40 protein-coding genes and 1 pseudogene are annotated in these 49,641 nt (G+C 60.0%); 22 read left to right on the top strand and 19 right to left on the bottom strand.

Annotated features, from left to right (window positions below; genetic code table 11):
• Positions 1-165: 165 nt before the first annotated feature.
• The 4 genes from GWQ22_RS11365 to map all read right to left on the bottom strand — a co-directional run bounded on the left by GWQ22_RS11365 (position 166) and on the right by map (position 5,180).
• Positions 166-549 carry a DUF3461 family protein gene (locus tag GWQ22_RS11365; protein WP_042038140.1) on the bottom strand — a complete coding sequence of 128 codons (384 nt, stop codon included), beginning with the start codon at positions 547-549 and terminating at the stop codon, positions 166-168.
• 127 nt (positions 550-676) lie between these two features.
• Complete coding sequence (dapD, locus tag GWQ22_RS11360; RefSeq protein WP_042038143.1) at positions 677-1,504, bottom strand: 2,3,4,5-tetrahydropyridine-2,6-dicarboxylate N-succinyltransferase; 828 nt, start codon at positions 1,502-1,504, stop codon at positions 677-679.
• A gap of 135 nt (positions 1,505-1,639) precedes the next feature.
• The gene (gene glnD, locus GWQ22_RS11355; protein WP_275930371.1) at positions 1,640-4,327 is read right to left on the bottom strand and encodes a bifunctional uridylyltransferase/uridylyl-removing protein GlnD; all 2,688 of its coding nucleotides are present in this window, start codon (positions 4,325-4,327) and stop codon (positions 1,640-1,642) included.
• Between the two features lie 64 nt (positions 4,328-4,391).
• Complete coding sequence (gene map, locus GWQ22_RS11350; RefSeq protein ID WP_108537428.1) at positions 4,392-5,180, bottom strand: type I methionyl aminopeptidase; 789 nt, start codon at positions 5,178-5,180, stop codon at positions 4,392-4,394.
• 362 nt (positions 5,181-5,542) lie between these two features.
• Between map and rpsB the strand changes: the two genes are divergently transcribed.
• From rpsB to accA, 17 genes are all read left to right on the top strand, one after another.
• Positions 5,543-6,271, top strand: a complete 729-nt coding sequence (rpsB, locus tag GWQ22_RS11345; protein ID WP_005312073.1) for a 30S ribosomal protein S2 — start codon at positions 5,543-5,545, stop codon at positions 6,269-6,271.
• 104 nt (positions 6,272-6,375) lie between these two features.
• Positions 6,376-7,257 carry a translation elongation factor Ts gene (gene tsf, locus GWQ22_RS11340; RefSeq protein WP_042038148.1) on the top strand — a complete coding sequence of 294 codons (882 nt, stop codon included), beginning with the start codon at positions 6,376-6,378 and terminating at the stop codon, positions 7,255-7,257.
• Positions 7,258-7,328: 71 nt separating this feature from the next.
• Entirely contained in the window at positions 7,329-8,063 is a 735-nt protein-coding gene (pyrH, locus tag GWQ22_RS11335; protein WP_042038153.1) for a UMP kinase, read from the top strand.
• 102 nt (positions 8,064-8,165) lie between these two features.
• Positions 8,166-8,723 (top strand): ribosome recycling factor, encoded by a 558-nt coding sequence (frr, locus tag GWQ22_RS11330; protein ID WP_042038155.1) that lies wholly within the window; start codon positions 8,166-8,168, stop codon positions 8,721-8,723.
• 72 nt (positions 8,724-8,795) lie between these two features.
• Complete coding sequence (gene uppS, locus GWQ22_RS11325) at positions 8,796-9,572, top strand: polyprenyl diphosphate synthase (protein WP_042038156.1); 777 nt, start codon at positions 8,796-8,798, stop codon at positions 9,570-9,572.
• Positions 9,573-9,598: 26 nt separating this feature from the next.
• Positions 9,599-10,456 (top strand): phosphatidate cytidylyltransferase, encoded by an 858-nt coding sequence (locus tag GWQ22_RS11320; RefSeq protein ID WP_042038158.1) that lies wholly within the window; start codon positions 9,599-9,601, stop codon positions 10,454-10,456.
• 132 nt (positions 10,457-10,588) lie between these two features.
• Positions 10,589-11,782: a 1-deoxy-D-xylulose-5-phosphate reductoisomerase gene (gene ispC, locus GWQ22_RS11315; protein WP_275930370.1), complete on the top strand. Its 1,194-nt coding sequence runs from the start codon at positions 10,589-10,591 to the stop codon at positions 11,780-11,782.
• An 82-nt stretch (positions 11,783-11,864) separates the two neighbouring features.
• Positions 11,865-13,217: a sigma E protease regulator RseP gene (gene rseP, locus GWQ22_RS11310; RefSeq protein ID WP_275930369.1), complete on the top strand. Its 1,353-nt coding sequence runs from the start codon at positions 11,865-11,867 to the stop codon at positions 13,215-13,217.
• Positions 13,218-13,251: 34 nt separating this feature from the next.
• Positions 13,252-15,675: an outer membrane protein assembly factor BamA gene (bamA, locus tag GWQ22_RS11305; RefSeq protein ID WP_275930368.1), complete on the top strand. Its 2,424-nt coding sequence runs from the start codon at positions 13,252-13,254 to the stop codon at positions 15,673-15,675.
• A gap of 148 nt (positions 15,676-15,823) precedes the next feature.
• Entirely contained in the window at positions 15,824-16,336 is a 513-nt protein-coding gene (locus GWQ22_RS11300; protein ID WP_042038165.1) for an OmpH family outer membrane protein, read from the top strand.
• A gap of 3 nt (positions 16,337-16,339) precedes the next feature.
• Positions 16,340-17,359 (top strand): UDP-3-O-(3-hydroxymyristoyl)glucosamine N-acyltransferase, encoded by a 1,020-nt coding sequence (gene lpxD, locus GWQ22_RS11295; RefSeq protein WP_042038365.1) that lies wholly within the window; start codon positions 16,340-16,342, stop codon positions 17,357-17,359.
• 24 nt (positions 17,360-17,383) lie between these two features.
• Positions 17,384-17,845 (top strand): 3-hydroxyacyl-ACP dehydratase FabZ, encoded by a 462-nt coding sequence (gene fabZ, locus GWQ22_RS11290; RefSeq protein ID WP_042038166.1) that lies wholly within the window; start codon positions 17,384-17,386, stop codon positions 17,843-17,845.
• Between the two features lie 5 nt (positions 17,846-17,850).
• Complete coding sequence (gene lpxA, locus GWQ22_RS11285) at positions 17,851-18,642, top strand: acyl-ACP--UDP-N-acetylglucosamine O-acyltransferase (RefSeq protein ID WP_275930367.1); 792 nt, start codon at positions 17,851-17,853, stop codon at positions 18,640-18,642.
• A complete protein-coding gene (gene lpxB, locus GWQ22_RS11280; protein ID WP_275930366.1) occupies positions 18,635-19,774 on the top strand; it encodes a lipid-A-disaccharide synthase in 1,140 nt (379 codons plus the stop codon). Before lpxA ends, lpxB begins: the two co-directional genes overlap by 8 nt.
• 81 nt (positions 19,775-19,855) lie before the next feature.
• Complete coding sequence (gene rnhB / locus GWQ22_RS11275; protein ID WP_108536080.1) at positions 19,856-20,446, top strand: ribonuclease HII; 591 nt, start codon at positions 19,856-19,858, stop codon at positions 20,444-20,446.
• A gap of 62 nt (positions 20,447-20,508) precedes the next feature.
• Complete coding sequence (gene dnaE / locus GWQ22_RS11270; RefSeq protein WP_275930365.1) at positions 20,509-23,988, top strand: DNA polymerase III subunit alpha; 3,480 nt, start codon at positions 20,509-20,511, stop codon at positions 23,986-23,988.
• A 16-nt stretch (positions 23,989-24,004) separates the two neighbouring features.
• Positions 24,005-24,955 carry an acetyl-CoA carboxylase carboxyl transferase subunit alpha gene (accA, locus tag GWQ22_RS11265; protein ID WP_042038168.1) on the top strand — a complete coding sequence of 317 codons (951 nt, stop codon included), beginning with the start codon at positions 24,005-24,007 and terminating at the stop codon, positions 24,953-24,955.
• Positions 24,956-25,139: 184 nt separating this feature from the next.
• Here accA and GWQ22_RS11260 read toward each other — a convergent pair.
• The 3 genes and pseudogenes from GWQ22_RS11260 to GWQ22_RS11250 form a co-directional block, all read right to left on the bottom strand.
• Positions 25,140-25,432: pseudogene (locus GWQ22_RS11260) on the bottom strand (hypothetical protein); the annotation flags it as partial.
• Positions 25,433-25,439: 7 nt separating this feature from the next.
• Positions 25,440-26,861, bottom strand: coding sequence for an MATE family efflux transporter (locus GWQ22_RS11255; RefSeq protein ID WP_275930364.1), 1,422 nt, complete (start codon positions 26,859-26,861; stop codon positions 25,440-25,442).
• A gap of 107 nt (positions 26,862-26,968) precedes the next feature.
• The gene (locus GWQ22_RS11250) at positions 26,969-27,877 is read right to left on the bottom strand and encodes a LysR substrate-binding domain-containing protein (RefSeq protein WP_275930363.1); all 909 of its coding nucleotides are present in this window, start codon (positions 27,875-27,877) and stop codon (positions 26,969-26,971) included.
• A gap of 504 nt (positions 27,878-28,381) precedes the next feature.
• On the opposite strand from GWQ22_RS11250, the gene GWQ22_RS11245 reads away from it, so the two are divergent.
• Together GWQ22_RS11245 and yjeH are read left to right on the top strand one after the other, a co-directional pair.
• The gene (locus GWQ22_RS11245; protein ID WP_042038172.1) at positions 28,382-29,677 is read left to right on the top strand and encodes an HAAAP family serine/threonine permease; all 1,296 of its coding nucleotides are present in this window, start codon (positions 28,382-28,384) and stop codon (positions 29,675-29,677) included.
• Between the two features lie 138 nt (positions 29,678-29,815).
• Positions 29,816-31,096 carry an L-methionine/branched-chain amino acid transporter gene (yjeH, locus tag GWQ22_RS11240; protein WP_275930362.1) on the top strand — a complete coding sequence of 427 codons (1,281 nt, stop codon included), beginning with the start codon at positions 29,816-29,818 and terminating at the stop codon, positions 31,094-31,096.
• Between the two features lie 59 nt (positions 31,097-31,155).
• Here yjeH and GWQ22_RS11235 read toward each other — a convergent pair whose 3' ends face one another.
• The 4 genes from GWQ22_RS11235 to GWQ22_RS11220 all read right to left on the bottom strand — a co-directional run bounded on the left by GWQ22_RS11235 (position 31,156) and on the right by GWQ22_RS11220 (position 36,482).
• Positions 31,156-31,692 carry a GNAT family N-acetyltransferase gene (locus GWQ22_RS11235; RefSeq protein ID WP_275930361.1) on the bottom strand — a complete coding sequence of 179 codons (537 nt, stop codon included), beginning with the start codon at positions 31,690-31,692 and terminating at the stop codon, positions 31,156-31,158.
• Between the two features lie 81 nt (positions 31,693-31,773).
• Positions 31,774-33,507: an ABC-F family ATP-binding cassette domain-containing protein gene (locus tag GWQ22_RS11230; protein WP_275930360.1), complete on the bottom strand. Its 1,734-nt coding sequence runs from the start codon at positions 33,505-33,507 to the stop codon at positions 31,774-31,776.
• A 382-nt stretch (positions 33,508-33,889) separates the two neighbouring features.
• Positions 33,890-34,327 carry a PliI family lysozyme inhibitor of I-type lysozyme gene (locus GWQ22_RS11225; protein ID WP_275930359.1) on the bottom strand — a complete coding sequence of 146 codons (438 nt, stop codon included), beginning with the start codon at positions 34,325-34,327 and terminating at the stop codon, positions 33,890-33,892.
• 124 nt (positions 34,328-34,451) lie between these two features.
• Positions 34,452-36,482, bottom strand: a complete 2,031-nt coding sequence (locus GWQ22_RS11220) for a M13 family metallopeptidase (RefSeq protein ID WP_275930358.1) — start codon at positions 36,480-36,482, stop codon at positions 34,452-34,454.
• 129 nt (positions 36,483-36,611) lie between these two features.
• Between GWQ22_RS11220 and tilS the strand changes: the two genes are divergently transcribed.
• Positions 36,612-37,952 (top strand): tRNA lysidine(34) synthetase TilS, encoded by a 1,341-nt coding sequence (tilS, locus tag GWQ22_RS11215; protein WP_275930357.1) that lies wholly within the window; start codon positions 36,612-36,614, stop codon positions 37,950-37,952.
• Positions 37,953-38,019: 67 nt separating this feature from the next.
• Here tilS and GWQ22_RS11210 read toward each other — a convergent pair whose 3' ends face one another.
• The gene (locus tag GWQ22_RS11210) at positions 38,020-38,940 is read right to left on the bottom strand and encodes a GGDEF domain-containing protein (RefSeq protein WP_275930356.1); all 921 of its coding nucleotides are present in this window, start codon (positions 38,938-38,940) and stop codon (positions 38,020-38,022) included.
• Positions 38,941-39,040: 100 nt separating this feature from the next.
• On the opposite strand from GWQ22_RS11210, the gene GWQ22_RS11205 reads away from it, so the two are divergent.
• Positions 39,041-40,993, top strand: coding sequence for a cation:proton antiporter (locus tag GWQ22_RS11205; protein ID WP_275930355.1), 1,953 nt, complete (start codon positions 39,041-39,043; stop codon positions 40,991-40,993).
• A 36-nt stretch (positions 40,994-41,029) separates the two neighbouring features.
• On the opposite strand, the gene GWQ22_RS11200 is transcribed toward GWQ22_RS11205, so the two are convergent.
• Positions 41,030-42,166 carry a patatin-like phospholipase family protein gene (locus GWQ22_RS11200; RefSeq protein ID WP_275930354.1) on the bottom strand — a complete coding sequence of 379 codons (1,137 nt, stop codon included), beginning with the start codon at positions 42,164-42,166 and terminating at the stop codon, positions 41,030-41,032.
• Positions 42,167-42,375: 209 nt separating this feature from the next.
• Complete coding sequence (locus GWQ22_RS11195; RefSeq protein ID WP_108535952.1) at positions 42,376-43,020, bottom strand: response regulator transcription factor; 645 nt, start codon at positions 43,018-43,020, stop codon at positions 42,376-42,378.
• 158 nt (positions 43,021-43,178) lie between these two features.
• On the opposite strand from GWQ22_RS11195, the gene GWQ22_RS11190 reads away from it, so the two are divergent.
• Positions 43,179-43,805 carry a glutathione S-transferase gene (locus tag GWQ22_RS11190; protein ID WP_275930353.1) on the top strand — a complete coding sequence of 209 codons (627 nt, stop codon included), beginning with the start codon at positions 43,179-43,181 and terminating at the stop codon, positions 43,803-43,805.
• A gap of 75 nt (positions 43,806-43,880) precedes the next feature.
• Here GWQ22_RS11190 and GWQ22_RS11185 read toward each other — a convergent pair whose 3' ends face one another.
• The 5 genes from GWQ22_RS11185 to GWQ22_RS11165 all read right to left on the bottom strand — a co-directional run bounded on the left by GWQ22_RS11185 (position 43,881) and on the right by GWQ22_RS11165 (position 49,411).
• The gene (locus tag GWQ22_RS11185) at positions 43,881-46,007 is read right to left on the bottom strand and encodes an alpha-amylase (RefSeq protein WP_275930352.1); all 2,127 of its coding nucleotides are present in this window, start codon (positions 46,005-46,007) and stop codon (positions 43,881-43,883) included.
• Between the two features lie 209 nt (positions 46,008-46,216).
• Positions 46,217-47,377, bottom strand: coding sequence for a hypothetical protein (locus tag GWQ22_RS11180; RefSeq protein WP_275930351.1), 1,161 nt, complete (start codon positions 47,375-47,377; stop codon positions 46,217-46,219).
• On the bottom strand, positions 47,377-47,748 hold the full coding sequence (locus GWQ22_RS11175) for a GtrA family protein (RefSeq protein WP_042038192.1): 372 nt from the start codon (positions 47,746-47,748) through the stop codon (positions 47,377-47,379). Before GWQ22_RS11175 ends, GWQ22_RS11180 begins: the two co-directional genes overlap by 1 nt.
• Positions 47,745-48,809: a glycosyltransferase family 2 protein gene (locus GWQ22_RS11170; protein WP_275930350.1), complete on the bottom strand. Its 1,065-nt coding sequence runs from the start codon at positions 48,807-48,809 to the stop codon at positions 47,745-47,747. The genes GWQ22_RS11175 and GWQ22_RS11170 overlap by 4 nt, the downstream gene beginning before the upstream one ends.
• Positions 48,810-48,865: 56 nt before the next feature.
• Positions 48,866-49,411: a hypothetical protein gene (locus GWQ22_RS11165; protein WP_042038194.1), complete on the bottom strand. Its 546-nt coding sequence runs from the start codon at positions 49,409-49,411 to the stop codon at positions 48,866-48,868.
• Between the last annotated feature and the right edge of the window lie 230 nt (positions 49,412-49,641).

Genomic DNA, 49,641 nt, shown 5'->3' with positions numbered 1-49,641 from the left:
GCCTTGCTGGCGTGGAGGAAGTCGAGAGCTTGAGCGATACGCATAAAAAATCCGAAACCAATCAACAGGTTTCGGATTTTCACACATCAGAAGGATCGGTCAATGGATCCTTAACTGATCGGCATTAGCCACTTTGGCGCTCTTTTGGCAAGTTGGGGGGGGGGGCTAGAGTTTCTCCAGATCCCGCTCTATATCGCGGATCTTGTTCTGCACCACTTTTTCAAGATGACGCAGGTCACGCAGTATCTTCTGCTTGATATCCGGGTCAGCCTGGGTGTGCACGCCCTGAGTCAGGTTATCCAGCTCATCCACCACATACTTGAGATTGGCGTTGATTTCGGTGACATCCTTGTACTCATGGGTACCCGAGTCGACCAGCATGGTCTTGCGCTGGCGGGGATATTTGAATTTGACACTTTTGGCGAAGAACTCGCCCTTCTGCTTCTTGAAGTAGATCTTGAGGATATCGTGATTGGCTTCCTGGCGCAGGGTATAGCTGTCCACTGAGGTGGGTTCCTGGATCCCCAGGCTCTTCAGATTCTCGTACATCGGGCTTCCTCGGTTTGAAACGATCCTGACCGGTCTATCTTAACCGAAGCCTGATGGCTTGCCTGTGACAGGGGCGCCAAAATCAAAAGGGCGCCATAAGGCGCCCTTTTGCTCACGGCAATGCTGATTACTCGTCGATGGAGCGCAGCAAGGCGTTGATACCGACTTTGGCGCGGGTCTTGGCATCCACCTTCTTGACGATCACGGCGGCGTACAGGCTGTACTTGCCACACTTGGAGGGCAGGGAGCCAGAGACAACCACGGAACCCGCCGGTACGCGACCATAGTGGATTTCACCGGTTTCGCGATCATAGATGCGAGTGGACTGGCCGATGAAGACGCCCATGGAGATGACGGAGCCTTCCTCGACGATAACCCCTTCAACCACTTCGGAGCGGGCACCGATAAAGCAGTTGTCTTCGATGATGGTCGGGTTGGCCTGCAGCGGCTCCAGTACGCCACCGATGCCGACGCCGCCGGAGAGGTGCACGTTCTTGCCGATCTGGGCGCAGGAGCCCACGGTAGCCCAGGTGTCGACCATGGTGCCTTCGTCAACGAAGGCACCGATGTTGACATAGGAGGGCATCAGCACGGTATTGGGGGCGATGAAGGCGCCTTTGCGTGCAGTCGCCGGTGGCACCACGCGCACACCCGCTTCCTTGAACTGCTCGGCGGTATAGTCGGAGAACTTGAGGGGAACCTTGTCGTAGTACTGGGCATCGTCGCCCTTGATGATGCCGTTGTCATTGATGCGGAAGTAGAGCAGTACCGCTTTCTTCAACCACTGGTGTACCACCCACTCGCCAGCAATTTTCTCGGCGACACGGGCCTTGCCGGTATCCAGCAGGTCGATGGCTTGCAGGATGGCGGCTTTGGTGGCGGCATCGACTGAGCCTGGCGTGATGGAATCACGGCGCTCGAAGGCCGCTTCGATGATCTGTTGCAACTCGGTCATGACAGGTTTCCTTTAAAAAATTCGGTTTGTTGTATCACACTTTTCCAATTGTTTTTAAGGGCTCAAGCCGATTTCTTCGGGAGAACGGTGATTTATTGTGCTTAAGTGGTCCAACCATTTGTTCTGCTTGATAAATCAGGATGAAGAAAGGCGTCTTGTGAGGCCTTTCTCCGGTCTGTCGCTGCTCTCCTCATCGGCCGACGCTTGGGGGTTGAGCTGATTCACCAGCCGCTCTTCCAGCGCCTGCTGCTCATTCTGGGTCAAGGGGTCGCCCGTGAGGGTGGTGAGGCTGAAGAAATCCTCCACCCGCTCGCCAATGGTGGTGATCTTGGCCGCATGCAGGGAGAGGCCGCACTGCTGGAACACGGCACCGATCCGGGCCAGCAGGCCAGGCGTATCCAGCGCCGTCAGCTCCAGTAGCGTGTGGCGGTTTTCGCCCTTGTGGGGCAGGAAGACGGCGCGGGTCGGTACGCTGAACTGGCGGTGGCGCCGCGACAGCGGCTTGTTGCGCAGCACCAGCTTGCCCGGCTCCTGCAAGGATTTCTCTAGCGCCTTCTTGATGGTGGCGGTGCGGTTGGGGCTGATGGGCTCGCCACTCGGCTCCAGCACCACGAAGGTATCCAGCACATAGTCGCTGCGCGAATTCATGATCTGGGCATCGTGGATATTGAGGTTCTTCTGATCCAGCGCCGAGGCCACGGTGGCAAACAGGTTCGGGGTATCGCGACAGTAGATGAACACCTCGCTGCCCCCCCGGGTCGGATGCTTGCCGATGATCACCAGCGGGGCCGGGTTGTCGCCATGCGCAATGATCTTGCGACAGTGCCAGGCGATCTGCTCCGGGCTGTGGCGCAGGAAGTAGTCAGCCTTGAAGTCGCTCCACAGCTGGTTGATGGCCGCTTCCGGCACGTCACGCTGGGCCAGGATCTGCTTCGCCTGACGCTGGTTCTCGCGAATGCGCAGCCGCATGTCGGGTGGATTTTCCAGCCCCTGGCGCAGCGCCTTTTGGGTGGCGAAGTAGAGTTCGCGCAGCAGGGTGCCTTTCCAGTCGTTCCAGAGGCTGTCGTTGGTAGCACAGATGTCGGCCACAGTGAGGCAGTAGAGCAGGTCGAGATGTTGTTCGTCGCGTACTTTCTGGGCAAAGTCGGTGACCACCTCGGGATCATAGATGTCGCGGCGCTGGGCGGTGACTGACATCAGCAGGTGGTGGCGCACCAGCCAGGCGACCAGCCTGCTCTCGTAGCGATCCAGGCCGTGCAGCTGGCAAAACTCCAGTGCATCCACGGCGCCGAGCTCGGAGTGATCCCCGCGCCGGCCCTTGGCGATGTCGTGAAACAGGGCGGCGATACTGAGCAGCTCCGGCTTGCGCAGCCGGGTGAACACCTCATGGCAGAGCGGGTGGCTCTGGCGACTGGCCGGATTGGGGAACTGGTGAATGTTCTTGAGCAGCCGGTGAGTGTGCTCATCGACCGTGTAGGCGTGGAACATGTCGAACTGCATCTGGCCCACGATGAGATTCCACTGGGGCAAATAGGCCGCCAGGATCCCGTATTTGTGCATCAGGGTGAGCGGCTGGCCTATGCCGTTGGGGTGGCGCAGCAGCGCCATGAACAGGCGACGGCACTCGGGCAAATCCTGCAGCCAGCAGTTGAGCTTGCGGCGCGCTTCGCGCAGCTGGCGCAGGGTGGCGGAGTGGATGCCGGCCATCTCGGGATGTTGGGCTATCTGGTAGAAGAGCCGCAGTATGGCGGCGGGCTCGCGGCCAAACAGCTCGGCATCCACCGCGTCGATGAGGCGACCACGGAGCTGGAATTCGTCAGATAGGCGGCGCACGTCCATGGCGGTGTTGCCGAGGATAGCTTCGTCAAACAGTTGCAGCAGCATCTCGTTGAGCTCCGAGACCCGCCGCACCGTCTGATAGAAGCGTTTCATCATCTGCTCGACCGGGCTGTTGCCGTCCCCCTCGAACCCCAGCATCTGGGCTACGGTGCGCTGGCGGTCGAACAGCAGGCGGTTGTCGCCCTTGTTGATGGCCATGTGCAGGGCGAAACGCACCTTCCACAGGAAATTCTGGCAGTCGAGCAGCTCACGATACTCGGCCCGGTTGAGAAAGCCGTGGCTGGTCATCTCGAACAAGGTGGTGGCGCCGAAATGGCGGCGGGCGACCCAGGCCAGGGTCTGGATGTCCCGCAGTCCGCCCGGATTGCTCTTGAGATCCGGCTCCAGCTTGTAGGCTGTGCCCTGAAATTGCTGGTGGCGCAGCGCTTGCTCTTCGCGCTTGGCCTGGAAGAACTGCTCGCTCGGCCAGAAGTGCTGGGGGCCGGTCGCCTCCTTGAGTTGCTGGAAGCCTTCCTGGTTGCCGGTGATGTAGCGTGCTTCGATCAGGTTGGTGGCGACCGTGATGTCGGCGCGGCCCTGCTCTATGCATTCGGCCACGTTGCGTACCGCCTGACCCACCTCCAGCTTGAGATCCCACAGCAAGGTGATGAATTCGCCGATGCGCAGCCCCAGCACCTCGTCCAGCTCATCGCCTTCATAGAGGATCAGCAGGTCTATGTCGGAGTGGGGGTGCAACTCGCCACGGCCATAGCCGCCCACTGCGATCAGGGTGAGCGCCGTCTTGTCGAAGCCGAACTTCTGCCACAGCCGGGTCAGCAGATCATCCATGTATTCGGAGCGGGTGGCCACCAGTTCAATGATGTTGTCACCGGCATCGAAACGGGCGTGCAGCCAGCCGAGAAAACGGCTCAGATACTCTTTGCAGTTGTCGCGGGTGAGCTGATCGTCGGGTAACAGATGGGGGGAAAGCAGGCTGGCATCCATGGCATCTCACACTCTCGGTCTGGCCGGATAAAGATCAACCCCGGCGTGTGGCCGGGGTTGAATATCAAACGTGGCGGATAACACGCTCGATGGTATCATCGGGGCGCAGGGTGAGCACCTCGCAGCCATCCTCGGTTACCAGCAGGGTATGCTCCCACTGGGCGGAGTCGCCGCCATCCTTGGTGGTCACGGTCCAGCCATCTTTCGGGTTGATGCGGCAGTGATACTTCTTGCTGTTGACCATGGGCTCGATGGTGAAGCACATGCCCGGCTTGAGCTCCAGCTTGCCGCCATTGCGGTAGTGCAGGATCTGCGGCTCCTCGTGGAATTCGCTGCCGATGCCGTGGCCACAGTAGTCGCGCACCACGGAGAAGCCAGCCTTCTCGACGATGGGCTGGATCAGGGCGCCTATTTCGGTGATGCACATGCCGGGCCGCACCTGCTTGATGGCGGCGTACAGGCTCTCCTGTGCAACCTTGCACAGCTGGCGACGCAGCGGTGTGGTCTCACCCACGATGAACATGGCGGAGGTGTCGCCGTGGAAGCCATCCTTGATGACCGTGATGTCCAGGTTGATGATGTCCCCTTCCCGCAATTTCTTGTGATTGGGGATGCCGTGACAGATGACGTCGTTCACCGAGGTGCAGATGGACTTGGGGAAGCCGTGGTAGTTGAGCGGGGCCGGGATTGCCTGCTGCACGTCGACAATATAGTCGTGGCACAGGGTGTTCAGCTCGTCGGTGGTGACGCCAGCCTTGACGTGGGGGGCTATCATGATTAGCACATCGGCGGCCAGCTGGCCGGCAACGCGCATCTTTTCAATCTCTTCCGGTGTCTTGATTTTAATGGACATGGGATCTCTCTTGGGGCCTGACTGCGCATACGGTCGATGCCCAACAATCAGGTAATGAAAAATAGATGCGTTTGCAATCAGGCCAAAATTTTATCCCCAACCCCCGTTTACTTCCAGTGTGATTGTCATCACAACGTCAAATCCTCTGTCTGGCATCCAGCAGAGGGATCCATTTTTAGCACTCCGGCCGGTGGTGTCCTGGCCAAAGTTATGGTATAAAGCGCGCCGGAATGGGGAACTTGCGTCCGCATTTCATCACCCTTACTCAATAACACACACACATCGACACCTGTACCGGGGTGCCCCTTTGGGGTCGGTTACATGGGATGTGTGGAGGCCTAACCCCAATACAGAGGTATAAAATGGCTAAAGTTTCTATGCGCGACATGCTGCAAGCCGGCGTTCACTTCGGTCACCAGACTCGTTACTGGAACCCGAAAATGAAGTCCTACATCTTCGGTGCCCGCAGCAAGGTTCACATCATCAACTTGGAAAAAACCGTTCCGATGTTTGACGATGCCATGAACTTCATCAGCTCCGTAGCTGCCAAGAAGGGCAAGGTACTGTTTGTAGGTACCAAGCGTGCCGCGTCTGAAGCCGTAAAAGATGCCGCCGGTCGTTGCGACCAGTTCTATGTCAACCACCGCTGGTTGGGTGGCATGCTGACCAACTGGAAAACCGTTCGTCAGTCCATCAAGCGCCTGAAAGATCTGGAAACCCAGAGCCAAGACGGTACCTTCGAAAAGCTGACCAAGAAAGAGGCGCTGATGCGTACTCGCGAAATGGACAAGCTGGAGAAGAGCCTGGGTGGTATCAAGAACATGGGCGGCCTGCCTGACGTGCTGTTCGTTGTCGATGCCGACCACGAGCACATCGCTATCAAAGAAGCCAACAACCTGGGTATCCCGGTAGTTTCCATCGTTGATACCAACTCCAACCCGGACGGCGTTGATTACGTCATCCCGGGTAACGACGATGCTATCCGTGCCGTACAGCTGTATCTGAATGCTGCTGCTGACACCGTACTGGAAGCTCGCGCTCAGGACATCGTTGTTCAAGCCGAACAAGATGGCTTCGTTGAAGCTGAGTAATTGATAAGGACTGAAAAGCCCTTATTAACCAAGCTGATGTAATTGGTTAGCAGGGGCCCTTGTGGCCCCTGTTTCTTGTCAATTCAAGACCGAGGATACTGGACATGGCTAACGTTACTGCCGCCCTGGTAAAAGAACTGCGCGAGCGCACTGCTGCTGGCATGATGGATTGCAAAAAAGCACTGGAAGAAGCTGCTGGTGATATCGAGCTGGCAATCGAGAACATGCGCAAATCCGGTCAGGCCAAAGCCGCCAAAAAAGCAGGCCGTATCGCTGCTGAAGGCGTGATTTTCGCCCGTACCGAAGGCAACATTGCTGCCATGATCGAGCTGAACAGCGAAACCGACTTCGTCGCCAAAGATGCCAGCTTCATGGCAATGGGCCAGAAGATCGCCGATATCGCTGCGACCCAGAAAATTGCTGACGTCGACGCCCTGAAAGCGACCGATTTCGGCAACGGTGAGTCCATCGAGCTGACCATCACCAACCTGATCGCCAAGATCGGTGAGAACATGAACCTGCGTCGCGTGATGCTGGTTGAAGGTGACAACCTGGGCACTTACGTTCACGGTTCCCGCATTGGTGTTATCACCAAGCTGACCGGTGGTTCCGCCGAGCTGGCCAAAGATCTGGCCATGCACGTTGCAGCCAACAGCCCGCAATTCGTCAAGCCTGAAGACGTGTCTGCTGAAGTCGTTGCCAAAGAGCGCGAAATCCAGATCGACATCGCCATCAACTCCGGCAAGCCGAAAGAGATCGCCGAGAAGATGGTTGAAGGCCGCATGAAGAAGTTCACCGGTGAGGTTTCCCTGACTGGTCAGCCGTTCGTGAAGGATCCTTCCATGACCGTTGCCGAGCTGCTGAAGAAAGAAGGCGCTGACGTTGTCTCCTTCACCCGTTTCGAAGTGGGCGAAGGCATCGAGAAGCAAGAGACCGATTTCGCTGCTGAAGTTGCAGCCCAAATCGCGGCCGCTCAGAAGGCCTAACCGAACCGGTTTTTCCGTTTCCCCAGACCGCGACTTATGTCGCGGTCTTTATATGACCAGGAATCAGTGACATGAGTACCAATCCCAAGCCTGCATACAGACGTGTTCTTCTGAAGTTGAGTGGTGAAGCCCTGCAAGGATCCGAGGGTTTTGGCATTGATCCGGCGGTGCTGGAGCGGATGGCCCAAGAGATCAAAGAACTGGTTGAGCTGGGTGTTCAGGTCGGTCTGGTCATCGGTGGCGGCAACCTGTTCCGTGGTGCTGGTCTTGCCAAAGCGGGCATGAACCGCGTGGTGGGCGACCACATGGGTATGCTGGCCACCGTCATGAACGGTCTGGCCATGCGTGATGCCCTGCATCGTGCTTATGTGAATGCCCGTCTGATGTCTGCCATCTCTCTGCAGGGCGTTTGTGATTCCTATAGCTGGGCCGAGGCCATCAGCCAGCTGCGCGCCGGCAAGGTAGTGATCTTCTCTGCCGGTACTGGCAACCCCTTCTTTACCACCGACTCCGCGGCCTGCCTGCGCGGGATCGAGATCGAAGCGGACGTGGTGCTCAAAGCCACCAAGGTCGATGGCGTATTCACGGATGATCCGGTCAAGAACCCGGATGCCGTGCTGTACCATGAATTGAGTTATGATGAAGTTCTTGAAAAAGAACTCAAAGTGATGGATCTTGCTGCTTTTACTCTGGCCCGTGACCATGATCTGCCGATCCGCGTGTTCAACATGAACAAACCGGGTGCGCTGCGTCGGGTTATCATGGGTGAGCCGGAAGGCACCCTGATCCACCACATCGGCAAGTAAGACAAGAGATCAGGCTGGAAGGCGCTCTTATTCATTACGCCAGCAAATAAATATGATAGACACGAGCCGCGTGGCGGCTCGTTCGCCAAAAGGAAAACCACTGTGATCAACGAGATTAAAAACGACGCCAAGGACCGTATGGCCAAGAGCGTAGAGTCGCTCAAGACCCAGATGTCCAAGATCCGTACCGGCCGTGCTCACCCGAGCCTGCTCGACGGTATCCAGGTTGAGTATTACGGTGCTGCCACTCCTCTGAAACAGTTGGCCAACGTGGTGGCAGAAGATGCTCGTACCCTGTCCATCTCCATTTTTGACCGCTCCATGATCCAGGCGGTAGAAAAGGCAATCCTGACCTCTGATCTGGGCCTGAACCCGTCCAGCAATGGCCAGACCTTGCGCGTGCCCTTGCCGCCGCTGACCGAAGAGCGTCGCCGCGATCTGACCAAGATCGTCCGTGCCGAAGCCGAAGGTGCCCGTGTGGCCGTGCGCAACATCCGTCGCGATGCCAACGCCGACCTGAAAGCGCTGCTCAAGGACAAAGAGATCTCCGAAGACGACGACCGTCGTGCCCAGGAAGAGATCCAGAAACTCACCGATGCCTTCATCAAGCTGGCGGATGACGCCCTGGCCGTGAAGGAAAAGGAGCTAATGGAAATCTAAGTCTCTGACAGGTATATTACGAGCGCCGTGTAGTGCCCCTGCACGGCGCTTTTGTCTTTGTGGGAGAAATGAATGTCGCTTTTGGCAGCGTTAGGTAATTGTGCCAACTCGTCCTTGCCTCGTCATGTGGCCATCATCATGGATGGCAACGGGCGCTGGGCTCAGAACCGTGGCAAGATGCGGGTCTATGGTCACAAGGCGGGCGTGAAGTCTGTTCGTGAGGCGGTGACCTTTGCCGCGCGCGCCAAGATAGAGGCGTTGACCCTGTTTGCCTTCTCCAGTGAGAACTGGCGGCGGCCGGAAGGGGAGGTCAGTGCCCTGATGGAGCTGTTCCTGACCGTGCTGGGCCGTGAGGTCAGTAAACTGCACAGCAACGGGATCCGGCTCAAGGTGATCGGTGATACCGCCCGCTTCAGCGACCGCTTGCAAGCCAAGATCGCCAAGGCAGAGGCCCTGACCGCCGACAACCAGGGGCTGACCCTCAATATTGCCGCCAATTACGGTGGTCAGTGGGATATAGCCCTGGCGGCCCGTAAACTGGCCCGTGCCGTGGCGGCAGGCGAGCTGGACGCCGATGCCATTGATGAGTCCCTGCTGGCCGGACAGGTCTGCATGGCCGACCTGCCCCCTGTGGATCTGCTGATCCGGACCGGCGGCGATCATCGCATCAGCAATTTTGTGTTATGGCAGCTCGCCTATGCAGAGCTCTATTTTACCCCGGTATTGTGGCCCGATTTCAACGAGGCCGAGTTCAGTGAGGCGGTCGCCTCTTTCGTTGCCCGCGAGCGTCGCTTCGGGTGTACGGGTGAACAGATACGGGAATTGATCGCCGAGCATCAGACCGGCTAAATCCCCTCCCAAGAGAGAGGTTTCTTTTGCTAAAACAACGAATTATTACCGCATTGCTACTGGTTCCCCTGGTGTTGGGGGCGCTATTTTTTCTGCCGTTGAAATTCTTTGCCCTGTTGGCAGCCTTGGTGTTTCTGTTGGCCAGCCGCGAGTGGAGCGGCTTCGTCTCTGCCCAGCCGCAGCAATGGTTGCCGCTGGTGTTCTGTCTGCTGCTCGGTGCCAGCCTGTTCTTGCTGCCGGTCGAGCAGCTGTGGACTCCCCATCTGAACCCGCTGGTGATGGGTGTGCTCTGGACCGCGTGCAGCTGGTGGCTGCTGGGGCTATTGCTGGTATTGCGTTATCCCCAGAGCGCCAAGCTGTGGAAAGAGTCCATCTGGCTCAAGTCCCTGTTCGGTCTGGTGACCCTGGTGCCCTTCTTCTGGTCCCTGGTGGCTATCCGTGGTTACAACTTCTATCACGACCCCATGATGGGGTCCTGGATCCTGCTGTTCGTCATGGGGTTGGTCTGGGCGGCAGATTCTGGCGCGTACTTTTTCGGTAAGGCCTTTGGCAAACACAAGCTGGCACCGGCCGTCAGCCCGGGTAAAACCATCGAAGGCATGTTTGGCGGCCTGTTTACCGCCAGCCTGCTGGCCGTTGCTGTGACCTGGTTCATGGATTTCGTGCCCGCCAAGATGGCCATTGTGCTGTTTTGCTCCCTGCTGGCGGTGCTGGCATCCGTACTCGGCGATCTGACCGAGAGCATGTTCAAGCGGGAGGCGGGCATCAAGGATTCTGGTACCCTGCTGCCTGGTCATGGCGGCATTCTCGACCGGATCGACAGCCTGACGGCCGCCCTGCCGGTGTTTCTGCTCAGCTATCTGTTGCTCAGCCAGGAATTCTGATGCCTCACTCGCTGATGATCCCGGGAGCGTCCGGCTCCGTCAGTCTGTTACTCGTTCAGGAGTGTTAATGAATAGTCTGATGATCTTGAAGGCTTTCAGCTCCATCCATCCGTTAGCAAGTCGGGAGTGTTGATGCATAATCTGGTGATTCTGGGCTCGTCTGGCTCTATCGGTCAGAGCACCCTCAAGGTACTGCGGCAGAATCCGGGCCGTTGGCAGGTATTGGCACTGACGGCGGTCCGCAGCGTGGATGCCATGTTGCGCGACTGTCTCGAATTTTCCCCCCGTTTCGCCGTCATGGTGGATGAAGACGCGGCTGCCACACTGGCAGGCCGGCTCAAGGCCCATGGCAGTGTCACCTGCGTACTATCCGGTCAGGCAGCCTTGTGCGAGGTGGCTGCCCATCCCGATGCTCACAGCGTGATGGCGGCCATCGTCGGTGCTGCGGGTTTGGCACCCACCATGGCCGCCGTGCGCGCTGGCAAGCGTATCCTGCTGGCCAACAAGGAGGCACTGGTGATGTCCGGTGCTTTCTTCATGGAGGCGGTGCGCGACTACGGTGCCGAACTGCTGCCCATCGATAGCGAGCACAATGCAATTTTCCAGTGCCTGCCTGAAGCCATTCAGCGTCAGCCCGGCTTCTGCGATCTGGCGGAAGCGGGCATCAGCAAGATACTGCTGACCGGCTCCGGCGGCCCGTTCCGCTACACCAGCATTCAGGAGCTGGCGCATGTCACGCCAGCCCTGGCCATTGCCCACCCGAACTGGTCAATGGGGGCCAAGCTCTCGGTGGACTCCGCCACCATGATGAACAAGGGACTGGAGTACATAGAGGCGCGCTGGCTGTTCAATGTGGCGCCCGAGCAGATCCAGGTGGTGATCCATCCCCAGTCCGTCATCCACTCCATGGTGCAGTACAAGGATGGCTCCGTGTTGGCCCAGCTTGGCAACCCGGACATGTGTACACCCATCGCCCATGCCCTGGCCTATCCACGTCGTGTTGAGTCTGGGGTGGAACCTTTGGATTTCTTCAGTGTCGGAGAATTCAGCTTTCTCCGGCCCGATTACGATCGCTACCCCTGCCTGGCGCTGGCCATGAGTGCCTGCCAGCAAGGACAGGCGGCGACCACGGCGCTCAATGCTGCCAATGAAGAGGCCGTTGCAGCTTTCCTTGCAGAGCGGATCGGTTTTATGGATATTGCCAGAGTCAATGAGGCCATCATGGCGGCACTGGGCAGTTCTGCCGTGGGGTCACTGGATGATTTGATTGCGCTGGATAGTGCGGCCCGTACCCGTGCTCACAATTTGATTGAGGAGCTTAGCTGATGAGTGGTATTTCGTGGCATTGTGCTGCCTTTATCCTTGCCTTCGGGTATCGGACCCTGCATGAAATCGAGGTGGCTGACTGATGGGCGGCGTGTTGTGGAACATCGGTGCCTTTATCGTTGCCCTCGGGTTGCTGGTTGCGGTTCATGAATTCGGCCACTTCTGGGTGGCTCGTCGCTGTGGCGTCAAGGTCGAACGCTTCTCCATCGGTTTTGGCAAGGCGATCTGGCGTCGGGTTGGCAAGGATGGCACCGAGTATGTGCTGGCGCTGATCCCGCTCGGCGGCTACGTCAAAATGCTGGATGGCCGGGTCGATGAGCTCCAACCCGGTGATGAGCAATATGCTTTCAATCACAAGAGTGTCTGGGCACGCATGGCCATCGTCGCGGCGGGCCCGATGGCGAACTTCGTGTTTGCCCTGTTTGCCCTCTGGCTGATGTTCATGATCGGCGTCCCTGCCGTCAAACCCGTGGTGGGGGAGGTGCGTCCCGCCTCCATCGTCGCGGCGGCCGGGATCGAACCCGGCATGGAGATCGTCGGTGTCGGCGACAAGGCGACCGGTGACTGGGAGAGCGTGACCTATGCCCTCATCAGCCACTTGGGCGATGATTCCATGAAGCTCAAGCTGAAAGCGGCCAACACCAGCTATGTGGTTGACAAGACCCTCCAGCTCGATGGCTGGAAGTTCGACCCGGACAAGGAGTCACCCATCGGCAGCCTGGGGATTGTCCCCCTCGGCGGCAAGGTTCTGCCCGTGGTCGAGGCCATCGTGCCCAAGAGCGCCAGCGAAAAGGCCGGCATTCTGGTCGGTGATCGCATCAAGCGGGTGGGCGAGCAGGAGGTCACCGAGTGGGCCCAATTCGTGCTCGAGGTGCAACAGTCTCCGGAGCAGCCACTGTCGCTGGTGGTGGAGCGAGCGGGCAGCGAGCTGACCCTGACCCTGACCCCGGATGTGAAAAAAGTGCGGGGCCAGCTGGTCGGTTTTGTCGGCCTGTCACCGCAACTGGTTCCATTACCGGATGAGTATCGAATTCTGTTACAGTATGGGCCTTTACAAGCCCTGTGGCAGGGCGCCGAGAAGACTTGGAGCCTGACCACTCTGACCTTTGACATGATTGGCAAGCTGATTGGTGGCGTTGTTTCGCTGGATAATCTGAGCGGCCCCATCTCCATTGCCAAGGGCGCAGGCAGCAGTGCCGATTACGGTCTGGTCTATTTCCTCGGCTTTCTGGCGCTGATCAGCGTCAACCTGGGGATCATCAACCTGTTTCCCCTGCCGGTGCTGGATGGTGGCCATCTGGTCTACTTCCTCATCGAGGCAGTCACCGGTAAACCGGTATCAGAAAAAATTCAGGAAGTGGGTTTCAGGATCGGCGCCGCCATTCTGATGTTACTGATGGGCATTGCGCTGTTTAATGATTTCGCTCGCCTCTGAGGCCAGAGCATCAACAAGGACACATAAGAACAAAATGGCTGTTAAAAAAGCATTGGTGTTGAGTTGCCTGCTGGGTGCCAGTTTCCTGGCCCAGGCGGCCCCTGCCTCTTTTGTGGTGCAAGATATCCAGGTCGACGGCTTGCAGCGAGTGACGCTGGGAGCCGCCCTGTTGAACCTGCCTATCCGGGTTGGCGATACCGTCGATTCCGTGACCCTGGCCAACGCTATCAAGAAGCTCTACTCCTCCGGCAACTTCGAGGACGTGAGGGTTTATCGTGACGGTCAGGTGCTGCAAGTGGCAGTCAAGGAGCGGCCGACCATCTCCAGCATCGAGTTTTCAGGCAATAAGGATATTAAGGAAGAGCAGCTGACCCAGAGTCTGGAGTCTTCCGGCATCCGGGTGGGTGATCCGCTGGATCGCACCGTATTGAGCTCCCTCGAGAAGGGTCTGGAAGATTTCTACTACGGCGTGGGCAAATACTCTGCCAAGGTCAAGGCCATCGTCACTCCGCTGCCGCGCAACCGGGTTGACCTCAAGTTCACCTTCGTGGAAGGGGAAGCGGCCAAGATCCAGCAGATCAACATAGTCGGCAACAACGTCTTCCCGGAAAAGAAACTGCTGGCCCAGCTCTCCCTCAAGGATGATGTGCCCTGGTGGAATTTCACCGGTGATCAGCGTTACCAGAAGCAGAAACTGGCCGGTGACATCGAGACCCTGCGCTCCTACTACATGGACCGTGGCTACATCCGCTTCACCCAGGAGTCGACCCAGGTCTCCATGACCCCCGATAAAAAGGGCGTCTATGTCACCCTCAATATCAAGGAAGGGGACCAGTACAAGGTCTCCGGGGTTCAGCTCAAGGGCGATATGATCGCTCGTGGCAGCGAGATGAAGGCCCTTATCCCCATAGCGGTGGGTGGCATCTACTCCGCCAGCCAGGTAACCCATACCGAAGAGGTGCTTTCCAAGTTCCTCGGCCGTTACGGCTACGCCTATCCGAAAGTGGTCACCTTCCCGCAGGTCAATGACAAGACCAAGGAAGTGGAGCTGATCGTCAACATAGAGCCGGGTCCCCGTGTCTATGTGCGCAACATCAACTTCAGCGGCAACGTCACCACCAAGGATGAAGTGCTGCGTCGCGAGATGCGTCAGATGGAAAGCACCTGGCTCTCCTCCGACAGCGTCGAGCAGTCCAAGACTCGCCTCAACCGCCTCGGCTTCTTCGAAACTGCGGAAGTGGACACCAAGCGGGTGCCTGGCAGCGATGACCAGGTTGATCTCGACTTCAAGGTCAAGGAGCAGCCAGCAGGCTCCATCAACGCCGGTGTGGGCTATGGTACCGAATCGGGCCTGAGCTTGCAGGCAGGCCTGCAGCAGGACAACTTCATGGGGACCGGCAAGAAGATCGGTATCTCCGCCAGTACCAACAAGTACTCCAAGAGCGTCGACCTCAGCTACAACGATCCTTACTTCACCGTGGATGGGGTCAGCCTGGGTAGTCGTCTCTACTACAACAAGTTCAGTGCGGCCGATGCCAACATAGTCGACTACGAGAACACCACCATCGGCTACCGCCTCTCCAGTGGTTTCCCGGTCAACGAGAACAATCGCCTCGACTTCAGCCTGGGGCTTGAGAACAACAAGCTGTCCCAGCCCAACCCCTATCTGCAGGTGGATGAGTTCTGGAAGATTTACAGTGACAACAAGGATGGTGACAACCGCATGACGTTCAACACCGTCGACGTCACCGCAGGCTGGACCCGTTCTACCCTCAACAAGGGGATGTTCCCGACCGCAGGTGACCGTCAGCGTGTGAACGCCAAGGTGACTGTGCCCGGCATGGATCTGCAGTACTTCAAGCTGAACGCCGAAGACGCGCACTACTTCCCGTTCGATGCGGATCACCAGTGGGTGCTGATGACCCGGGCCCGCGTCTCCTACGGCAACGGTTACGGCAGCAACGGCAACTATGACCACGTCTTGCCGTTCTTCGAGAACTACTTCGCGGGTGGTTTCGATACCCTGCGTGGTTTCAAGAGCAATACAGTGGGTCCGAAGGCGCTCTACTACTACAACCTGAGTGGCAATGACGTCATCCAGGGGACCGACAGCTCGGTGGGCGGTAACGCCCTGGCGGTGGCATCCCTCGAGATGATAGTGCCGACGCCGTTTGCGTCCGAGACCTATCAGCCTCAGCTGCGCACCAGCTTCTTCATCGATGCCGGTTCTGTCTGGGATACCACCTTCGACTATGACCAGTTCAAGAACCGCTGTTTCAGTGGTTGTAACTATCTGGCCGACTATTCGGATCCGACCAACTACCGTGCCTCGGCGGGTCTGTCGCTGCAGTGGCTTTCCCCCATGGGACCGCTGGTGTTCGCGATTGCCCGTCCGCTCAAGGAGTACGAGGGCGATCGCACCGAGTTCTTCTCATTCAACATCGGCCGTACCTTCTAAGGACGGACGCACCCCCACCCATGCGGTGGGGGTATTCAATGATGGGACGCGCAGCTTGCGTGCCTCACCAGGTAACAAGTCGGTCCGGGTACCACTTGCATAATCGGGTAAATCAGGTAGCCCTCACATGAGGGAACAAGGAGTAAGTGTGAATAAAGCGTTGAAAGTAGCTGGTTTGAGTTTTGCACTGATGGCTGCCGGCATGGGATCCGCCTTGGCCGAGACCAAAATCGCTGTGGTTGACATGGGCGAGGTATTCCAAAAGCTGCCCCAGCGTGAAGCTGTCTCCAAGAAGCTGAAAGGTGAATTCGAGCCGCGCATGCGTGAGCTGCAGAAGCTGGAAGCCGATGGTCAGCAACTGGTCGAGAAGTTCAAGAAGGACGAAGCCTTCATGAGCGCCGAGCAGAAGAAGCAGAGCCAGGAGAAACTGGCCAAGCTGCAGATGGAGTTCAACCAGAAGCGTCAGGCGTTCGAACAGGACAACGGTCGCCGTCAGTCCGAAGAGCGCGGCAAGATCCTGACCAAGGTGCAGGCTGCTATCGAATCCATTGCAAAGAGCAATGGCTATGATCTGGTGCTGGAGCGCAATGCTGCCCCGTATGCCGCCAGCAAGCTGGACATCTCTGCCCAGGTTATTTCTCAGGTAAGCAAGAGCAACTAATTGATGGCATTCACTCTCGCACAGCTGGCCCAGCAACTGGGGGCCCAGGTCCATGGCGACGGAACCCTGGAAATCCGCAAGGTAGCGACACTGGAAAAGGCCGGGGAGGGGGATATCACCTTCCTGTCCAATAAAAAGTACCGGCATTATCTGGAACAGAGCAAGGCCACGGCCGTGCTCATTACAGAAGCGGATTTGCCATTTTGTTCCACCAATGCCTTGGTGATCAATGACCCCTATGTGGGGTTTGCCCGGGTAGCCCAACTGCTGGACACCACGCCGCAACCGGCCACGGATATCCATCCGAGCGCCGTCATCGCGGCTGACGTGCAACTGGGCGAGAGAGTGGCCATCGGGGCCAATGCGGTGATCGAATCCGGCGTCGTGCTGGGGGATGACGTGCGCATAGGTCCTGGCTGTTTTGTTGGCAAAAATACCCAACTGGGAGCACGCTCCCGGTTGTGGGCCAACGTCACCCTGTATCACAACATCACCATGGGCACCGACTGTCTGGTTCAATCCGGCACAGTGATCGGCGCCGATGGATTCGGTTATGCCAATGAGCGTGGCGAGTGGATCAAGATCCCCCAGCTCGGTGGTGTGACCATAGGCAATCGGGTCGAGATCGGGGCCTGCACCACCATAGACCGCGGTGCGCTGGAAGATACCTGCATCGCGGATAATGTCATCATCGACAACCAGTGCCAGATCGCTCACAACGTCGAAATCGGTTACGGTACCGCCATCGCGGGCGCGACCACGATGGCCGGTAGTCTCAAGGTCGGCAAATACTGTATCATTGGCGGCGCCGCTGTCTTTAACGGGCACATGGAAATATGCGATCAGGCCACCATTACTGGCATGGCCATGGTGATGCGACCCATTACCGAGCCCGGTGTCTACTCTTCCGGCATCCCACTGCAAACCAATAAAGAGTGGCGCAAGACCGCCGCCCGGGTGATGCGTATCGAAGAGATGCACAAGCGGTTGAGCAAGCTTGAGAAGAAGCTGGATCAAGAATAATCACGATTGGTATAGGGTACTGTTTTGACTACTGAAAAGAAGAGCCTGGGTATCCAGGAAATCATGGATCTGCTGCCCCACCGTTATCCCTTCCTGATGGTGGACAAGGTGGAAAGCTACGAGATCAGCGACGAGCGCAAAACCCTGCGCGCTATCAAGAACGTCTCGTTCAACGAGCCGATCTTCCAGGGGCACTTCCCGGCCAAGCCGGTGTTTCCTGGCGTGCTGATCCTGGAAGCCATGGCGCAGGCCACTGGTATTCTGGCGTTTACCATGGTGGGCAAGCCGTCTCCCAACGAACTCTATTACTTTGCCTCAATCGATAACGCTCGTTTCAAGCGTCCGGTCGGCCCCGGCGATCAGCTGGTGCTTGACGTGGTGTTCCTGAAAGAGCGTCGCGGTATTGCCAAGTTCACCGGTGTCGCCACCGTCGATGGTGAAGTGGTCTGTACCGCCGAGCTGATGTGCGCCAAACGCGAGGTTTAATACACGTGATCGACCAGACTGCCATCATTCACGATACTGCCATCGTTCATGAGTCTGCCGTGATCGGTAAAGGGGCTGAAATCGGCCCCTTTTCTGTCATCGGCGCCGAGGTTGAAATCGGCGAAAACACCTGGATAGGCTCTCATGTGGTGATCAAAGGCCCGACCAAGATAGGTCGTGGCAACAAGATCTTCCAGCACACCTCCATCGGTGAGGATTGCCAGGACAAGAAGTACGCTGGCGAGCGCACTTTCCTCGAGATCGGCGATAACAACGTCTTTCGCGAGAACTGCACTGTGCATCGCGGCACCATCCAGGATCAATCCCTGACCAAGGTGGGCAGCGGCAACCTGTTCATGGTCAACGTGCACGTTGCCCATGATTGCCTCATCGGTGACCACTGCATCTTCGCCAACAACGCGACCCTGGCGGGCCACGTGGTGATCGGTGATTTCGTGATCTTTGGCGGTCTCTCCGCAATCCACCAGTTTGGTCGGGTTGGCTCCCACGCCTTCGTTGGTGGCTGCGCTGCCCTGAACAAGGACGTGCCGCCCTATGTGATGGCGGCCGGCAACTACGCCAAGCCGTTCGGGGTCAACTCCGAAGGGCTGCGTCGTCGCGGCTATAGCCCTGAGGCCATCTCGGCCGTCAAGCGCGCCTACAAGGAGATCTTCCGCTCCGGCAAGACCATCGAAGAGGTGTTGCCCGTGCTGATGGAGATGGCGGCCAGTGAACCGGCTGTTCAGCTCTATGTGGATTTCCTCAAGGACAACGAGCGCGGGATCATCCGTGCCTGATCCCGTTCGCATCGGTATCGTCGCCGGGGAGACCTCCGGCGACATCCTGGCAGCCGGGCTGGTGCGTGAACTTCAGCGCCGCTATCCGGATGCGCAGTTTGAAGGGATTGCCGGGCCGCGGATGCAGGCCCTGGGCGTCAAGGCGCTGTTCGAGATGGAAGAGCTTTCCGTCATGGGGATCACCGAGGTGCTTGGCCGCCTGCCCCGCATCCTCAAGGTCCGCCGCGAACTGCTGCGCCATTTTATTGCCAATCCGCCTGACATCTTCGTCGGGGTGGATGCACCGGATTTCAATATCGAGGTGGAGCTGAAACTGCGCCGCGCCGGTATCAAGACGGTTCACTACGTCAGCCCCTCTGTGTGGGCCTGGCGTCAGAACCGCATTCACAAGATCAAGGCTGCCACCGACATGGTGCTCGCCTTCCTGCCATTCGAGAAAGCCTTCTACGACCGTTTCGATGCCCCTTGCCGCTTTGTCGGCCACACCATGGCGGATGATATTCCGCTGGTGCCGGATCAAGCCGCGGTGCGCCAGGCGCTCGGCATTGACCCGGGCCGACGCTGGCTGGCCGTGCTGCCCGGCAGTCGCAGTGCCGAGGTGGGTTTCATGTCACCGGTATTTCTCGAGGCCTGCAAGCACCTGACCGTGCGTTACCCGGATCTCGGTTTCATCGTGCCGCTGGTCAACGACAAACGGCGCGAGCAGTTCATGGCCATCAAGGCCGAGCTGGCGCCGGATCTCGACATGGTGCTGCTGGAAGGGCAGGGCCGCGAGGCGATGATCGCCGCCGATGCCGTGCTGCTTGCTTCCGGTACCGCCGCGCTCGAAGCCATGCTGGTGAAAAAGCCCATGGTGGTGGGTTACAAGCTCAAGCCCTTCAGCTACTGGCTGGCCCAGCGCTTGGTGAAGACCGCTTATGTGTCCCTGCCCAACTTGCTGGCAGACCAGATGCTGGTACCCGAGTTGCTGCAGCACGAGTGCACCCCGGACAATCTGGTGGAAGAGGTCAGCAAGCTGCTGGAACACGATAACCGCGAGCTCATCGCCACCTTCACCCGGCTGCACCAGCGCATTCGCTGCAATGCCGATGTGCAGGCCGCCGATGCGGTGGCCGATCTGCTTGGCAGATAATATTCCCGGGCGGCCGATTATGCTGCGCTAATCGACCCCATGTCAGGCCCTGCGGGGCCTGTTTTGATTCAAGGCTGCAAGATGATGATCGATATTCCCGAAGACAGGCTGGTTGCCGGTGTGGACGAGGTGGGGCGTGGCCCCCTGGTGGGTGACGTGGTCACGGCCGCCGTGATCCTGGATCCCGCCAACCCCATTGTCGGGCTGGCAGACTCCAAGAAGCTCTCCGAGAAGAAACGTCTGGCGCTGTTTGACGAGATCAAGGCCAAGGCGCTGGCCTGGGCCATCGGCCGCGCTACGCCGCAGGAGATAGACGAGCTCAACATACTGCACGCCACCATGCTGGCGATGCAGCGCGCCGTGGCGGGACTGAACGTCACCCCCGAGCTGGTCTTTATCGACGGCAACCGCTGCCCGGCATTGCCGATGGAAGCGCGCGCCGTGGTCAAGGGCGATAGCCTGGTGGCCGCCATCAGCGCCGCCTCGATTCTGGCCAAGGTGACCCGCGATGGGGAAATGACCGAGCTGGACAGCCGTCATCCCGAGTACGGTTTCGCCCGTCACAAGGGCTATCCGACGCCTGAGCACCTTGCCATTCTGGCCGAGCGCGGCCCCTTGCCCGAGTATCGGCAGAGTTTCAAACCGGTGCGCCGTGCACTGGGGATCGAGTAAACCATGCAGAGCTGCCGGCATCACGACATGCGCGCCACTCTGTGCAACGAGAGGGTATGACGATGGCTGAACCCCGTTTTATCCACCTGCGGGTCCACTCCGACTTCTCCATGGTCGATGGCCTTCAGAAGATCAACCCCATCGTCTCGGCGGCAGCGGCCAACAACATGCCGGCGCTGGCGCTGACCGACCAGATGAACATGTGTGGCCTGGTGCGCTTCTATGGTTCGGCCCACGGCAAGGGCATCAAGCCCATCGTCGGGGCCGACTTCTGGGTGCAGAGCGAGGCGCTGGGTGACGAGCAGTTTCGCCTCACCCTGCTGGCCATAGATAACGACGGCTACCAGAACATCACCCTGCTGATCTCCCGTGGCTACCAGCGCGGTCACGTCCAGGGTCGCCCCGTCATCGACCGGGCCTGGCTCGCGGATCACGCCAAGGGCGTGATAGTGCTCTCGGGTGCACGTGAGGGGGATGTGGGCAAGTTCCTGCTCAAGGGCAACCGGCAGATGACGGAGTCGTGCCTCGATTTCTACCGGACTCACTTCCCCGACGCCTACTATCTGGAGCTGCTGCGCACCGGTCGACCCGACGAAGAGGTCTACCTGCACATGGCGGTGGCCATCGCCACCGAGTTCGAGCTGCCGGTGGTCGCCACCAACGAGGTGGTGTTCCTCAACGCCGAAGACTTTGATGCTCACGAGATCCGGGTTGCCATCCACGATGGCTACACCCTGATGGACAAGCGTCGCCCGCGCCGTTACAGCCCGCAGCAGTACCTGCGCAGCCAGGAAGAGATGGCCGAGCTGTTCGCCGACATCCCGGAGGCGCTGGAGAACACGGTGGAGATCGCCAAGCGCTGCAACGTGACGGTGCGCCTCGGTGAATACTTCCTGCCCAACTTCCCGACCGGCGACATGACCACCGAAGACTTCCTGGTAATGAAGTCCAAGGAGGGACTGGAGGACCGCCTCGCCTTCCTGTTCCCTGATCCCGAGGTTCGCGTCGCCAAGCGCGGCGAGTACGACGAGCGCCTCGACATCGAGCTCAAGGTGATCAACCAGATGGGCTTCCCGGGTTACTTCCTCATCGTGATGGAGTTTATCCAGTGGTCCAAGGACAACGGCATTCCTGTCGGGCCGGGCCGGGGGTCGGGTGCAGGGTCACTGGTGGCCTATGCGCTCAAGATCACCGATCTCGACCCGTTGGAATTTGACCTGCTGTTCGAACGCTTTCTGAACCCGGAGCGGGTCTCCATGCCCGACTTCGACGTCGACTTCTGCATGGACAGACGGGACGAGGTGATCGAGCACGTCTCCGAGATGTATGGCCGGGATGCGGTGTCCCAGATCATTACCTTCGGCAGCATGGCGGCCAAGGCGGTGGTGCGGGACGTGGGCCGGGTGTTGGGCCACGCCTACGGGTTCGTGGATCGCATCTCCAAGCTCATTCCGCCGGATCCAGGCATGACGCTGGCCAAGGCGTTCGAGGCCGAGCCCAAGCTGCCAGAGCTCTACGAGCAGGATGAGGAGGTCAAAGACCTCATCGACATGGCGCGCCGGCTGGAAGGGGTGGTGCGCAACGCTGGCAAACACGCAGGTGGCGTGGTAATCGCGCCCACCAAGATCACCGACTTTGCGCCGCTTTACTGCGACGACTCCGGTAATCACCCTGTCACCCAGTTCGACAAGAACGATGTGGAGTACGCAGGGCTGGTGAAGTTTGACTTCCTGGGGCTGCGTACCCTGACCATCATCGACTGGGCGCTTGGCATGATCAACCCGCGCCTGGCCAAGGAGGGCAAGCCGCCGGTCGACATCGCCGCCATCCCGATCCACGACAAGAAGTCGTTTGACCTGCTGCAGCGGTTCGAGACCACGGCGGTATTCCAGCTGGAATCCCGCGGCATGAAGGATCTCATCAAACGGCTGCAGCCTGACTGTTTCGAAGACATGATCGCCCTGGTGGCGCTGTTCCGGCCGGGCCCGCTCCAGTCGGGCATGGTGGACAACTTCATCGAGCGCAAGCACGGCAAGGAGGCCATCTCCTACCCGGACGAGAAGTGGCAGCACGAGAGTCTCAAGCCGATCCTGGAGCCCACCTACGGCATCATCCTCTATCAGGAGCAGGTGATGCAGATAGCCCAGGTGCTGGCGGGCTATACGCTCGGTGGGGCGGACATGCTGCGCCGGGCCATGGGCAAGAAGAACCCGGCAGAGATGGCCAAGCAGCGATCTGGGTTTGAGGAAGGCGCCGTCAAGAACGGCATTGATGGCGAACTGGCGGTGAAGATCTTCGATCTGGTGGAAAAGTTTGCGGGCTACGGCTTCAACAAATCCCACTCTGCCGCCTATGCGTTGGTCTCCTACCAGACGCTCTGGCTCAAGACCCACTTCCCGGCCGAGTTTATGGCGGCGGTGATGACCGCCGACATGGACAACACCGACAAGATAGTGACGTTGGTGGACGAGTGCCAGCGCATGGGGCTCACCGTGATACCGCCGGATGTGAACACGGGTCGTTACCGCTTCTCGGTCAACGAAGACGGTCACATCGTCTACGGTATCGGGGCTGTGAAGGGGGTGGGGGAAGGTCCCATCGACGCCATTCTCAGCGCCCGCGATCAGGATGGGCCGTTTCGCGATCTGTTCGACTTCTGCAATCGGGTCGACATCAAGAAGATCAACAAGCGGGTGATGGAAAAGCTCATCCTCTCCGGCGCCATGGACCGACTCGGCCCGCACCGCGCCGCCCTGATGGCGACCCTGGAGGAGGCGATGCGTGCCGCCGAGCAGCATGCCAAGGCTCAAGCGGTAGGCCAGGTCGACATGTTTGGTGTCCTGACCCAGGAGATTGACGACGTCAAGAAGGCGTTCGCCAACGTGCCGCACTGGCCTGACAAGGTGTGGCTGGAAGGGGAGCGCGAGACGCTCGGGCTTTATCTGACCGGGCACCCTATCAACCAGTACAGCGGCGAATTGCGTCGTTATACGTCCGGTCGCCTGTGCGATCTGCATCCCACCTCCCGGGATACGGTTACCACGGCGGCGGGGCTGGTGATCGCGGCCCGCAGCATGGTGACCAAGCGTGGCAACAAGATGGGGATCTTCACCCTGGATGACCGATCCGGCCGTCTCGATGTGACCCTGTTCAGTGAAGCGCTGGAAAAATATGAAGAATTGATGCAAAAAGACCGTATTTTGGTGGTTTCTGGACAGGTCAGCTTTGATGACTTCTCCGGTGGCCTTAAAATGTCGGCCCGTGAATTACTGGATATCAACGATGCGAGGGAGCGTTTTGCCAGGGCAATCCGCATCTCCCTCGATGAACAGCGGATTGATGATCGCTTTTTCCCGCGTTTGTGCGAGATTTTGGAACCCGCCCGTGCCGGAGTCTGTCCGGTTCAGGTAAACTATCGTCGCCCCGGCTCCCGGGTGCGATTGACGCTCGGTACCGAGTGGCGGGTGACGCCCACCGATCAACTGATAGATGACTTGCGCGTCCTGCTTGGACGAGAGCGGGTTGAATTGGTTTTTGATTAGAGGATCTATAGGCCCTATGAGTCTTTTTCTGGATTTTGAACAGCCAATTGCCGAGTTGCAGGCGCAGATTGATGAACTCCGTCATGTGAGTGAGCACAACAGTGCTGTCGATCTCAATGAAGACATTCGCCGGCTGGAGAAGAAAAACGAAGAGCTGACCAAGAAGATCTTCGGTGATCTGGGTGCCTGGCAGGTATCCCAGATGGCGCGTCATCCCCAGCGCCCCTACACCTTTGACTATATCGAGCATATCTTCACCGATTTCGACGAGTTGGCTGGGGATCGCGCCTATGCCGATGACAAGGCTATCGTCGGCGGCATCGCCCGTCTCGACGGTGAGCCGGTGATGGTGATTGGTCACCAGAAGGGTCGCGAGACCAAAGAGAAGATCAAGCGTAACTTCGGCATGCCGCGTCCGGAAGGATACCGCAAGGCCCTGCGCCTGATGGAGATGGCCGAGCGCTTCAAGATGCCGATCATCACCTTCATCGACACCCCGGGTGCTTATCCCGGTGTGGGTGCCGAGGAACGTGGCCAGTCTGAAGCCATCGCCCACAACCTGAAAGTGATGGCCGGTCTGACTGTGCCTGTGGTCTGCACCGTGATCGGTGAAGGTGGCTCGGGTGGTGCGCTGGCTATCGGCGTGGGGGATCGCGTCAACATGCTGCAATACTCCACCTACTCCGTCATCTCGCCGGAAGGGTGTGCCTCCATCTTGTGGAAGAGCGCCGACAAGGCACCGATCGCCGCGGATGCCATGGGCATCACGGCCCAGCGCCTGCAGGAGCTGAAGCTCATCGACAGCATAGTCGAGGAGCCCCTTGGCGGTGCCCACCGCAATGTGGAGCTGATGGCCAAGCGCCTGAAGGATCGCATCCAGCAGGATCTTAACGCGTTGCGTCCGCTCGAGACTGATGAGCTGCTGGAGCAGCGCTACCAGCGCCTGATGGGCTACGGCTACTGCTAAGCACCGGCTTCATCCCGACCCGCCAGAAGGCCCCCGCATTGCGGGGGCCTTCTTTTTGGGGCCGGGATAAATGCTATTCATACGGATATCATTTGGCGCTATGTTTGCCGAACACCCCGTGTCGGATCAACCGAGTGGCGGATCGTGGCCAAAAAAGTGGGCTCCCGCTCCTGGTGCCGGTCAGTTAAGCCTGACTGACATTGTTTTTATTGGTTTTTTCACACTGCGCTTCCATGGTCTGGCTTCACGCAGCGGGGGTCAGTTCGCGCTCTTCTCTTTGTTAATACGAATAGCCTGCTGGCTGTTAATACGAATGGCCCGCTGGTTGCTCCAGGTCTGCCACCCGCCTCGGGATATGCCAGGTGACACAGATGGCATGCAGCTCAACTCATGGACAAGGTAGACCGGCGCCCTGTGAAAACTCAGTTGACTTGCCGTCTATCCCCTCAAGCTCGCTGCCCTCTTCACCTGTGTGCGGCTCTGTCTAGCCGGCGCGACGGGCCAGCTGGACTTCCTGATGAGAACCGATCGGCTTGGCGTGATGCGGGCGAAGGGGTGTGCACGCCCGCTTGAGTCGACGCCACTCCTGCCAAAGCAGCCCGCACAGCGGCAGGGTCAGCAGCAAGACAGTGGTGGGCTGGGCCATCAGCACACCCTCGCGGCCCCACCAGAGCGGCAGCAGGAAGATCAGCGGCAGCAGCAGCAGTGTCTTGGCCGCCGAGATGATCAGCGCCTGCTTGGTGCGGGCCATGGACTGCAGCAACACTATGCCGAACATGATGATCCCCTCCAGCGGAATGGCGCTGAGGTTGAGGGTCAGGCTGCTGACGGCCGCAGCAAGCAGCTCGGCATCCTGATTGCCGATGTAGAGCATGGCCACCTGGCGCGGCAGCAGCTGGATCAGTAGCCAGACCGCCATGCCATAGGCAAGCGTGATCTTGAGCCCCATCTCCATCAGGAATTTCAGATCCCGATAGCGTTTGGCCCCCGTCGCCTGGCTGATGAGCGGTTGGATGCCGAAGGCCAGACCCTGCAGGATCACGATGAACACGGCTTCTGTGTAACCGGCTACGGTGAAGCCGGCCAGATCCTTGATGGCGCCATACGCCATCAGCTGGCTGTTGTGTAGCAGCAGTAGCAGCCCCAGGTTGAACTGGGCTATCAGGCTTGGCAGGCCGGTGAACAGCAGGTTGGGCATGGCCGGGAGTATGGGCACCATGTGGCGCCATGAGAGGCGTAGCTTGGCATGGGAGGTAAAGAAGTAGCCCAGGCCGAGCAGGCTGACGATCCCCTCAGTGATGAGCGTTGCCTGGGCCGAGCCCACCAGCCCCAGTCCCAGCCGCCCGACCATGAGGTAGTTGAGTACGATGTTGAGGATGGCGCCACTGCTGACCAGGATCATGGCCAGCCTTGGCCTGCCGTCGTTACGCAGCAGGTAGGGTACCGCCAGGTTGCAGGCCAGTAGCAGGGTACCGCCACCGATCCAGCTGAGGTAGTCACTGGCCTGTTTCCAGGTGTCGGTACCTTGCTCAATCCCCAATGCTTGCAGTATGTCGATGTGCCAATGGTACAGCAGCAAGGGCGCCAGGAGTCCGAGCAGCCCGAGCAGCCAAAACGCATTGACCAGCGCCTGTCGGGCCAGCCGGCTCTGCTTCGCCCCCTGATGCAGGGAGATGGCGGTGGCTGCCCCCATGCTGATCATGGCGGCGAGCCCGATCAGCACCATGATGACCGGATAGACCAGGTTGATGCCGGCGAGGCCAGCGGCCCCCACATAGTGGCCGACGAAGATGCCATCGACCAGGTAGTAGGCACCTGAGACCAGCATGGCCATGACGGAGGGGAGGGCATAGCCCCAGAAACGGCGAGTCATTGCCCGTTGGCGCAACAGTAAGTAGGCAGACATATCTGTTCTCTTGGGGGAGTTCGATGATCGAGCAGACAGTCTAGATTAATATGTTTTTGTTGGTAATCCGGTTTGTATTTGATGGATTAATGAATTTATCTCAGTAATCATCGGGTTTGATAGTGTGCCTTGAGCATGTCTATCAGGGTGCGCAGGCCGCTGCCCAGCTGATGTCGGCTGGGATAAAAGAGTGAAAATCCCACGAAGGTGGGGCACCACTGCTCCAGCACGCTCACCAGTTTTCCCTGTGCCAGCTGCTTGCTCACCTCCTCCTCCAGACAATACGCCAATCCCAGCCCAGCCTCTGCCGCCCCCAGATAGAGAGCCGGCGTGCTGGTGGTCAGTGGCCCGGTCACCTCTATCTCCAGCAGGGCACCCTCTTCCCCGGCAAACGCCCAGCGGTAGTGATGAGATGGCGTCAGCCGGTAGCCTATGCAGGCATGGCGTGACAGCTCGCGGGGATGTTGCGGCGTGCCGCGCTCGGCCAGATAGGCGGGTGACCCCACCACCAGATAGCGTTGGGGAGGCCCGAGCGGCACACCTATCATCTCCTTGGGCAGCAGATCGCCATAGAAGATGGCGGCGTCATAGCCATCCTCGATGAGACGCGGCATCAGCTCCTGCTCCACCACTTCCACCTGTATACGCGGGTAGCGCACCATGTAGTCGAGCAGCACGGGAGCCAGCAGCTCATCGATGGCGCCCCGCGGCGCACTGATCTTCAGCCGTCCCACCGGCTCGTCGCTGTGGTGAGCCAGTTCTTCGAGTGCGCTCTGCAGGTGGTTTAGCGTGGGCAGCAACTGTTCGAGCAGGTGCTGGCCCGCATCGGTCGGCACCACGGCGCGGGTGCTGCGATTGAGCAACCTGACACCCAACCGGGTCTCTAGCCCTTTCAGGCTGTGGCTCAGGGCGGAAGCCGACACCCCGAGCTCAAGGGCGGCTTTGCTGAAACTCTGGTGACGGGCGACGGCGGCAAAGACTGCCAGTTCGGCGAGGTCGGTACGGGTGATGGCCATATTAATGCAATGGGGAAATGTTGAGGAACAGGGTACGTCAGGGCACTTCAGCGCACAACCGGAGCAATAAACAGACGCATGTAATCAGTTTGTTGTACCTCAAAGGGTGTAGATACGGGTGAAACTACCTGTGATTGTTAACGGTTGTTCACAAGATTGGGCTGATAACGTGATCTCGGACGTCAGAAAGGCGATTCTAATCAAACTTTGGTTGATTAATTCAAAAAAACACTGTGATCGCTAAGGGGATTTAATTAGAGTCAGCGCATCAGAACAAAGGTGCGTTAATGAATTGTAATGGTTGACGCGCTTGCGGCCCCCGGGCTGATGACCCACAGATCTGTTTGTTGCAGTTTGGTTGTTACATGGAGTGGCAAACAAGTTGCCGAGTCGGCGGGATAAGAATAACAGGGATGGACTGCAGGAGTTCCAGGGAAATGGGACAGGGCATTGCGCCCGGTTGACTAGATTTTTTCTATTTTCCTTGATGACAGGAACACCCCTATGTCTGACATGAACATTGCAGTTGAAGGCAACTTAGCCAGTAATGCGTCTTCCCGTGGCATCAACAAGGCCGACTTGGTCTGGATGCTGGGCCTGTACGGTACCGCCATCGGTGCCGGTGTGCTCTTCCTGCCAATCAACGCCGGTGTCGGTGGTCTGTGGCCGCTGGTTGCCATGTTGATCCTGGCCCTGCCGCTGACTTTCTTCGCTCACCGTGGTCTGGCCCGCTTCGTGCTGTCCGGCTCTACCCGTGATGGCGACATCACTGAAGTAGTAGAAGAGCACTTCGGCAAGACCGCAGGCAAATTCATCACCCTGCTCTACTTCTTTGCCATCTACCCGATCGTACTGATGTACTCGGTCGCCATCACCAACACAGTCGAGAGCGTGATTGTTCACCAGCTGGGCATGTCTGCACCTCCCCGTGCCATCCTGTCACTGGCGCTGATCCTCGGTCTGATGGCGGTTGTTCGTCTGGGCGGTCAGGTTATCGTCAAAGCGATGAGCGTGCTGGTATTCCCGTTCGTGATCACCCTGATGGGCCTGGCGTTCTACCTGATCCCGCACTGGAACGGTACCATCATCACTGAAGCACCAGCGCTGGCTGACGCCTTCAACGGTGACTTCCTCAAGACCCTGTGGCTGGCTATCCCGGTCATGGTGTTCTCCTTCAACCACTCTCCGATCATCTCCTCCTTCGCGGTGGACAATAAAGGTCGTTACGGTGAAGGTGCCGAGAAGAAGTGCAGCAACATCCTGCTGGGCGCCCACGTCATGATGGTGATGACCGTTATGTTCTTCGTATTCAGCTGCGTACTGAGCCTCTCTCCGGCTGACCTGGCTGCTGCCAAAGAGCAGAACATCTCCATCCTGTCCTATCTGGCCAACCACTTCGACAACCCGGTTATCGCCACTGTGGCTCCGTTGATTGCCATGGTTGCCATCAGCAAATCCTTCCTGGGTCACTACCTGGGAGCGCAAGAAGGCATGAACGGCCTGATGGCCAAAGCGCTGCGCGAGAAGGGCAAGAACGTTGACACCAAGCAGCTGAACAAAGTGACTGCGGTGTTCATGATCCTGACCACTTGGGCCATCGCCACCATCAACCCGAGCATCCTCGGCATGATTGAAGACCTGGGCGGCCCCATCATCGCGATGCTGTTGTTCCTGATGCCGATGTACGCCATCTCCAAGGTGCCGGCCATGCGCAAATACGCTGGCAACATCAGCAACGGCTTCGTGACCCTGATTGGCCTGATCGCCATGTCCGGTATCATCTATAAGCTGATTGCCTGATAACTCCGGTTACCGAGTTGAATGAAGAAGCCGCCTCGCAAGAGGCGGCTTTTTTTGTTTGATCAACGGATAGCCCTTAACAAGCAAGGGGCTGCGGCCTAACATGGCGTGATGTTTTTCCAGTCAGGGCAAAAGGATATGTCTGCGTTGAAAAAAGAGCTGGGGCTCTGGCAGGGGATGGGGCTGCTCGCCACCTCACTGCTGGGTACCGGGATCTTCGTGGTGCCAGCGACCGCGGCGTCGCTGGCGGGGGGCGCTTCGCTCTGGGCCTGGGTGTTGCTCATCGTGCTGGTGCTGCCCATCGCCTTCACCTTCGCCCGGCTGGGGCGCCGCTACCCCCATGCGGGCGGGGCGCCGCACCTGATTGGTCTTGCCTTTGGCAACGGCGCCGAGCGCTTCTCCGCCTTTCTGTTTCTGGCTGTGCTGCCGGTGGGGTTGCCAGCGGCCCTCACTATCGCCGCCGGTTTCTGGCATGCGCTGTTTGATCTGGGGGAGTGGACCCTGTGGGCCATCCAGCTGCTGACCCTGCTCGGGGTATTCCTGCTCGGGCTGCGGGGGGCGCGCTCCTCCGGCAACCTGCAGTTGTTGATTGCCCTGGCCATATTGGGGCTGACCCTGCTCATCTGGTTCAAGGGGGATCTCAGCTGGCGTGACGCAGCGCAGCCACTGCCGACGGCAGCTGAGTGGCCCGCCATGGGCACGGCGCTGGCGCTGATGTTCTGGTGTTTCGTGGGGCTGGAAGCCTTCGCCCACATGGGGGAGGAGTTCAAGCGGCCGGAGCGGGACTATCCGCTGGCCCTGCTTGGCGGCGTCTTGCTGGCGGGGCTGATTTACTGGGTGCACTCGCTGGTGGTGCTCAAATATGGCCTCTATGGCGACGAGGCGACCAATGCCACCGCCATTCCGGCCCTGCTCTCCTTGCTGTTCGGCCCCACCGCCAAGTGGCTGGTGGCCATCCTTGGATACCTCTCCTGCTTTGCCAGCATCAACATCTACCTGCAGGGATTTGCGCGCCTTATCTGGAGCATGGCGCGGGAAGGCAAGCTGCCGGTCTCCCTCTCTCGCCTCTCGGCCAGGGGGGCGCCGCTCAACGCCCTGTGCTGGGTGCTCGCCATCTGCTTCGTCTCCATCACCTTGATCCTCTGGTTGCGACTGCCGCTTGATGAGCTGATCCGCTACGCCAACGGCAACTTTGTGCTGGTTTATCTGCTCTGCATGGCGGCGGGTTGGCGCTTGCTCGGTGGCATGGGCAAGGGGCTGGCGGCCTTGAGTGTGCTGCTCTGCCTCGCTGTGCTGGTGGCGCTCGCCTCCCAGGTGCTTTATGCGGCGCTGCTCAGCGCGGGTTACTGTGTGTTTTCCCTGTGGCGGCGCAGACGTCGCCGCGCTCTGGCTACCAACAACATCTGCGCCATCAAGTAACCGACCCGATAAAAAGCCCCAGTGCGGGGCTTTTTGCTAGCTATCAGATGCGGTGGTGCTCAAGCGTTTGGCAGGTCGCTGCGTAGCAGGGCGTAGTGCCGCAGGGAGATAAACTGCTCCCCCTTCCGCTCGCATTCCCGAGCCGTCCCTTCGTAGCGAAAGCCGGCCCGCTCGAGCAGGCGGGCAGAGGGGAAGTTTGGCTCCTCCACCACCGCCAGCAAGCGGTGCAGCTCGGTGGTGTGGTAGATGAGGTCCAGAAACTGCCGCAATGCCGTCTGCATGATCCCCTGGCTCCAGTGCTCGGGATAGAGCCAGTAGCCGAGTTCGGCCCGCTTGTGCAGCGGGTCGGCATCGTTGTAGCCGATGGCCCCCAGGGGGACGCCGTTTCGCTGGCAGCGGATCAGGAACCAGGCCCCGCTCTGGCACTGCGCTATCTCGGCGTACCAGCGCATCTGGGCCTGGCATGCCTCCATGCTGTCATAGCTGATACCGTAATAGGCGATGACCCTGGGATCTGACAGTGCGCGGTAGATGTGGGGCAAGTCGGCCTCCATGACGGGGTCGAGCCTGATATCGGGTTGTGGTGGTGAAGACATCATGTGCTCCTTGCGGCCAGCCGTGGCTGGCCGCGTGAGTGGAGTAAAAGGGCGGGATAACAGCGCGGATCACGGCTGGGCTCACGGCTCGGAAAGACCCAGCAAACCGGCAAGCCTTTCCAGCTCATCGCGCCACTCTTGCTGCAGTCGCAGGGTTTGATGTTTGGGCTTGCGGGCGAGATCGGCGGCAAGCAGGGCATCCAGCTCGTACCAGCGTGCCAGCAGCGCCTCATCATCGTGCTCCGGCATGGGATCTTCCCTCCCGGCGTCATTGGCCTGGGCGTCGGCGGCGGGCCGATCTGGCGCATCGCCGAGCAGCTCGGCATAGGCCCGCTCGGCGCTGTGGGCCTCGTGGATCCGACCCTCCCTGATCACCCAGAAGCGGTTGCAGCTGCGCTCGATCAGATCCCGGTCGTGGGAGACAAGCAGTACGCCACCAGCAAAGCCGGTTAGCGCCTCGGCCAGCTCCTCCTTTCCTGCCAGGTCCAGATGGTTGGTGGGTTCATCGAGCCAGAGCAGATGGTGACTCGCCAGTGACAGGGCGAGGAACAGCAGTCTGGCCCGCTCGCCCCCGCTCAGGGTCGCGACTCGCTGACCGTGACGGGAGTAAGGGAAGCCCGCACGGATCAGGGCCTGGCGCAGCGTCACCTCCGGCAATGGTGCCAGTGGATAGAGGGCATCGGTCAGGGTGGCGTCGCCGTCCAACTGCTGCAGGGACTGATCGTAATAGGCGATGCTGGCGCCAGGGTGGCGATACCAGCCCTCGGCCGGTTGTTGAGCGCACACCTCGCCCCAGCACTGACGCAGCAGGGAAGACTTGCCCGTGCCGTTGGCACCGAGCAGGGCGACCCTATCGCCAGCACGCAGCCAGAGATCCTCGGCTCGCAGCAGCGGCGGCAAGCCGGGGGCGGGGTGCACGTCGAGGTCTTCCAGCCGAAGCAGGGCATCGGCGGGCAGTGCCTGCCCGCGCAGTTCGAGGCGCCAGGGTGCGTCCGCCCCGACCACGCCCTGCTCCTCCTGCAGCCTGGCCACCCGTTTCTCCATGGACTTGGCCTGGCGCACCAGTTTCTCGTTGTCATGCTCCCGCCCCCAGATGGCGAGGCGTTTGCTGCTGGCGCTCAGGCGGTCGATCTCTTTTTGCTCGTCGGCCCGGCGCAGGCGGGTTTGCTCATCCTCTTCGGCCAGGGCCGCCCTGGCCTGGCTGCAGGGCAGGGCGAAGCGATGAAGCCGCCGATCCCGCAGGATCAGGGTCTCGCGGGTTACCCGATCGAGCAGGCGACCATCGTGCGACACCAATACGAAGGCGCCACGCCACGCCAGCAGGAAGCGCTCGAGCCAGAGCAGGGCGGGCAGATCCAGGTGGTTGCTGGGTTCGTCCAGCAGTAACAGGTTGGGTTGGTGCAGCAGAGCGCGGCCTATCTGCAAGCGGGTGTGCTGACCGCCGCTCAGCGCGCTGACCGGAAGGTCGGCCTGCTCGGTCAGTTGCAGTTCGGTCAGCATCTTGTCTACCTGCCACGCCTGGTCAGCCTCGTTGGCCAGTGCATCGAGCAGCACGGCGCGGGTGCTGAGTGCTTGCAGTTGCACGGGCAGATGCTGGGCCACAAATTCACAGCGGCAGGGGCTAGCCTTGTGGATGCGTCCCTCATGGGGCTGGCGCTGACCGGCCAGCAGGGCGAGCAGTGTGCTCTTGCCACAGCCGTTGGCGCCTATGAGGCCAATGCGATCACCGCTGCGGATGCTGAGGTCGAGGTTGTCAAATAACGGAAGGTGCCCCGCACTCATTTGCAGGGAATGGGTACTCATCAGGGTTGTCATGCTCTTGCTCTCTTAAATTCCGGGATCGAAGATCCCTGTCATCAGGAGCGCTGGCGACAACGGCAGAGTCGAGAAAGGTCTCGGTTTGGAAGGGAGTCGGCTTTGCTCGAACCCGCTATCGCAGCGCGATGGTATGCAGGCAAGAGCACGCGAATGTGCCGAACAGGCGGGCCGAGAACATCGGACACGCTTGGATAACCATTTTTTACCTCCTTATTTTTCGTAGTGGCAAGGTGCGGCGATTATAAGCGCAGAAAAAAAAGCCGTCCATCGGGGTTCAGGTCTGTCGCCGGGCAGCAAGGAGGCGAGAAAGGGCGTCAGCGTCGGTCACCGATAAGGCGGCAGCCCCGCGCTGCGGGGCTGCCTCATGGCGTGTGATGAATTAATCGCGGGGGGTTTTGAGTGCCTGGATCACATCGTCAGTGGGAGCCAGCTCCTCGACGTGGTTGAAGCTCTCGATCCCCTCGTGCGGATGCAGGGTGAAGGCGTCGGCGCTCAGGTAGCTGCCGCTGCCGGTGCTCTCCATGATGACGATGAGCTCGGGCTGCTTGTCACCGGTGAGATCCTGCAGTTTGAGCTCCTTGATGGTGCCATCGCGCGCCAGCACCTTGCCGTCGATGAACTGATCGAGGGGAAACTGGGGATTGGCGCCGGAGTAAAGGCGCACGTCGTAGCTGCCGATGGAGGCGGGTTCACCACGCCCCTCGCTGACGGTGATCACCTGGCCGGAGGGCAGCGTCAGCTGTTTGAAGAATCCCTCCGCCGCCTGGCCAGTCAGTGGCAGGGTGAGCAGGCCGAGTGTCATGAATAAGGTTTTCATCGATGTGACCCTTGTTGCTGCGGTGACGGGCCGGCAAGCCTGCCCGTCACGGATGTGAATGTGTGGGCCGGGTTCGGGCTTGCCTCTGCCCGGCTCTCTTTCTCTGCTTCGCCGGAGGCGACCATTACCAGATCTTGACCCGTTTGGCCGGGTCCAGATAGAGCTTGTCCCCCGGCTGGATATTGAATGCCTCATAGAAGGCGGGAATGTTCGGCACCACGCCGTTGACCCTGTACTCGGGCGGAGAGTGGGGATCCGAGGCGAGCAGCATCTGCATCAGCTCGGGGCGATACATGCCCTTCCACACCTGGGCCCAGCCGAGGAAGAAGCGCTGCTCGCCGGTGAAGCCGTCCAGCACGGGTGCCTCCTTGCCATCCAGTGACAGCTCGTAGGCCTTGTGGGCTATGGTAAGACCGCCCAGATCGCCGATATTCTCCCCCAGGGTGAACTGGCCATTGACGAACTGACCATCGATGGGCTCGAAGCGGTTGTACTGGGCCACCAACCGACTGGTGCGAAAGCGGAACTCCTTGAGATCCTGTGGCGTCCACCAGTCGCGCATCAGGCCGTCGCCGTCTGACTTGGCCCCTTGATCATCGAAACCGTGGCCCATCTCGTGGCCGATCACTCCGCCGATGGCGCCGTAGTTGACCGCATCATCTGCCGTCATGTCGAAGAAGGGGGGCTGCAGTATGGCGGCCGGGAAGACGATCTCGTTGTTGCTCGGGTTGTAGTAGGCGTTCACCGTCTGCGGCGACATGTGCCACTCGTCTCTGTCTACCGGCTTGCCGAGGCGGGCCAGATTGTCGGCATATTCAAAGGCGTGGGCCCGCTGCAGGTTGCCCAGCAGATCGCCCTGGCGGATCTCGATGGCGCTGTAATCCTTCCACTTGTCCGGGTAGCCGATCTTGGGTCTGAACTTGGCCAGCTTCTCCAGCGCCTGCGCCTTGGTTTCCGGCGACATCCACTCCAGCTCCTGAATGCTCTGGCCATAGGCGGTGCGCAGGTTCTCCACCAGCTGCTCCATGCGGGCCTTGGCCTCTGGCGGGAAGTAGCGCTCCACGTAGAGCTGGCCCACCGCCTCGCCCAGATGATCGTCCAGCACGCCGAGCGCGCGCTCCCAGGGGGCGCGTTGCTTGGGGGTGCCACTTAAGGTGGTACCGAAGAAGGCGAAGTGCTGGGCGTCGGTCTGGCTGTCAAGATAGGGGGCGTAATCCGTGATGAGCTGCCACTTGAGGTAGGCTTGCCAGTCGCTGATCGGGGTCTGCTGCACCAGGTTATCGAGGGCCGCGAGATAACTTGGCTGGCCTATGACCAGGCTGCTCTGACCGGCGAGGCCGGCCTGGTTCAGATAGCTGTCCCAGTCGATGTGCGGGGCGAGGCGCTTGAGCTCGCTCTGGGGCGCCTTGTTGTAATTCTTCTCCCGATCCCGCAGGGCCACGTTGTCCCACTGGATCTGGGCGAGTTTGGTCTCAAGGGCCAGGATGCGCTGGGCCTTGGCTTTGGCATCCGCTTCACCGAAACTGGTCAGCATGCCGGCGATGTGCTGCTCGTATTTCTGCCGCAGCGCCTGGCTGTTGGGGTCACTCTTGAGGTAGTAATCCCGATCCGGCAGGCTGAGCCCGGATTGATAGAGGTAGACCGCATAGCTGTCCGGCGCCTTGGCATCGGCGTCGATCCAGAAGCCGAACGGGGCACCGCCGCCAGTGCGACCGCTCTGGGCAAAGGCTCGGGCCAGCCCGCTCTGATCGCGGATCTGATCGATGTCGCTGAGCAGGGGCAGCAGCGGCGTGGTGCCCTTGGCATCCCGGCTGCCCTGATCCAGATAGCTCTGGTAGAGGTCGTGGATCTGCTGGGCCGGGGTGCCTGCCGCCGCCTTGCTGTCGAGCCCCTCGACCAGCACCCGCACGTCCGCCAGGGACTTGTCCCGCAGCATGTAGAAGGCGCCATCGGCGGGCCTGTCGTCCGGGATCTTGGCGGTGCTCAGCCAGTGACCATTCACGTAGCGGAAGAAGTCGTCACCGGGTTTGACCCGGGTGTCCATGTTGGCCAGCGCGAGGCCGGAGTGTTTGTCTGCTGTGTCCGGCCCCTGACTACAACCGGCCAGCAAGGCCAGTCCGATGAGGCCGGCCAGTATGCTTTTTTTATTGTTCATCTTGTTGGATTCCAATTCGGGTTATTCAGCTTACTGGCCCAAACAGGACAGTTCTTCACTCTAACAGTCGGGTTGCAGCTTGATAAGCCCGACTCTGCTAAGATCGGCCTGGTCGTTTTGGGGAAGCCTATGATTTCTCGTATTTATTCTCGTTTTTGTCAGACCCTGCCCGCGCCGGAAGGTTCCCGGGGCCTGTTGGTTGCCTTCAGTGGCGGGCTCGATTCCACAGTGTTGTTGGTGCTGGCGGCGCAGTTTGCCCGCGAGCAGGGGCTCCGGCTACGCGCCCTGCACGTGCATCACGGCTTGAGTCCTCACGCCGATGCCTGGGTGGCCCATTGTGAAGCCGTGTGTCAGCAACTGGCTGTGCCGCTCATCGTCCAGCGGGTGCAACTGGTGCGTGGCAATGGCCAGAGCCTGGAGGCCCAGGCCAGGGAGGCCCGCTATCAGGGGCTGGCTGCCAGTCTGGGGGCCGGTGAGTGGCTGCTCACCGCCCATCATCAGGACGATCAGCTGGAGACACTGCTGCTGGCCCTCAAGCGTGGCGCTGGTGTGCGGGGCCTGGCGGGCATACTGCCGAGTCAGCCGTTTGCGGACGGCCTGCTGCTACGCCCCTTGCTTGAGGTCAGCCGGGCCGAGTTGGCCGAGGCGGCCCAATCGCTTCCTTATGGCTGGGTGGAGGATGAGAGCAATCAGGATGTGAGTTATGACCGCAACTTCCTGCGCCAGACGCTTATCCCCCAGCTCAAAGCCCGCTGGCCCGCCATGGCTCGCACCGCCGCCCGCAGCATGGCGCTGTGCGCCGAGCAGGAGACGTTGCTGACCGAGCTGGCCGAAGCGGACTGGCGGCTGGCCGCTGAGGGGAGTGCCCTGAATATCGAGCCGCTACACGGGCTCTCGGCGACCCGGCGCAACAACCTGCTACGCTACTGGATCCGCCGGCTGGGGGGCGAGATGCCCTCCCGAGATCAGCTGGCTCTGCTGTGGCAGGAGGTGGCGCTGGCGCGAGAGGACGCCAATCCGCAGTTCAGCTTGAAGCGTCTGGATTGCCGCCGCTTTCAGGGCCGGCTCCATCTGGTCAAGCCTGGACTGGTGCCCTGCCACGAGCAGTTGACGGTGCTGGTTGGCGAGTCGGTCGCCTTGCCGGATGGGCTGGGCCAGGTGCAGCTACGGCTGCGGCAGGGCGGTGAGGGGTTGAGGCTGCCCACTGCGTGGGAGCCAGTGTCGGTACGTTTTCAAGTGACGCCAGGGATCATGCTCAAGCCCGTGGGGCGCAGCGGCAGTCGGCGTTTCAAGAAGTTGCTGCAAGAGTATGGGGTACCCTCCTGGCAGCGGGGGCGCATCCCCATTCTCTATTACGGCGAGCAGGTGGCAGCGGTGGCCGGACTCTTTATCTGTGACGGATTCATGACGCGAGCGGCCGGTGTGGAGTGGCACTGGTTGCCAGCGGCGGACAGCTACATCCCGGAGTGAATCCGGGATCGCCATTAAGATAAAAAGCCGGCATTGCCGGCTTTTTTGCACTTGTCCACTTACCGGCTCAATCCAGCAGGTTGGTCTTGCCCGCTTTTTTGCGGGCGTAGAGGTGGGCGTCCGCCGACTCATACAGGCTATGGACAGCCACCCCGGATTGCCAACTGGCAGCCCCCAGGCTGCAGCCGACCGAGAAGCTACTGAGCTCCTTGTTGGTCAGCAGCATGTGTTGCAGCCGCAGCCAGACGGGGCGCCAGGCCTCGGGCTCGGCGGGTTGCAGCAGCAGCGCAAATTCGTCGCCACCGAGGCGAAACGCCTGATCCGTGCTGCGGGTGCAGTTCTTGAGCAACTGGGCGAAGCGGCTCAGCACCAGATCGCCGACCGGGTGGCCCCAGGTGTCGTTGATCTGCTTGAAGTGATCCAGATCCAGCAGTACCAGCACCAGACCGTGGGACTCCCGGCTGTGCTGCTCCACCGCGCGGCCTATTGCCTCGTCGAAGTAGGATCGGTTGCCGAGCCCGGTCAGGTGATCGAGCCGCACCTGCTGCTCCAGTTGCGCCAGTCGCAGATAGAGGGGCAGGGGCAGGCAGAGCAGCTGATGGTACTGCTGCAGGATCCGCTGCTGGCTGCCGCTCAGGGTATGTTCCAGGGTGTAGTGCAACTGGCCGAACAGCTGGCCATGCTGGCCGCGCAGTTCGAACGGGTAGTTGTGTAGCGTCAGGTTGGCCTGGGGCGGCTGCTGGATTAGCCGAAGTGACTGGGCGTGATCAAAGTAGAGGCTGTGTATCCGGACAACTCTTGCCGCATGATCGGCAAAGGTTGCCAGCAGGCTGTCGAGATCCGTCTGTACCAGCAAGAGCTCAAGCAACTGGTTGCGATCCTGGCTGGCCAGCGGCGTGAGCCGCTCCATCTGGCGAACCCACTGTTCTATGCCATGTCCCAAACCATTCAATGACGATGTGTTTTCCACGGTATAGTCCTCAGACATCCTACTTACTCTAACCTCCTTGCAATCCTTGTGCCCAAAATATGTTCGATGTGAACAAGGGCCGCTGGCTAGGCTTAAGTGGATAAAAAGGGAGGGGAAATTGTATACAGACGTCTTGATCCTGCTGTTTGCCGCCGTCTTGTTGGTGGCGATTTTCCGGCGCCTCGGCCAGCCGGTGATCCTCGCCTACCTGCTTGCCGGGGTACTGCTCGGACCCCATGGCGCCGCCGTGATCACGGGACAGGCGATCATGCAGACCATCGCCGAGCTCGGCATCGTCTTTCTGATGTTCTCGCTCGGGCTGGAGTTCTCGCTGCCGCGGCTGATCGCCATGCGGATGCTGGTGCTGGGCGTGGGCGGTTTGCAGGTACTGTTCACCTCCTCGCTGTTCTTCTGGCTCGCATGGTGGTGGGGACTGAGCCTGCCGCAGGCACTGGTGGTTTCGGGCACCCTGGCGCTCTCCTCCACTGCCGTGGTGATCAAGCAGCTGGGGGAGCAAAAACAGCTGCACACCCGCCGTGCCCAGCTCGGGGTGAGCGTGCTGCTGTTTCAGGATCTGGCGGTGGTGCCGCTGCTGGTGATGATCCCCATACTGGCCAGGCCCGAGATCCAGGGCGGCGCCCTGCTGGCGGAGATCGCCTGGGCCACCCTCAAGGGGCTGTTCGCCCTGTTCAGCCTGCTGGCGGTGGGCAAGTGGCTGCTGCCGCTGCTGTTTCACGAGGTGGCGCGGGCCCGCTCCGACGAGCTGTTCGTGCTGACCGCCTTGCTGGTGGCGCTGCTGGCCGCCTCGCTGACCCAGTGGATGGGGCTCTCCATGGCATTGGGGGCGTTTCTGGCGGGCATGATGCTGGGCGAGTCCCACTATCGCCATCAGCTGGAGGTGGACATACGGCCGTTTCGGGACGTGTTGATGGGGCTCTTCTTCATCACCATCGGCATGACCATGGACTGGCAGCTGGTGGCACGGGCCTGGTGGCAGGTGATCATCAGCGTGCTCGGCCTCATCTTGATCAAATCCCTGCTGGTGCTGCTGGCCGGCCGCCTGATGGGGGAGCGCAAGCGCGATGCCATGGCGACAGGGATCATGTTGAGTCAGGTTGGCGAGTTTGGTTTCGTACTGCTGGCGCTGGCCAATCATCACGGCCTGCTCGACCATCAGCTGATCTCCCTGCTCATCGGCATAGGGGTGATCTCCATCGCCATGACCCCCTGGTTGGTGCAGCGGGCCCATAGTTTGGCCCGTTCGCTCACCGACTCGGCTCTGCTCTCCCGCTCCGAGGTGGCGCAGTCCGGCCTGAGCAAGCATCAACACGTCATCATCGCCGGTTTCGGCCGGGCCGGGCAGACCTGCGCCCGCTTTCTCAAGCTGGAAGACATCCCCTTCCTCGCGCTGGATCTCGATCCCGAGCGGGTGAGCGAGGCCAAGTCGGCGGGGGAGCAAGTGGCGTTTGGCGATGCGAGCCGGCGCGATATCCTGTTGGCCGCCGGCCTGCTGCGGGCCCGGCTGGTGATCATCACCTTCGACGATCGCAAGCGGGTCGAGGCCATGCTGGCGCTGATCAAGGATCTGGCGGCGGAGGTCAGGGTGCTGGTGCGCACCCGGGATGACAGCTTTCTGGAGGCCTTCAAGCAGGCGGGGGCCCACGAGGTGATCCCCGAATCTCAAGAGGGAGCCCTGATGCTGGTCTCTCACCTGCTGCTCAACTGCAACATTCCCATCGGCCGGGTGATCCGGCGCATGGAACACGAGCGCAGCAGCCAGTATCGCTTCCTGCACGGCTTCTACTGGGGGGATCAGAGCGCCAGCAATCTGGAGACGGATCAGCTGCTCGAGCGACTGCATCCCGTGCTGTTGCACGATCAGGCCTGGGCTGTGGGGCGCACTGTACAGGCTCTGGCACTGGATACAGTGCGGATCAAGGAGGTACAGCGTGGTGAACAGAGCCTGGAACCCAAACCCGAGCTGATGCTGGCGGCAGGGGATCTGCTGGTCCTGTTTGGCAATGCGGTGGCAATGGAGCAGGCCGAGCAGCGGCTGCTGGAAGGGCGCTAGCCCGGCGCCCCCCGGACCGGCTGCGGTTCATGCCACTTAGCGCGCTATCTGCTCGATACCCAGAAACTGTTCGACCCGCTGGCGCTCGTTGAGGGTGTCCCGGTAGCCCAGCTTGATCAATTGCTGGCAGTAGCCGGGGTAGAACATCAGGAAACTGGCCAGGCTACTGCTCTCATCCCCCGTGACCCCCAGCACCCGCAGCAGGCGGCGCAGCTGTACCGGCATCTTGCGCAAATAGTTCAACGCTATGATGTCTAGATCTTCGCTCGGCTTCAGTACACAGGTCTCCACTCGCTTTAATTTCAAACGGTTACGCTCCCGCTCCGGGATGAAATCCAGGGTCTGGTTGATGCTCCACAGCCGCTCAAGATCCGAGTTGAGGGTGTCGGTGAAGAGGGTATCGAGCAGGTGGCCGGCTATGTTGGAGCTGGTCAGGTGATCGTGATGCAAGGTCGGTGCCGAGTGGGCCGGCGGATCCAGGGTGACCAGCAGGATCCGCTCCGCCCCCAGGTGGATGGCGGGGCTGAGCGGACTGAGCTGGTGGATGGATCCATCGCCATAGAATCTGTCGCCTATATGGGTTGCGGGAAAGACAAATGGCAGCGCTGAGGAGGCCATCAGGTGATCCGAGGTGAGCAGGGTGCGTACCCCGCGCCGTCTGGCTCGCTCCCACGGCAGGTGTTCGGCCCGTCCCTGAAAGAAGGTGGTGGAGAGGCCGTCATCGTAATCGGACGCCGTGATGGCGAGCGCCTCCAGGCTGCCGTAAAGAATGTTGTCATCGATGCGGTGGTAGTCGATGAGCTGATCCAGCAGGCGGCGCAGCGGCGCGTTGTCGAACAGGTGAAAGGCGTGGTTGGTGTGGGGATTGATGAGGCCTGCCGAGCCCTCGTACATCAACCGCCACAGCAATCTGCCGGGGTGAAAGTCGAAGATGTGATGGGTCTCGAAGCGGCGCCAGACCCACTCCAGCTTGCGCACCCCCAGATGAAAGCAGGAGGCATAGCAGGCCAGTGCGGTGGCATTGATGGCGCCGGCCGAGGTACCGCACAGTATGGGGAAGGGAATGCCGATATTGCGCGGATAGAACTCGGCGATGGCCTTGAGGGCACCGACCTGATAGGCGGCGCGAGCACCGCCACCGGTCAACAGAAGAGCTGTGTTGGGTCTGGCCATGATACTGCGCCTTATGTTTGCAACTGGGAGGCTGCCACCGAGCAATGTAACTATAAGGCACTGTATCGAATATAAAAATAGGGTTGTTCCCCCTTTTTTGCAGGCTGGTTTTGCTCCCTCGTCAGGGTGCCCTCACTGGTGTGAATGGCCTCGCAGGCGCCGTCTCGTCATGCTGATTACGCTTGGGGGGAGCAACAGCTTGTTGCCGCTCAGTCGTCCTTGATATCGAGCTGCTGCAGGGCGATAACGGCCTGAGTGCGGTTCTTGACCCCGAGTTTTCTGAAGATGGCGGTGATATGGGCCTTGATGGTGGCCTCGGAAACGTTGAGCTCCCAGGCGATCTGCTTGTTGAGGCTGCCATCGCGCAGCATCACCAGCACCTTGTATTGCTGGGGGGTGAGGCTGGCGAGCTTGCTGGCGAAATCGGGGCCATCTTCGGACTCGGGATGCAGCGAGATGCCGGCCGGCACCCAGTTATCCCCTCCGATCACCGTATTGAGGGCGCTGACCAGCTCCTTCATGGGCACGGATTTGGGGATGAAACCCAGCGCCCCGAGCCGCAACACCTGCTGGATGATGGCGGGATCCTCCGAGGCGGAGACCACGACGATGGGTAGATCCGGGTGCTGGCCGCGCAGGTGAGCGAGGCCGGAGAAGCCGTTGGCGCCCGGCATTTTGAGATCGAGCAGCAACAGGTCCACCTCCGGGTGTTCCCCCAGCAGGCTGGTCAGACTGTCGATGGAGTCCGCCTCCAGCAGTTGGACGTCGTTGATGGCCATGTGCACCGCTTGATAGAGGGCGCCCCGAAACAGGGGGTGGTCATCTGCGATGACGATGGTAAATTGGCTATCCATTGCTCACATTGTTGCTAACTGATTGTTTTGGAAAATTAAACTAGCATCGCGCCTCTAGGGGGTCAAACCCGCAGGCATGCAAATGTGAAGCGAGCGTCGGATGTCGTGCCATCAGGGTCGATAGGATAGTCATGCGAAACCCATGCAGGAGGCAAGAGATGGGATCTTTGGTATTGACGGTGGGCACAGGCTCCACCTGGGCAATGCGTGCTGCGCTGGTGCTCGCCATGAGCGGGTTGGCGTGGGAGGAGCAGGTGTTTGATCTGGAAGATGCCAAGGCGTTGCAGCGGCTCAAGCGCGTGGGGCCAGCCGGCCTGGTGCCCTGGCTGGATCACGATGGTGTGCGGATACACGACTCACTGGCCATCGCCGAATATCTCCACGAGCTCTGTCCAGATCGCCGGCTCTATCCCGCGTCCCTGGCCGAACGGGCGCTGGCCCGCAGCCTGTGCGCCGAACTGCACTCGGGTTTTGGCCAGATCCGCAGCCGGCTGCCCTTCTTCCTGGGGGCGCCGACCCGCAGCGAGCCACCGGTAGAGGCCATCGTCGAGCTGGCTCGTTTGCAGACCGTCTGGTCCCAGGCGAGGGAGCCCTTCTACTTTGGCGAGGCGGGCATTATCGACGCCTTCTATGCCGTGATGGCCTATCGGCTGGCCAGCTACGGCATCGTGCTGCCCGGTCAGGCGGGGGCGTATCAGCAGGCGCTGCTGGCTTGGCCTCTGTGGCAGGAGACCCTGCTCAAGGCGAGGTTGCAGTGGCCGGTGGCGGCGCGCCAGTCCCAGTAAACTGTTGCGGGCGGAATAACGAGAGAGGGGAGCCAGTGGCTCCCCTCTCTGTTGGTGGTGAATGTAGCTTAAGGGTTACTTCTGCCGACCGGCAAAGACGACGACGACCTTGTCATCCCCCTGCTCCCGCACGAAGGCGTAGGGGGCATCCGAGAGTTTCTGGTGACTGCCTGCCGCTACTGCCGGATGGGCGGCGCGGAACTGGCCGAGTCGCTGCCAGTGCTGGACCAGCTCGGCCTTGTCACCGTGCCCCAGCTCCTGCCAGTTCATGTCCGAGCGTACGCTCTGGTCAAAGACGCCCCCATCCTTGGCCAGGCCACGGCCCGACTCGTCCCCGTAGTAGAGCTGGATGCCGCCCGGCAGCAGCATGAAGCTGTTGGCCACCCGCCGCTGCAGCGGTATGTCCTGATAGTCGCCGAAGAAGAGCTTGGTATCGTGGGAGCTGATGTAGCTCAGTACGTTGAACTCGGGATCCTGATTGATACGGCTGGCGTAGCTGGCATAGGTGGGCTCGGCGCCCGCCATGCACTGGGCCTGGGGCAGGGCAAACTCGCGCTGGTAGTCGAAGTTGATCAGCGAATCGAAGCCGTTCTGATACCAGAAATCCTTGGCGACCCCGTGATCCCACACCTCGCCCACCATGTAGAAGGGAAGGTCATCCAGCGCCTTGGTCGGGTTTGCCTGTTTCCACTCCTTGAGCGCCACCGTGCCCGCCTGCTTGAGCCTGGCCCACACCTCGGGCTCCAGATGTTTGACGGTGTCGGCCCGAAAGCCGTCGATACCGAAGCGGCGCACCCAGTCGGTGTGCCAGGCGATGAGGTAATCGCTGACGCTGGCATTGGGGATTGCTTTGGCTTTGGTATCTTTTTTCGCGGCTAGCAGCGGCGGCAGCCCCACCGGTTTGGTTGATTCGGTCAGAAAATCGGGCAGCCCCGCCACCGAACCGGTCACATCGTCGGTGCCCGGTTGTGGGTAACCGGGCAGACCGGCCCGCACCCAGCCAGGCCCCCACCACTGGTTCCAGTTCGGGGACTGGTAGTCGATGAACTGGTTGTAGCCATGCCAGTTCAGATCGCCGCTCGGGCGCCACTGGTTCCAGACGGTCGGCAGTTTGTCGCTGTTCTGGGTCAGGCTCTCGAGCCCCAGATCCTGCAGATCGGCCAGGGTGGCGTAACCTGCGTGGTTCATCACCACGTCCAGAATGATCCGCATGCCGCGCTTGTGGGCTTCGTCCACCAGGGTTTTCAGGCTCTCTTCATCACCATAGTTGGGATCGATTTTGGTGAAGTCCAGTGCCCAGTAGCCGTGGTAGGCGTAGAAGGGGAAGTTGCCCTGTTCACCACCGCCGATGAAGCCGTGCACCTGCTCCACCATGGGGGTGATCCAGATGGCATTCATGCCGAGGGACTTGATGTAGTCGAGCTTCTCGGTCAACCCCTTGAAGTCGCCGCCATGCCAGGTAGCCACCTCGTCCTGACCATCCTTCTGGCGCCCGAAGCTGTGGTCGTTGGCGGGATCGCCGTTGTGGAAACGGTCGGTCAGCAGGAAATAGACGCTGGCCTGATCCCAGCTGAAGGGGGCCGCTTTGGCTGCTTTGACCGGTTCGAGCAGCAGCAGGCCGCCGCTCTCCTTGGCTGGGGTCAGGGTCAGCTTGCCCTGTTTGACCACCGCCTCCTGTTTCGAGTAGGCATCTCGCAACCGGGTGCCGTCGGGCCAGACCCCTTGCAGCGATACAGTGACAGGGTCGCCATCCCACTGGATGCAGGGCTCCTCGGGCGGCTGACGCTTGAACTCACTCTTTTTGGTGGCACGTAGCACCTGGAGGCTGGGGGTATCCGGGTTGAAGGTGAACTGATAGTCCCCTGCCAGCATCACCCGCAGGGTAAAGCTCTGATCCTTGGTGCAGTTGTCCATGGGTTGCGCCGTGCCGAAGGTGAGCGGCTTGCTCTCGCTCGGGCCAAAGCTGGTGCCGCAACTGTTGCCTGCATCGCTGATGCGGATCTGGTGGCTGCCCTTGGCAAGGGGATGGGTCAGCGCTACCGGGCCCTTGTCCAGGTGCAGCGGCGTGGCGACTGCTTTGCCGTCCACATAGAGATGCACCTCGGGGGCAGCCAGCACCTGGCCGGTCAACAGGGGGCCGCCCAGCAGGGGGCCGCCCAGCAGGGCGAGCCAGAGGGGAGAGAAGCGGGGATCGCGACGCATAAGCCATTCCTTGAGCAAGGGGTAACCGGACCAGATTTCGTCAATGGGGCTCATTCTAGGGGTATGGTGGTGGGCATGGACAGGCAAAGCGCTGATTTGTGACCTTAGTTCAAATGGTTACGTTTTCAGAAATGGGAAAGTGTGACACCGGAACGCCGTCCATAAAAAAAGCCGGTCAGTCGACCGGCTTGTTGGTGCAGGTTATCACCTCAGACGGTGAAGAACTTGAAGTTGACGAAGGCCACCGCGATGAAGGAGGCGACCATGCCGCTGATGCAAAGCACGGCAGGGCGAATGGCAGGCCAGCGATGGGTCAGCAGGACAATGGCCAGCATGGTCGGATAGAGGCCGAACATGTAGCGCGGCATGGCATTGAGGCCTGTCATCAGCGGTATGGTGCAGCAGATGAACATCAAGGTCGCCTCGGCCCAGCGCTTCTGGCTGAACAGATAGAGATTCAAGGCCCAGCCGAACATCACCATGATGGAGAGGTAGGACTTGCGACCACCCAGCTCGAAGCCGCTCAGCCACCAGTCGAGGGGGCTGTCCATATAACGGCCCCAGGCCACCTGGATATGCTTGAAGGCCAGCGCATCGCCGGTGAGATGATAGAGGTAGACCATGTAGGCAAACAGGCCGAGCGGGATCATCCAGAGTGCGAACACCACCCGGAAGGCCCGCTCGGTGAAGCGGAAGAACTCGCGCCAGCCATAGGCCTGCAGGGCCAGGATCAGCACGGGGAACACCATCATGACCCCCAGATTGCGGGTGCTTGAGATGAAGACGCCGAGCAGGGCCACCATCAGCCACTGTTCCCGATAGGCGAACAGGAACATCCCCAGCATCAGCGCCATGAACATCGACTCGGTATAACCGGAGACGAAATAGGCGGAGAAGGGAGAGAAGGCGAGCAGCCAGACGCCGAAGCGGGCAGTCTCGTCACCGAGTTTGAGTTGACGCAGCACCAGCAGAATCAGCGGCAGGCTGGCGAAGAAGGCGATGTTGGTCACCAGCATCAGGCCGATCAGACTCTCGACGTTGAGCAGGTTGGAGAGCATACCCGACAGGATCGGATAGAGCGGCATGAAGGCCCAGTTGGCTGCGTTGCCCTTGCTGAGCCAGCGCGGGTAGAGATCATAGCCGTTCTCTATGATGCGCTGGAACCAGACACAGTCGAACTGGCAATAGGCTTGCAGCGGGCCGATTTCAGGGGAGCCATAGAGCTGGACACCGAAATAGCCTATACCGTACAGCGCCACTCGGCTCAGTACGAAGGCGGCGATGATCATCAGCCAGTCGCGGCTGCTGATGCGCAGCGACGGGCGATAGGGGCCCACGTTGTCAGGGGTCATAGTTGTCATGTCACTCATCAGGCAAATACCCAGATCCTGGAGAGGAGGTAGGTGAGCACGGTGACTGTCAGGGTGGCGATCACCACAGGCAGCAGACCGGAAAGACCTGCAAACAGCAGACCGCTCAATATCAGGTTTCTCACCGCCAGCGAGAAGAGTGCGACCAGCAAGAATTTGCCGATGGCGCCCTGTTTCTGGAAGGTGATGTAACGATGGCCAAAGAATGAGAACCAGAAGGCAATCATGAAGGCGATGGTCGTGACCCAGTGCTCAGAGATGGTGGGCCAGGTGTGGAACAGCGCGATAGAGGTGCCAAGGTCGACGAGGGTTGCCCCCCCGCCGACCAGACCGAACCGAAACAGGCGCCAGAATTCCTCGCGGGATATCATTGAGGCGCTTGCTCCTGCTGGTCGTCAGTGACTTTTACTGTAGCGGCCTTCTTGCCGGTGCTCTTCTTGCTGCCAGTTGCCGCGCCGTCCTGTGTTTGCGCTTCATCCTGTTTGGCATACTGGCCGTACACCCCTTCAATCAGGTAGACGGGGCGCTGCTTCACTTCCACAAACATGCGACCTATGTACTCGCCTATGATGCCAAGCGACAGCAGCTGGATGCCGCCGAGAAAGAGCACCACTGACATCAGGGAGGCGTAGCCCGGCACGTCTATGCCGAAGAAGACCACCTGGGTCACTATCTTGAGGATGTAGAGGAAGGCGACGAAGGAGACGCCGACCCCGACGTAGCTCCACACCCGCAGCGGCCAGCTGGAGAAGCTCATCAGGCCATCGAGGGCGAAGTTCCACAGCTTCCAGTAGTTGAACTTGGTTTCACCGGCGTGACGGGCTGGGCGCTCGTAAGGCACGCCGACGGCGCGAAAACCGGCCCAGGCAAACAGCCCCTTCATGAAGCGGTTGCGCTCGGGCAGTTGCTTGATCGCCTCGACCACTCGGCGGTCGATCAGGCGGAAGTCACCGGCGTTTTCCGGCAGCTTGGTGCTGGTGGAGAGGGCGTTGAAGAAACGGTAGAAGCCGCCTGCGGTGAGGCGCTTCATCGCGGTATCTGCGCTGCGATCCACCCGGATGCCATAGACGGTGTCATAGTCACCTGTCTGCCACAGCTTGACGAATTCGAGGATCAGGGCCGGGGGATCCTGCAGATCCACGTCCATCGGCACTATGGCATCGCCCTTGGCATGATGCAGGCCGGCGGTCATGGCCGCTTCCTTGCCGAAGTTGCGCGCCAGGTTGACCAGGGTTACCCGGGGATCGCGGGTAATGGCCTGCTCAATCACTTCACGGGTGCGGTCACGGCTGCCGTCATTGACGAACACTATCTCCAGTCGATCCTTGAGGGGTGCCAGTTCGTTATCTATCGCGTTGATGAAGGCATCTATGCTCTCTTCCTCGTTGTATACGGGAACGATCAGAGAGAGTCGAAAATCGGAATGCGACATGAAAACTTCCTTATTTGGAAAATTATTTTATAAAACAGCGTATTGGATAATACGTCTTACTGGGCGACAGTCAGTCGTACCGACTGGACATTGAGAGGTGTCGGTGCGGACAGTGCCAGGAAGTTGGGACGCTTGGGATCTGATGTCAGCGACTCGCCAGGCAGATTGAGCCGGATCTCGTTGATACCGGCCTTGGCCAGCTTGATGGTGGTGGTGAAGTCATGGCCCAGGGCCACCTTGAGCAGCGCGCCGGCTTGCGGGCTGTTGACCCGGGCCTGAATTGTCAGCTGTTCGGGCTGTGCCTGTTGTCTGGGCAGCACGAAGTAGAGGCCACCCTGGCCACTGAGTTCGGTGCCGTCTGCGCTCGGCTTCTTGGCCCAGCCTTCGCTGGAGAGGAAGCGGCTCGGCTTGGTCAGATTGAGCTCGTTGCCGGGCTGGTAGGTCATGCTGGAGTTGTGTTCCCAGAAGCGGGTTTTGCCTTCCAGGTAATAGAGTTTGTAGGCCAGGCTCACATTGGGGTGAGCAGCCAGATAGAGGGTGTAAAGGTAGAAGCCACTCAGGGCCATGATGGCAGTCAGAAAACCGAACTTTTTGTACGTCATATCACTCTCTACGCCTCACGATTGGTAGGCTGATTTCGCGCATATGCTAATCCAATTGCAAAAAAAGCATAGTGGATCACAAAAATATATTTGGTCACATATTAACCTGACTCTTATACACAAATATTGTGAACTGATTGGCACTTTTCCCGATTTCCAGGATCTGATCTCCTATGTGACTCCCGAACATGGTAACGATCATGCTAACTTTTGCTCTTCATCGTGCGGCC

It is taken from the genome of Aeromonas sp. 1HA1, assembly GCF_029237385.1.
Taxonomy (GTDB): Bacteria; Pseudomonadota; Gammaproteobacteria; order Enterobacterales; family Aeromonadaceae; genus Aeromonas; species Aeromonas popoffii.
The sequence above is the reverse complement of the archived record's forward strand: the minus strand, read 5'-3'. Positions and strand labels throughout refer to the sequence as shown.

Coding starts and splice junctions, on each gene's coding strand:
- GWQ22_RS11365 (WP_042038140.1), bottom strand. CDS start 549: ATGTACGAGAATCTGAAGAGCCTGGGGATCCAGGAACCCACCTCAGTG.
- dapD (WP_042038143.1), bottom strand. CDS start 1,504: ATGACCGAGTTGCAACAGATCATCGAAGCGGCCTTCGAGCGCCGTGAT.
- glnD (WP_275930371.1), bottom strand. CDS start 4,327: ATGGATGCCAGCCTGCTTTCCCCCCATCTGTTACCCGACGATCAGCTC.
- map (WP_108537428.1), bottom strand. CDS start 5,180: ATGTCCATTAAAATCAAGACACCGGAAGAGATTGAAAAGATGCGCGTT.
- rpsB (WP_005312073.1), top strand. CDS start 5,543: ATGGCTAAAGTTTCTATGCGCGACATGCTGCAAGCCGGCGTTCACTTC.
- tsf (WP_042038148.1), top strand. CDS start 6,376: ATGGCTAACGTTACTGCCGCCCTGGTAAAAGAACTGCGCGAGCGCACT.
- pyrH (WP_042038153.1), top strand. CDS start 7,329: ATGAGTACCAATCCCAAGCCTGCATACAGACGTGTTCTTCTGAAGTTG.
- uppS (WP_042038156.1), top strand. CDS start 8,796: ATGTCGCTTTTGGCAGCGTTAGGTAATTGTGCCAACTCGTCCTTGCCT.
- ispC (WP_275930370.1), top strand. CDS start 10,589: ATGCATAATCTGGTGATTCTGGGCTCGTCTGGCTCTATCGGTCAGAGC.
- rseP (WP_275930369.1), top strand. CDS start 11,865: ATGGGCGGCGTGTTGTGGAACATCGGTGCCTTTATCGTTGCCCTCGGG.
- bamA (WP_275930368.1), top strand. CDS start 13,252: ATGGCTGTTAAAAAAGCATTGGTGTTGAGTTGCCTGCTGGGTGCCAGT.
- lpxD (WP_042038365.1), top strand. CDS start 16,340: ATGGCATTCACTCTCGCACAGCTGGCCCAGCAACTGGGGGCCCAGGTC.
- rnhB (WP_108536080.1), top strand. CDS start 19,856: ATGATGATCGATATTCCCGAAGACAGGCTGGTTGCCGGTGTGGACGAG.
- dnaE (WP_275930365.1), top strand. CDS start 20,509: ATGGCTGAACCCCGTTTTATCCACCTGCGGGTCCACTCCGACTTCTCC.
- accA (WP_042038168.1), top strand. CDS start 24,005: ATGAGTCTTTTTCTGGATTTTGAACAGCCAATTGCCGAGTTGCAGGCG.
- GWQ22_RS11255 (WP_275930364.1), bottom strand. CDS start 26,861: ATGTCTGCCTACTTACTGTTGCGCCAACGGGCAATGACTCGCCGTTTC.
- GWQ22_RS11250 (WP_275930363.1), bottom strand. CDS start 27,877: ATGGCCATCACCCGTACCGACCTCGCCGAACTGGCAGTCTTTGCCGCC.
- GWQ22_RS11245 (WP_042038172.1), top strand. CDS start 28,382: ATGTCTGACATGAACATTGCAGTTGAAGGCAACTTAGCCAGTAATGCG.
- yjeH (WP_275930362.1), top strand. CDS start 29,816: ATGTCTGCGTTGAAAAAAGAGCTGGGGCTCTGGCAGGGGATGGGGCTG.
- GWQ22_RS11235 (WP_275930361.1), bottom strand. CDS start 31,692: ATGTCTTCACCACCACAACCCGATATCAGGCTCGACCCCGTCATGGAG.
- GWQ22_RS11230 (WP_275930360.1), bottom strand. CDS start 33,507: ATGACAACCCTGATGAGTACCCATTCCCTGCAAATGAGTGCGGGGCAC.
- GWQ22_RS11225 (WP_275930359.1), bottom strand. CDS start 34,327: ATGAAAACCTTATTCATGACACTCGGCCTGCTCACCCTGCCACTGACT.
- GWQ22_RS11220 (WP_275930358.1), bottom strand. CDS start 36,482: ATGAACAATAAAAAAAGCATACTGGCCGGCCTCATCGGACTGGCCTTG.
- tilS (WP_275930357.1), top strand. CDS start 36,612: ATGATTTCTCGTATTTATTCTCGTTTTTGTCAGACCCTGCCCGCGCCG.
- GWQ22_RS11210 (WP_275930356.1), bottom strand. CDS start 38,940: ATGTCTGAGGACTATACCGTGGAAAACACATCGTCATTGAATGGTTTG.
- GWQ22_RS11200 (WP_275930354.1), bottom strand. CDS start 42,166: ATGGCCAGACCCAACACAGCTCTTCTGTTGACCGGTGGCGGTGCTCGC.
- GWQ22_RS11195 (WP_108535952.1), bottom strand. CDS start 43,020: ATGGATAGCCAATTTACCATCGTCATCGCAGATGACCACCCCCTGTTT.
- GWQ22_RS11190 (WP_275930353.1), top strand. CDS start 43,179: ATGGGATCTTTGGTATTGACGGTGGGCACAGGCTCCACCTGGGCAATG.
- GWQ22_RS11185 (WP_275930352.1), bottom strand. CDS start 46,007: ATGCGTCGCGATCCCCGCTTCTCTCCCCTCTGGCTCGCCCTGCTGGGC.
- GWQ22_RS11180 (WP_275930351.1), bottom strand. CDS start 47,377: ATGAGTGACATGACAACTATGACCCCTGACAACGTGGGCCCCTATCGC.
- GWQ22_RS11175 (WP_042038192.1), bottom strand. CDS start 47,748: ATGATATCCCGCGAGGAATTCTGGCGCCTGTTTCGGTTCGGTCTGGTC.
- GWQ22_RS11170 (WP_275930350.1), bottom strand. CDS start 48,809: ATGTCGCATTCCGATTTTCGACTCTCTCTGATCGTTCCCGTATACAAC.
- GWQ22_RS11165 (WP_042038194.1), bottom strand. CDS start 49,411: ATGACGTACAAAAAGTTCGGTTTTCTGACTGCCATCATGGCCCTGAGT.